Source organism: Candidatus Colwellia aromaticivorans (assembly GCF_003333305.1).
GTDB lineage: Bacteria > Pseudomonadota > Gammaproteobacteria > Enterobacterales > Alteromonadaceae > Colwellia > Colwellia aromaticivorans.
On sequence record NZ_QOLD01000065.1, the window covers coordinates 1 to 57,671 of the forward strand.

The following is a 57,671-nucleotide window of genomic DNA, read 5'->3' on the forward strand; positions in this document are numbered from 1 at the left end:
AGTTTTGTCCCAATAAAGTACCTTCAATTTATCTCGGCCCTTATTGCAAAAAACAAAGACACTGCCCGTGAGAGGTGAAACTTGCATCTGCTGTTCGACAATCACCACTAAACCATTTATCGATTTTCTAAAATCGACAAAATCACGATAAAGAAAAACCTCGGGAACATCACTAAACATCTTCATGCGTTAGCCCATTGAGCAGCTCAGCTATAAAGGCAGGAGAAATATTATGAGGAAATGATAATTCACCAACGGGTAGATTCAGTTTGATGGGATATTCAATGGGCTGAGTGATAATGGTTTGTTTGGTAATAATTTTGGCTTGTATAAAATCAGTACGGTTATTGCCTTTAGCGATAATAGCTTTACGCGCATAAAAATACTTAGTACTTAATTGATACTGGTCACAGAACTTTGGTACTGATAGACCGCTAGTGATTTGTTTCTCTACAAGACATTTCCACTCATCGGAAGTTTTACGGCTCATACATTGCTCCTTTTATTACGTTGAAGCAAGTCTAGGGTTAATGCTTAGCTTAGGATATGTGCATTTGGCGAGACGTTCACGTTTCATTAGACCATTACAGAAATAGAGTTGTAATTATTTTGTACAATAACTTAGCGCAGTAAAAAAACAATAATTTATTTGAAATTTTTTCCTTGTTGAAACACTCTTTTATCTTGAAGCTTACAATTAAATTCAACTTACTAAGGAATTATCATGAACACTAAAATAATAGCGACAACAGCAATTTCTAGCATCTTAGCTTTAGGTGTTTTAACGGCAACTAGTGCAAATGCAGTACCTAACCAACCAACAGCCTGGGAAAAATGTGCAGGCATTGTTATGGCCGGAAAAAATGATTGTGGTGCATTAAATGGTAGCCATAACTGTGCAGGGCAAGCAACAAGTGATAATGATGCTAATGAATGGGTTTATTTACCTAAAGGAACATGTGAAAAAATTATCGGCGGCGTAGTTAAAGCGGAGAAGCCAGCTAAAAAATAATTGACAACAGTTTCTTGGTGGGATGTAGCAAGATGAAGCTTGCTACATTTGCCTCATTAATAATAGGGTGTGATGAAAATGCAAAAAATTAAAGGTGTCGGTTTAGGATTACGGCATCGACATTTTCAAGAATTTATCGAAAACAAACCTGATGTTTCTTGGCTAGAAGTTCACACTGAAAACTTTTTCAGTCAACACAGTACCTCTTCAAAATATTTAGCCAAAATTCGTCAAGACTACCCCATTTCTGCTCATTGTGTCGGTTTGTCTTTAGGCTCTGCAGCAGTAGCATGTCCTATACGAGAAAAACATTTACAGCAAATAAAAAAAACGATTGATTGGTTGCGACCGGCAATGGTTTCAGATCACCTTTCATGGAGTGCTTCTGATGGTGTTCATTATTTACCTGATTTATTACCTATCCCTTATACCGAAGAAGCTTTTGAAGTGGTTACTAAAAATATCAATCACGTGCAAGATGTATTGCAAAGACAAATACTGATTGAAAACCCGTCTAGTTATTTAAGCTTTAATGATTCAACTATACTCGAATGGGACTTTCTTGCGGAGCTGAGTAAAGTAACGAAATGCGGCCTTTTACTTGATGTTAATAATATTTATGTCAGTGCTTTCAATCATGATTTTGATGCCTTAGCTTACCTTGAAAGTTTACCTATAGAAGCAGTTAAAGAAATACACTTAGCGGGTTACAGTATAGATATTATTGAAGGAAAAGAAGTCTATATTGATACACATGGTCAAAAAGTTTATGACGGTGTTTGGCAATTATATGAAAAAGCCGTAGAGCGCTTTGGTGAAGTACCGACATTAATAGAGTGGGATACTGATGTACCCGAGCTATCAGTATTGTTGGCTGAAAAAAAGAAAGCAGAAGCGATTATTGCCAAAGTACTTAATAAGCAGATTGCCTAATGACCAAACCTACCAAACCTACCCAGCCTTCCCAAGTAACAAGGTTAGCCGAGCTGCAACGTAACTTTATCAATGATTGCTTATCTGGCAAACTCAAACAAGGTAATATTTTATTGGCAAAAGAGATTGATAGTAGTCTCATTTCAGCAAAAGGCTTGATGGGTATATATCAAAACAGTGCTATTGCTAATATCACTCATTCACTGATACTCACTTATCCGGTGATTGAAAAACTGCTTGGAGAAGAGTTTTTTAGCGCGATGTGTCGAGAGTTTATTTATATTACTTGGCCTAAAAGCGGCAACATGGATGATTACGGTGCAGAGTTTCCCGATTTTTTAGCTGACTTTAAACATGCTAAACACCTTACTTATCTCAAAGATGTCGCTCGTTTAGAGTGGGCATTTCACCAAAGTTCATTAGCAAACGATGCACCCATTAGTGACTGGTCGACACTGGCACAAGCGAGTGATATTTTACAGTTGAAATTTTTAGTTACACCCTCGTTATCACTGATTAGCTCTACTTTTCCTATAGATAAAATTTGGCATTTAAACCAAGGAAACACCTCACCTGATACGGAAGTGGAATTTGTTGATGAGCAAGATAATGATACTTTTATAGTCTTGTTTCGCCAGCAGTTAAAAACTGTAGTATTACCAATAACTGTAGGTGAATTTGCATTGTTATACGCTTTTAACAACGGAGAAACGTTTGAAAAAACCATTGTTGTCGCATCCGCCAAGCAAGCTGGTTTTTCCATAGACGATAGCCTCAAAAAATTTATTGAACTGGGTGTTATTATTGGTTTTGTAGAAAACTTTGACACTCAATCATAAGTTACCCATTCATAGTAAAAAGTGTTGAGTACAGTTTTATCTAAAACATTATGAACAGTCATTGGCAATAACCTTAAAATCGTTTCCTACTATACTTATGATACTTCAAAATGTCTGTTTCAGGGCTACTGAGTAATATTGCCGCTAACGTGGCTGCTGTATTAGCACAGGGTATAACTGCAACAGCGACTCAAGCTGTAGAGTATCTGGAAGTTTCAGCGACACCGATTCTGAAGTCTCTTTTATGAGTGTTAAGGCTAAATACGATATTAACAAAAATATCTATGTAGCGGCTCGTTATTCTATGTCTACTAATGAATCAGCGGGGATTTCTAGTGATGATAGTTTAGATCGTATTCAAGTAGGAGCCGGTTATTGGATTGAGGATAAAGTATTGCTAAAAGTTGAATATGTTAAACAAACAGAAGAAGCATTTTCTGGTGGACAAGCGACTAATGGTCAAGGTGAAGCTGAATGGGACGGCATACTAGCTAAACTGTCTGTGGTTTTTTAGAGCACAACTTCAAAGTATTCCCCTTGTAATGTCTAACTACATTTAAGGGATTCACTTAACTTCAATTAGAAAGAGATTATTATGAAAGAAATAACAGCAACATCGTTAAGTATTGGTCTTGTTGGCGCAATAGCTACTAGGCTTGCCTTTGGCCTTTTATCTGGCTACATTTTAATTTGGGCTGTTTTCATTGCTTGGGCAGGTTTTGCCGCGCTTGGTGGGGATAACCAAGCCTTAAAAAGTACGATAATTTGTGGTGTTTTTGGTGTTGTCATTGGTTGGATTGCGGCATTTATGGTGTTAAGCATTCCATTAGCAGATACCTTAGGTATGCCACTTTGGAGCGCGGTTGTTGTCGGTATAACGGCTTTTACCGTTGTATTTGCCTCTAATTTTCCAATTTTGGGTGCTGTACCCGCTTCAGTTTTATCATACGCCGCAACTTTTGCTTACCTTCTACAAACTAGTGAAAGAATGACCTTGATCACGTTAACCAGTATTAACTTTGAAAATCCGATATTATTGATATCTTTGTCTGTTATTTTTGGAGGTATCTTTGGTAAAGTGTCGGTCATAGGTGCCACCTATATGACCAAAGAAGCCTAACCTAATAAAGGATATAAATAATATGTTACAACGATTCCCCATTTCAGCCATTACTATGGCTTGTTTTTCAATGGTAAGCTGCTCTACATTAGCAGCAACGGAAAAACCTGAAATATCTAAATCGAATAGTAGTGATGGTATATCAGAGGTTATCGTTGTGACCGGTACTCTTCAACAATCTGATCTTCTCACTTTAGCAGGCAATATTGACCGTATATCGAGTGATGATATTGCCTCAGTTAGCGCTGTACATCCCAGTGATATTTTAAACAGAGCAACAGGCGTTCATATACAAACCAACAATGGTATGGAATCATTACCTTCCTTACGTTCACCTGTTTTAACTGGCCCTGGAGCTGCGGGCGCTTTTTTATTCCTTGAAGAGGGTATTGCCACCCGATCGGCAGGTTTTGCTAATAATAATGCCTTATCAGAGTTAAACCTTGCTCAGGCAAAAGAAGTAGAAATAATTCGTGGTCCAGCGAGTGCGGTTTATGGCTCAAATGCGGTTCATGGTGTAGTTAATGCGCTGACTAAAGCGCCACGTAATGGCGGTGATGCAACGTTAATTGTGGGGCCAAACGATAGGTACCAACTACAAGGCACGTTAGGTAGTGAATCAGATAATCAAGGTGTTAGTGGTAATTTTCAAGCCATTGATGATGGTGGCTACCGTGATGATAGTGACTTTACCTCATTGAAACTGGGACTACGTCATGATTATGTTAACGGAGATGATCAGTTTAAGACGATAGTTTCTGGCTTTATTCTTGACCAGAATACGGCAGGGTTTATTTCCTCTGGTGACAATGGCTCTGATTGCTATAGCTCGACTTACTCAGAAGAAAACCTTTATAAAGATAGCAATGCTATGGAAAAAAATTGTGATACTGATGCCTATCGTGAATGGTCATCTGTTCGTATCGCCACCAGTTGGCAGCGCGAGTTGAGCGATGATCGTAGCTTTACCATGACACCTTATTTTCGTGTTAATCAAATGGAATTTCGTCAGCATTATCTGCCTTCAAAAGCCATTGAAGAAAATAGCCACTACAGTGTTGGTATGATTAATAGCTATAACTGGCAGGTAGAACAGAATTTTGCTTTAGTGATGGGCATTGACTTTGAATGGACTGAAGGGGAGTTGACGCAAACCCAAGAAAAACCAGACAGTTATAGCTGGGGTAAAGCACGTCAACAGGGCCTTCATTATGATTATAAAGTAGATGCATCAACGATTGCTCCCTATGTTCAGGCAGACTTGCAGTTAACTGAGCAACTTAAATTTACTGGTAGTGTACGCTTTGATGCGACTCAATACCGATATGATAACTTAATCGCCGATGGCACCACCAAAGCTGACGGTAGCTCATGTGTAAATAACAATGATGAGCCTATTGAGTGCCTATATAAACGTCCTAGCGACAGTAATGACAGCTTTGATAATACCAGTACTAAGCTAGGTTTTAATTATCGCTTGAATAATGATATAGCCTTTTTTGGTAGTTGGTCGCAAGGCTTTAGAGCACCACAAACCACCGATATGTATCGACTGCAAAAGCAACAGCTGGTAGGCGAGATTGAATCAGAGCAACTTGATAGCGCTGAGCTTGGTGTGCGTGGGGTGAGTAGTAAACTAACTTATGAAGTCGTCGTTTATAGCATGAATAAAGACAATTTCTTTTTTCGTGATGCACAAGGTTTAAATGTTACTGACGGTGAAACCTCTCATAAAGGACTTGAATTGAGCATAAATTATGATTTAACAGAGCAATTAAGTCTTGCGGTTAATTATAGTTATGGTCAACATGAGTATGAATTTGACCAAGCTAGCAGCGGCGTTATTAAAGGCAATAAAGTAGATACCGCGCCAGAGCAACTGGCTAATGTTCGTCTTGCTTGGCAGCCCACCGACAATAGTAAACTTGAGTTAGAATGGTTACATATGGGCGAGTATTATTTAGATCCTGCTAATGAACACGACTATGCTGGTCATGATTTATTACAACTTCGAGGCTCCGTAGCGCTAAACAATAAGATGAATTTATTTGCCCGCATAGAAAACCTTACTGATGAAAAGTATGCCAGTAGAGCTGATTATGCTTTTGGTTCTTACCGTTTCTTTGGTGGTCAACCTAGAGCATTACACCTTGGTGCCTCTATTTCTTTTTAACTATAAATAGTTAAAAAGGGACCCACTGAAACTGTTTGAGAAAACCGACTAAATTTTTTAGTCGGTTTTTTGTGTTCGGTGTCCCATCCTTCCAGTTTCTTTAAACCATTAAATATGATTTAAATGCTGGGTATTGTTAAAAAAGAGTAAAAAAAAGCGTTCACCTGAAATCAAGTAAACGCATTATAAAAACATGAAACACTAAGGGAAACAAAAGTCTCCCACATAGTAAGAGTGTATGTTGAAGTAAAAGTTCCATCTATTGGTAAATTAATTAATATTTATAAATATTAATTAATTTGGGTATATAGCTAGATACATATAACGGTAATTTTTTGCGCCTGATCAACTGCTTATATACTCCGTTGGTATACAATAACGTATACTTTGTATTTATTTGAATCTAGCGTCGGAAATAGCAAACACTATGAGATGGACTTATTTTATTGTACTTCAATTTATCTTTATTCTAGTGATAGCGGGGATTGTCTATAAACACAAGGACAAAGCTGTCATTATCAAGACACCACCAACAGATCTAGCCCAATGGTACAAGCCGGAAAACAAACGCCAAGTGTGGCTGCACAATATGTTTAAGCTGCGCCGAGAAATGCAAGCAGTCCAATTTTATGCTGAAACAAAAGACAAAGAACATCTTAGGAAGTGGGCTTTAGCATTAAATGAACATTACCTTAAAATAGGCGAAATGGTATCTAGCTGGAATAAAAAGCTAGATATATCGACACTTTCAAGCTTACAAGCTAATGTAGACAATCAAGACTATACTGGTGTTTTAGCTGCAGTAAAAACTTTGCAGAAAAGTTGCGATTCTTGCCATAGCGACTATCAGGCTATCACTGCATTGACTTATCGAGCACCAGATTTTTCAACACTAGAAATTGAGCCTTTGGTACCATTCAACTCACATATGGAAAAATTAAGTAAGCAAGTAAACCAGATTAAGATAGCCTCCGAAGATGGCATGTCTGATCTCGCCATATCCTCTTTAGTAGACCTTAAGAAGGATATGTCCAAATTAGGGCAGGTATGTAGTGATTGTCATAAAAAGGACAAAGTATCTTACCCGAGCGAACAAATGAATAATACTTTGTTAAGTCTAGAGAACAGCCTGAAAACAGGCACTCTTAAAGAACAAGGAATGGATCTCGGTACACTGGCAGTGCAGGCATGCGCCCGTTGTCATGGCACTCACAGACTGGCGTTTGGTACTAAGGTTTTATTGTCAAAAGACTCGAGTTTAACTGACTTGCTTAAGCACTAGTGCTCAATGCGACCTACTAATTATCATTCATGGCTATGCAGTTAACTCAGGATGTAACTGTATACGTCAGGACAATATGCTCCTGCATTGTCTAATAAACTACATCCATGTAGCGTATCTTCGAAGTATCTTATCGAAGATCTATTGCGCTTAATACACTAGATCCCCGATTAAGAAATCACGGGGATGACGATCCTGAACCATCTACATAGGCACGTTATCATTTGTCGTTATTCAGACAAAAGGCTTGTTAGCATCACTGATTACTTTATGACTTCTGCTTGCTAGCATTGAAATAAGGTTACTTTAATTTGAAGGAGGTTTTATCTAGCGTTAGAAAGTGACCTCTTTTCACTAATATTTATTTAATTATAATAAAGCAAACTTAGCTAAAACTAGAACGTTTATTGTTCTTGAATAACTTTTAACCAAAGTAATGATTTTATCCTTGGTTTTATTCTTAGTTTTTGTTATTGCTAAACTAACGAATTAACGTTCAGGAATTATTTATGGTATTAGCACAAACGGATAGGACAACATCAGTTGATAAACAACAAATTAAACAGGCGTCTGATGCCGCTCTTGCCTCAATTTTAAACCTAACTTTTTTGCCCGGTATTGCCTTTATTTGGTTAATGCTTACTATCAAAAAAATGCCACCAAGTAGCATAGGTTATTATCACGCAAAGTTAGGCATTAAACTTAACCTTGTTGCCTTTGTTGCACTAGGTGTTGTTTCAGTATTGATGATAATTTTAGGGGGATTTGATTCTGCTTGGACTTGGGTTTATGTTATTACTTACTTTACCTTTGTACACACCATATTTATTATTTTAGCCGTTTGGGCGCTTACGCGTGCTTGGTCTGGATTAAAATTAAAGTAATTAGAAGTACTCGTTATTTACGTAACCTTAGTTAAATTTAGACTTTTTGTACCATAGAAAACATTAGCTATTGGTTGCTCTTTAGGTTTTCTGATTAACCGATGATTGTATTAATGTTCAGTCACAGACTTAACCACTTTAATATTTAATCATTTAGCAATACGATTTAAGTTGGCCCTGTCGGTAGATAATATTCTTGCAGCCGCTGCCCAGTTGCCGGCTTCTTGTGTTTACGTTTGACCTAATAGCTTACGTTGGAAACGATCTGTTTCTTCTCTCAAGTTGGTAGTAGCAAATTCTATATCATCCAATACTGGTTTATTTGTTTGCATTGTTTTTTCGTTTGATATTATGGTGAGCAATCCGCAATCACTACTTTCGATAGCGATAATTGCTTGCTGCTTTGTCGTGCCTTCGCTTTTAATGCTGCTCTACTGATAACATGTTCTAGCTCTCGTACATTGCAGAGCCACTTGGAAAAATTAATAGTTATGGTATAAACCAAACTCTTGATTAATCTTAAGGTTTTGTTCGTTTGCCCATAAATAATACTCTTGATCTTCTAATTCACTTGCCGCTGCTTTATCTAGTAAAACTATCGCATTTTCATGTAGTTGTAATGCAGACGCAGGGCATACTGCAGATAAAGGACCTGTAATCATACTTTTAACGGCGCTCGCTTTATTTTCACCTGTTGCCATCAGTAAAACATATCTAGCGTCAAGAATAGTGGCTATGCCCATGGTCATCGCTAGTGTTGGTTGAAACTCATCTGCGGCAAATAAACGACTATTATCATTAAGGGTTTGTTGTGTTAGAGTTTTAATACGGGTGCGAGAAGCTAAGCTTGACGTCGGCTCATTAAAACCTATGTGGCCATTAGCGCCAATGCCTAATATTTGTAGGTCTATACCTCCTGCTTGCTTAATTTTTTCTTCATAAGCTAAACCTTGCTCTCTTGGGTTTTCTCCTTGGTTACAAGTGGGTACAAAAGTTTTGCTTTTATCAATGTCTACATGGTCGAATAAATTTTCGTTCATGAAGTGCCGATAGCTTTGTGCATTGTTTTCATCAATACCAAGATATTCATCTAAATTAAAGCTAGTTGTGTTGGCAAAGCTTAACTCATCGGCTTGATGTTTTGCTACTAACTGCTTATAGAGACTTATGGGAGTACTACCTGTAGCAAGGCCTAACACTGCACCTGATTTCTTGTTGATCAATTTTTCAACCCATTGTGCTGCATTTTCAGCAACCTGTTGCGGATTATCAAAAATAATAACTTGCATAATTTTTCCTTAGAAATATTTTAAAAATATGGTTGTAATTCAACCTTTAATTAGTCGCTTAGTGTCGTAAACTTTTAGGACACGATCTTTGTAGTAGCTTTCACATATATATTTTGCCCCGTTGAGCCTCTGACTACTAACTGAGGAACATATTGCTTGATAACACTTTTACTTTGTAGTTTGCGAACTTGTGCAATAAGTATGTTGGTTGCATTCTCTGCAATTTGTCTGTTAGGTTGGTTTGCCGTGGTTAACTTTGGCGAAGTTTGTCTTGAGAAGGGACTATTTTCAAAACCCGTAATAGATAACGTCTCAGGAATAGCAATGTTCATTAGTCTTGTTGCAAATAATGCACCAGCGGCAATTTCATCGTTACATGAAAATATTGCCGTTGGTCGTTCACTTATTGGTAAGTCTGTTGACATTAATTGTTGAGCACCCTGAACACCAGACTCAAAAGAATATTCTCCTTCGATCACCAAGTGTTTTTTAAATTCTATATCATTAGCTTTTAAAGTGCGTCGATAACCTTTGTAACGCTCAACGGTTGACAAATGCTCCGCATCACCCGCGATAAAAGCAATGTTTGTATGCCCTAAATCTATTAAATGTTGGGTAATATTTTGTGCTGCTTCTCTATCGTTGACCATAACACAAGGACTAAGTTCATCGGGTGCAACATCGCCTGACATAATACGTACAACTTTTACATCAAGTTCGGTGATACATTTGACAAATTCAGGTTGCTCCGAAAAAGGAGGGGTTAATACGACCCCAGCAACACGTGCATGCTTAATAGTGTTGATTATTTCTTCGATAATATTTTCTTTTTTAGAATCACAAGGGTTAATTAACAGCTCAAAGCCCTGTTGGCGGCAGGAAGATAGAATACCTTCCTGCATATCAATAATATAATAAGCATTTGGGTTGTCGTATATATAGGCAACGGTATATGATTTAGTTCCCGCTAAATTACGGGCAGCAAGGTTAGGTTGATAGTTGAGTTCTTTAACCGCTGCTTGTACTTTTTCGCGAGTCAATTGACGAACCGAAGGTTCATTGTTAATTACGCGCGATACGGTTTTTATTGAAACCCCTGAGAGTTTGGCAACATCATTAATTGTAGTTTTCATCTATCCATTTAACCTTGTTATTATTTTTTAAACTATTATCACTATTGATAACGCTCAGAGTAGAGCTTCTTTTAGCTTGCAGCAATAACTAATACTATTTTATCTAATTAAATAGACATCACACTAACAAATACAGATTGACAGCGCTGTCATTAATTACTAAGGTAACATAAATAATTTAATAATCATACTAGTGTCATAAGCGTACGTTTCCATTCAGCTTAAAAGATGCTTTATTTACTACTTAGGTTTTAACAGGAATTACTATGTCAGATCGTCAAACATTAGCTAGTTGGAAAAAATTACAGCAATTAGCACAAGATAAAAAGTCTCAGCATATGAACACCTTGTTTGCCAACGACGTTAAACGTTTTGAAAAATTCTCAATCGAGCTGCCGAATATGTTACTCGATTATTCTAAAAACTTAATTGATAGTGAAACACTTGATTGTTTATTGGCGCTAGCAAATGAAACTGAAGTTTGTGATTGGCGCACTAAAATGTTTGCGGGTGCTAAAATTAATAAAACGGAAGACCGAGCAGTGTTGCATACAGCATTACGTCGCCAAAGTGATGAACCATTAATTGTTGATGGTGAGAATGTTACTGAACATGTTCAGGATCAATTAGCTAAAATGGAAGTTTTTGTTGATAAAGTTCGACAAGGTCATTGGTTGGGGTATTCGGGCAAGCGCATTACAGATATTGTTAATATCGGTGTTGGTGGTTCAAATTTAGGGCCACAAATGGTTACCGAAGCGCTTAAACATTATAGCGATGGTGGTGTTAACGTTCATTATGTGTCTAATGTTGATGGTGCACAAATTGTGGAAGTGTTACGACCATTAGATCCGCAAAAAGTGTTGTTTATTGTTTCAAGTAAAACCTTTACTACCACAGAAACCATGACTAATGCTAAAACGGCAATGAAGTGGTTAACAAGTTCATCTTTTGATGAAAAATCAGTGGCGAAACATTTTGTTGCGGTAACAGCCAACAAAGAAAATGCCATGGGATTGGGTATTGAAGAGCACAATATTTTTGATATGTGGGATTGGGTTGGTGGCCGTTTTTCATTATGGTCAGCTATTGGTCTTGCCGTTGCGCTTGATTTGGGCTTTGATAGATTTAAAGAGTTACTTGACGGTGCGCATGAAATGGATCAGCACTTTATTAATGCGCCACTTAAAGATAATATTCCTGCCATTATGGCGCTAATTAGTGTGTGGAATACCACCTTTTTAGGAGCTCGTTCACAAGCTATTTTACCTTATGATCAAACGCTTCATATGCTTTCAGCTTATTTACAGCAAGCTGAAATGGAAAGTAATGGTAAGTCAGTTACTTGGGATGGAGATGAAGTAGACTATGCTACGGTACCATCAATTTGGGGAGAATTGGGCATAAACGGTCAACATGCCTTTTATCAATATCTTCATCAGAGTAATAATGTTGTTCCTGCTGATTTTATTGGCTCGGTAGAAAGTGTCACACCTGTTCAAGGTCACCATGAAACCTTAATGGCGAACTTCTTTGCGCAAACACAAGCATTAATGGCCGGTGTTGATGAAGAACAAGTAAGAGCTGATTTAAAAGCGAAAGGGCGCACGCCAGATTATATTGATAAAGTAGCACCGCATAAAGTTCATAAAGGTAATAGACCCACCAATACTATTTTGTTAAAGCGTATTGATCCTAAAACGCTAGGTAGCTTAATTGCTGCTTATGAGCACAAAATATTTGTTCAGGGCATTATTTTACAAATATGCTCATTCGATCAATGGGGGGTTGAATTAGGTAAAGGCCTGGCAGCTGAAATACAAGAAGAGCTAAACAATAATTCTATTTCAAATAAACATGACTGTTCAACCGCTAGTTTGATGAAATTTTATCAAAACGCTAAGTAATACCAAATGAAATAATGAATGAGTCAATTCAGAGCTGTGTCAGGGAAGTTAGAACAAGCAAAATTTGTGCGTATATAGTCGCTCTATATCAAACAAATTTGTGACGTTATCACTTTCCTGACAAGCTCCCAAGGGCGAGTTTAACAGGTATATATGCTGCGTTATTGATTTTGACAAGGGAATAACCATTCTCTTCAATCAATGCCTTGCCTCTACACCTTTTAATTCTCGCTGAATGTTCTATTCATTACTTCAATTGGTATAATGTTAGATAAAATGCCAAACGGGTTTTAACTGAAAATAGTTCTTATTTATAAAAAAGTGCTGTCAATTATAAGTTGCCAGCACTTTTTTGCATTAAAACAGCAATGAAAATTATTTAATGTCATTTAATTTTAAGTTATAATTTTCTTTATATACAGTTGGTTATACTACTTAACGTCATAAGAGTGCAATTAAATGTTAATTTACACTAGATAAATTAAAAAATACACGGTAAGGTTTACTTACCCAATGACAGCGCTGTCATAAAGAATGACAACGCTGTCATTGGGCCAGAATAAAATATTATCATTAAATAAAAAATATATTTTCAAAAAACAAACGTGTGTAAGGGAAAGTCTATGTCAACTAAAACATTTAAAAAAGGCGTATTAGCTAGTTCAATCGCTCTAATCATTGCTGGTGGTGTTTCATCACAAGCTATGGCTGCAGATGAAACAAAATCTGCAAATAAAGAGATTGAAGTAATTCAAGTAACTGGTATTCGTGGTTCATTAAAAGAAGCGTTAAATCAAAAGCGATTTTCTGACGCAGTGGTTGATTCCATTTCAGCTGAAGACATTGGTAAGTTTCCAGATAGAAATATTGCCGAGTCTTTACAACGTATCCCAGGTATAACTATCGCAAGAAACTTTGCTGGTGAAGGTGGTAATGTTTCTATCCGTGGTACTAACCCAGAATTAACCTTAGTTACCATGAATGGTAACTATTTAGCTTCTACTGGTTGGTTCTCGCAACAACCTGCAAGTCGTTCATTCGATATGGATTTACTTCCGCCTGAATTAGTTGCTGGTGTTGATGTTTATAAATCACCAATGGCTTCATTAGATGAAGGTGGCGTTGGTGGTACCGTTGCTGTACGCACAAGAAAGCCGTTAGATCTTGAAGCTAATACATTATATCTTTCAGCTGAAGTTCAAAATAACAGCATTGCCGATGGCAATGGTAAAGGGGCAACAGCTTTTTATAGCTGGAAAAATGATAACGAAACTTTTGGTTTATTAGGTAGTTTATCAACACTAGAGTCAATTGGCCTTGCGCATAAAGCTGAAAACTATATGGATGACGGTTGGGCTGGTGCAGGTATTTCTGAATTTAAGCAAGACAGAAAGCGCACCGCTTACGATTTAACCTTACAATATGCACCGTCAGATGATTTATCAATGAACTTACACTACTTTGGTGTAGATTTAGATGCAGCTAATACAAACCAAAACTACTTAATTATAGCCGGTACAGATCCTGCTGGATTTAATGCAAATGTTACCGGCGCTACAAAGTTTGGCCCTGTAAATGGCTTTGCTTTAAATGGTCAATATGCAGGTGCAGCATTTGATGATACTAACTCTCGTAATGCTGAAACTGATACACGAGTTATCACTTATGAAGTTGAATACTCGGGTGATACCTATAGCATTAATGCTAAAATCGGTAACACTAAAGCAACAGGTGGTGACGGTGGTAACTACAATGTTGGTTGGGTATCGGGTAATGCTAACCAAAGTATTGATTTTGATATGTCAGGTCATAACAGCATGTTATTGAGCCCTAACAATACCGATGCTAGTAATCATGCAGAATACAACATGAATAATGCATCAGTTGTTGCAGGTGACCGCGAAGATGAAGAAACTTTTGCGCAGTTTGATGTTAATTTTGATGTTGATTTAGGCCCTGTTTCAAGTATTAAAACAGGTGCTAAATTAAGAGATCATGAGTTTACAAGCTTCAATAAAAAGTGGCAGTTCCAAGATGGCTTTACTGACGGCTTAACCAAAGCTAATTTTGCAGATGGTCATTTTGACCATTCAGGTGTTGGTTTAAGTGGTGATAGCCCAACAGCTGTCGCTCGTGTTAATGGTGATCAAGTTCGCGCTTATATGGACAGTGTTAAAACAGGTGAAACATTACTCAAAGATAGCTTTGGTATTATTAAAGAAGATATTTTTGCTGCTTATGTTCAAGGTGATTTCAGTGGTGATGATTATAGAGGTAACATCGGTTTACGTTATGTTAAAACTGAAACTTCAGCAGACTTCTTCTTAGGCGATACCCCTGCAACAGAAGAAAGTGATTACGCTGACTGGTTACCTAGCTTTAACTTAGCAGTTAACTTAGATACTGATTTAATACTTCGTGTATCAGCAGCTAAAGTTATTAGTCGTCCAAACTATTCATTTTTAAACCCTGCGGCAAGTGTTAATGAAACAACTAAACGTATTACTAAAGGTAGTGTTCAACTTGACCCATACCGTGCAAACCAATATGACATCGGTTTAGAGTGGTACTTTAACGAAGAATCTTTAGTTTCAGCAACATTATTTAGTAAAGACATAAGTTCTTTCATCATTGCTGGTGCTAACGAAAGTCGTATCACGTACCAAGGTGAAGAATATATTTTATCTGAGCCAGGTCAAGGCCTTGGTGGTCAGCTTGAAGGTATTGAATTACAGTACCAACAACAAATGGGTGAGTTTGGTTGGTCTGCTAACTTAACTTATACTGATGGCTTTGGTTTACAAGATACGGGTGGAGAAGTCGAAAAAGTTCCTTTAGCCGGTATGTCTAAAGTAAGCTATAACTTAAGCGCGTTCTATGAGAATGATCTGGTTTCAACTCGTATCGCTTACACTTACCGTGATGAGTTTATTGCTCAATCAACTGGTATTGGTGGTAATACAGGTTGGGATGCACACGGTTTCTTAGATGCAAACGTTACTTGGCATGCTACTGATAGCATTGATGTAAGTCTTGAAGCGACTAACATTTTGGAAGAAACGACAACACAACGTTTCGTTAGCGAGTTTGATGCTATGCGTTTAGCAGCTGAGAACGGCCGAAATGTTTATCTTAAAGTGTCTTACCGTTTATAAGTACTTAGGATATAAAAAGAAAGGAAAGCGTTGCTTTCCTTTCTTTTCTCTCCTAGGTTAAATATAACGTATTATTTTCAAGTTTATTCATTCAAAGAAACAGCCATACAATGATCAAAAATAAAAAATAGATCAAAAATAAAAAATAGATCAAAAATAAAAAATAGCGAGAAATAGTTATGGGAACAGACAATAATCATATTCTTATTATTGGCGGAGGAACGGCTGGCTGGTTAAGCGCAGCCATTTTGGCAAAAACGTTAAACAGTAAACTTAAAAATGGTGTGAAAATCACATTAGTAGAATCTCCTGATATTCCTATTTTAGGCGTTGGCGAAGGCACATGGCCAAATTTAAGAGGTACATTGCATAAAATAGGCATTAGCGAAACAGACTTTATTCGTGAATGTGATGTAACCTTTAAGCAAGGGGCCGAATTTGTTAATTGGTCTAAAACACCTGAGCCTAATAAACCACATAGCTATTACCATCCACTCAGTACCGTAAGTCATTCTTCATACGACTTTAACCTTGCGCCTTATTGGTTACAACAAGACAAAGACACCCGTTTGCCTTATGACAGAACAGTTGCTTCACAAGCAAGGTTATGTGATCACGGGTTAGCACCTAAGCAAATTGTTATGTCAGAATACAGTGCTGCGCAAGAGTATGCTTATCATTTAAATGCCTGTAAATTCGCTGAGTTTCTAAAGCAACATTGTATTGATCATTTGGGTGTTAATTTTATCAGTGCCAATGTGACTGAAGTTGTCTTAGACAGCGATGAATTTATTACGCATGTAGAAACTGACCATATCAGCGAAAAACAACTTAACGCAGATTTTTTTATCGATTGCAGTGGCGCTAAGGGTTTGATTATAAAACAAACCTATAATATTGCTTGGCAAAGTATCAATGATGTTATTTTTAACGATACGGCACTTGCCGTTCAAGTACCTTACCCCGATAAAACCCAAGCGATTAAAACTCATACCATAGCTACAGCTCAAGAAGCTGGATGGATATGGGATATAGGCCTTCAGGATCGTAGAGGTGTTGGTCATGTTTATTCAAGCAAGTATATTTCTGACCAAGCGGCTAAGCAGCAACTTATTGACTACATTGGTGAGCAAGATACTAGTGAGCTTACTTTTAGAAAAATTAAATTGAATCATGGTTACCATAAAAAGTTTTGGCATAAAAACAGCGTAGCTATAGGGATGTCAGCGGGTTTTGTTGAACCATTAGAAGCATCAGCAATTTTCTTATTTGATGCTGCTGCAAATATGATAGCTACCCAATTTCCGCGTAAAAAATCAGAAATGGCTTATGTAGAAAAAAAATTCAATGAACACCTTACTATGCGTATGGAACGAACTGTTGAATTTATAAAACTTCATTATTGTATTTCAGACAGAAGAGACAGCCAGTACTGGATAGATAATTGTGATCCAAAAAGTATTCCTGAGAACTTACAACAAAGATTGAATTTTTGGCGTAGTCAACCGCCAACAAAATATGATTTTGAAAATGCTTGGGAGCCCTTTAATTTAGACAGTTATTTATACATTCTTTATGGAATGGGTTTTGAAACTGATTTAGAAACTGTAAGCGCTAAATATACACAGACTGAAAGAGCGAATAAGTTATTTGACGATATTAATAAGGCCAGTGAATTATTAATAGAAAAAATGCCTGTGCAAAGGGCGCTCGTTGAAAAAGTTATTCAATATGGTTTTAGCAAGTTATAGGTGTAATATCCATGACAGAACAAGTAATTAAACAAGTTATTATTGTTGGTGGCGGTACTGCAGGTTGGTTAACCGCAGCAAAATTAGCTAAGCGGTTTAACAGCACAGATCCTTCGGCGATTCAGGTTACCTTAATTGAATCGCCTGACATCCCTACCATCGGTGTTGGTGAAGGAACTTGGCCAACAATGCGGAAAACGTTAGCCGAGCTTGGTATCAGTGAGACGGTCTTTCTAAAAAGATGTAATGCGTCATTTAAACAAGCAACTAAATTTGTTAATTGGAAACAAGCACCACAAAACGGCATAAATAATCATTATTACCACTTGTTTACTTCTATGTTTGATTCTAATGAGTTCAATTTAGCCCCTTATTGGAATTTAGGGGATATTGGTCAAAACGAAAGTTATGCTGATAGTATTAGTGTACAAGCAACTATTTGTGAGCTTGGGTTAGCACCAAAACTTATTACCAATAAAGAATTCGAAGGTATTCAAAATTACGCTTATCATTTAGATGCGGGGTTATTTACAGACTTATTACGTGAACATGCAACGAGTACATTAGGCGTTAAGCATATTTCAGCCAATGTTACCGATGTTAATCTAGATGTTGATGGCTATATTGCCTCTATAAATACCGATAAAGCCGGTGTTATTACCGGTGGTTTCTTTGTCGATTGTACTGGTTTTAAAAGCTTGTTAATAGGTGAAGCCTTAGGTATTCCTTTTAAAAAGGTTAATGATACCTTGTTAACGGATCATGCACTTGCCATTCAAGTGCCTTATGAAACAGATAATCCCATCATAGCAAGCAGCACTATTTCAACAGCACAAGAAGCCGGTTGGACTTGGGACATTGCGTTAGCAAATCGTAGAGGTACTGGCTATGTATATTCATCAGCTCATACCAGCCATGATCGTGCAGAGCAAATTTTACGTGAGTATATTGGTCCACAAGCAGCGCAATTAGATGCTCGATTGATTAAAATGAATGTAGGTTATCGTGAAAAATTTTGGCATAAAAACTGTTTTGCCGTTGGGCTATCGGCCGCATTTGTTGAACCTTTAGAAGCGTCGGCCATTTTTCTTATTGAAGCTTCGGGTAACATGCTATCTGAACTATTTCCTCGTGACCGAGCTTCAATGGAACTTGTTGAAAAGCAGGTTAATAAATCGTTTAAGTTTAGATGGAATAAAACTATCGATTTTATAAAAATGCATTATTATCTTTCCAAAAGAGACGAACCCTTTTGGCAAGATAATAAAAACCTTAATACGGTACCCGATAGCTTGTTAGAATTATTAGCTCGATGGAAACATCAATTAATATCTAATTATGATTTTGACAATGTTTATGAGCCTTTCCCGTTAGACAGCTATCAATATGTACTTTATGGTATGGGGTTTGAACAAGATTTAAGTTTTAATAAAAGTGCTTTTAACAAACAAGATATAGCAAAACAGCATTATGCAAAGGTAAAAGCCGTGACCGAACAAATAAAAAATCAATTGCCGTCAAACCAAGAATTACTAAAAAAAGTCAGTCAATATGGTTTTCATAAACTATAAAAAATATTAATGTATTAGCAACGAATGGGAGAATTAATAGTGGATATTAAAGCAATAAATAATGGTGCTCATGGCAAGCTTAAAATTAAAAATAATGAAAACTTACAACAAAGTAAAGACAAGCACTTTGCTCCAGTGGTTGTACAAGAGTTTATAGCAGCAAGCCAAGAGTTTCCGATTGTTTTTATTAAAGATGCGGGCACTGGGCAATTTAAAGCTATTGCGTTATTAGGCCTAAAGCCAGAAGAAAACTTATTCTTTAGTGATGATACTTGGCAAGCAGGTTACAAACCTGAAGGTTTAACACTTTATCCTTTTTTACTTCACCAAGATAAAAATAGTGAACATGCTGTCTTGTGCTTTGATGAAAACTCATTTTTAGTTAATGAAACTGAAGGTCAGGCCTTATTTGATGAGAATGGAGTTCAAAATCAATGGTTAACAGATAAAGGTGAACGTATTGTTAGTTATATTGAAAAAACTAATTCAACAGAAAACTTTATTAAATTACTTTTAGATAAAGACTTGTTATCCCCACAAACCTTGAATCTTAACTTAGAAGGTGAAGACGAATATACTATCAATGGCTTGTATGTGATTGACGAGAAAAAACTTAACGCCTTACCTGATGAAGTGTTTAATGAACTAAGAAAAGTAGGGGCTCTACCTGCTATTTTTGCTTCTTTAATGTCAATGCAACGCATTCATTATTTAGCCCTAAGAAAGTTAACAGATTAAATTTCCGGATATAATGCAAAACGGGTATATACCCGTGACCATTCAAAATACATGTTTCAGTGGGAGAAAAAAACGATTTAGACAAGGCATTGATTGCAGAGAATGGTTGTTCCATTCACAAAATCAATAACGACGTATAAATCGTTTTTAGCCCCATCGTAGAAGTGCATGAGCAATCCCATTTTATTGTTGCGTCAAAGAAATAGGGCGCTACATGGACGTAGCTTATTAGAGAATGCAGGAGCATATTCTCCTGAATAACCATGATTTAATTGACGCGCCTCAAACTGGAATTGCTCAAGCACTCTGAATCGAGCATTTTGAATGATTACGGGTATACATTAACAAGATAGGGTTGTAAAGATGAATTATAAGCTATCAGCCTTGCTGATACCTGCATTAATGCTAACAAGTAGCTTGGTATTGCTTGGTTGTGAACAGGTAACTAATAAACCAAATTTGACAGAGCTTAATAAATCTAAAGGCATTGATACAGTAACGCTACATACAGCGTCACAAGAACATATCGATGCCATTGCCCAAGATTTAGCTATTAATTATCGCCTTGTTAGTAATGTAGCAACAGCTAAATGTGCTCAAAGCATTGCCAACGGTGCTTGTTTTGAAGTTGAGCTCAGCTTTACTGCCAATAAAGCAATTAAAGCAAAGGATTGGACTATTCATTTTAGCCAAATTTCACCTATACAATCATTTGAAAGTGAAGAGCTTGACGTTAAGCATTTAAATGGTGACTTGCATGTTATTTCCTTAAATGATGCCTATTCAGGTTTTAAGCAAGGGGAAACTAAGACGTTACTATTTCGCGCAAACTTTTGGATGTTATCGCAAACGGATGCTTTGCCCAATTATTTAGTTGGTGCCCCGAATTTGCAAACCCAAGTAATTGAAAGCACTAAAACTCACATTGATGCCGATTCAGGCTTGGAGCAGCTGCCTTTTGTTGTGCCATTTACTGATGAGGTAACTCAATTTAAACGCAGTGCTGATGATAAAACCCAGTGGCTAAATAGTAAAAGTTTATTCCAACGTAATCTTAAATTATCTGAATTAGCACAAATTTCAGATCATGCGGTTGCTAGTGCCATTATACCGACACCTAAAGCGGTTATCGTTGATGAGAACTATGCTGTTGTTGATGTTAGTAACGGTTTTCATATTGATTTTGGTAATGTTGATCAAGATACAGTTGCCGCTGCTTTAGCTCGCTTGAATTTATTAGGTCTTAAAAATTCGGTCAAAAACAAGCAAGGTTTAGCGCTTAAGTTGCAGATTAAGGCTGATAGTAACAAAGTGATTGGCAGCTATTCTTTAGCCATTGACGCCCAAAGTATAGATGTTGTTGGTGTTGATGCGAATGGCGTTTTTAATGGTTTACAGTCATTGGCAAGTTTAACAACGCTAAATACTAATACTCTTCCGGTTCTAGTCGTTGAAGATGAGCCACATTATGCTTTTCGTGGCATGTTAGTGGACGTTGCCCGCAATTTTCATTCAAAAGAATTTATATTAAAATTACTTGATCAAATGGCCGCTTATAAATTAAATAAGTTACATTTACATTTAGGCGATGATGAAGGTTGGCGACTAGAAATTCCAAGCCTGCCAGAGTTAACCGAACTTAGCAGTAAACGCTGTTTTGATATCCAAGAGCAAACGTGTTTAATTTCACAATTGGGTGCAGGCATAGATACTACTTCATCAGTAAATGGCTATTACTCAGTTAGTGATTATCAAGAAATTTTACGTGCAGCGAGTGCTCGTTATATTCAAGTTATCCCCTCTTTAGATATGCCAGGTCATTCAAGATCTTCAATTAAGGCGATGCAAGCTCGTTATAATAAATACAAAGCGCTTGAAGATGATGCCAAAGCAACAGAGTTTCTTCTGAATGATTTTGACGATAAAACTATCTATTCATCGGTGCAATTTTATCATGACAATACGATTAATGTTTGTATGGAATCGTCGTACGCTTTTGTAAAAGAAGTCATGACTCAAGTAAAAAAAATTCATCATGATGCTGGTCAGCCATTAACTCGCTATCATATTGGTGCAGATGAAACAGCGGGCGCTTGGGTTGAATCACCTATTTGTAGAGAGTTTGTCGCTAATAATAGTTATGGCGTTACAGATATAAGTCAAGTAGGGGTATATTTTATTGAACGAGTGGCCAATATTTTGTCAGATTTAGATATTGAAACCGCTGGGTGGAGTGATGGTATGGAGCACACACGTAAAGACAATATGCCTGCTATTGTTCAAGCTAACGCATGGGATGTTCTTTTTTGGGATGGACATGACAAGGTACATGGCTTAGCAAATCGCGATTGGCAAGTGGTTGTTTCATCGCCAGATGTACTCTATTTTGATTTTCCTTATGAAGCTGACCCAAAGGAACACGGCTATTATTGGGCATCTCGTCATACAAATACAGAGAAAATATTTCAGTTTATGCCTGATAATTTACCTGTACATGCTGAGTTTTGGTTAGATAGGCAAGATAACCCATATATCGCTGATGATACGAAAACGCCGCTAGCTAAAGGACAAACTTTTTTAGGTATTCAAGGACAGCTTTGGAGTGAAAATACTCGCAGCGATGAAATGGCTGAATATAAAGTGTTTCCACGATTATTAGCGTTAGCAGAGCGCGCATGGCACATACCTAAGTGGGCTGTTCCTTATAATTACCAAGGTGCAAAATACAGTCAAAAAAGCCAAGTTTTTACTGCAGATATGCAAAATAAACGTGATGACAATTGGCATTCATTTGCTAATACTTTGGGACAAAAAGAATTTGTTAAATTAGAGTTGTCAGGTGTTGATTATCGCTTACCTACAGTAGGGGCGGTTATTGATAAAGGGGTATTAAAAGCTAATATTGCTTTTCCAGGACTTGGTATTGAATATCAATTATCAGGTACTAACAGTGAAGTACAAGCATGGCAGGTATACAGCGAACCAGTTAAGGTACATACGGCAGTGAAAGTACGTAGTCGTTCAGTAAATGGAACAAGAACAGGGCGTGTTACTTCGGTGTTTTTACATTAATATTAGGCTGGTTTAATATGTAAAATCAGCAGGTTACTCTTATCTAACAATAGAAATAAACATTAATATTGAAAAAAAAACAAAAATAAAATGACAACGCTGTCATTTATGGTTAAGATGAAAACAATGAAAATTTGATTGAATGCTTTTTTACATTGCCAAGTAAACAAAAATAGTTTACAAAGTGCAAAAATAAGATATTAAACAATTAATAAGAATTTTGAGGCTAGTATGTTCACAAGTAGTGACAATAACAAAAAGTTATTTTTAGGTATAGATGGTGGTGGAAGTAAATGTAAAGCTATCGTGATGAATGAAAATAATGAAATTTTGGGTACGGGAGTCTCTGGCCCAGGAAATCCATTACATGGCTTTGAACAAGCAACTAACTCAATAACTGAATCAGCGCTGTTAGCATTAAAAGATGCGGGTTTAGCGCATATAGAATTAAGCGAACTTATTGCTGGCGTTGGTTTAGCAGGTGTTAATTTACCTGTGCTATTTGAACAAATGCAAGCATGGCAGCATCCGTTTAAACAAATGTTTTTAGCGACAGATTTACTTATTGCTTGTTTGGGTGCTCACCAAGGCAGTGATGGTGCTGTAATGATATCTGGTACAGGTTCATGTGGGTTTGCTAGCATTGATGAGCAATATTATATGTTAGGGGCTCATGGGTTTCCTCATGGAGATAAAGGTAGTGGCGCGTGGTTTGGTTTGCAAGCCGCTAAGCAAGTTTTATTGGCCATTGATGGCATTGTTGCACCGACAATAATGACAGAAGTATTATTGAAAAAATTAGGCTGTCATAATGACACTGAATTAGTTGAAACTATTGCTGGCAAAGCGGCTACTTATTATGCACAACTTGCTAATTTAGTTTTTGATGCGGCTGAGCAGGGTGACAAAGTTGCACTTGAGATAGTTGCTGAAGGCGCTGAATATATCAATAGTATTGCTCTAGCACTAATAGCCAAAAAGCCACCGCGAATTTCAATGATTGGTGGCTTAACAATACGTCTTAAACCTTGGCTTAGCAAAGATATTCAACAACAATTATCAGAGCCATTAAGCCCTCCTGAAGTGGGTTCCGTATTATTTGCAAGAAAAGAAGCGGCTAAAATACAGCCAGTAAGTTAGGAAAAATAATGACGCAACTACGCCTACACGCCAAAAGATTATTTGATGGTCAGAATTTTTTCGATAATCATGTACTCACCATTAATGATGGAAAAATCAGCGCGATTGATCTAGACACAAGTAATGTTGATGTCGTTATTGCAGGACTCATTGTTCCAGGCTTTATTGATTTACAGGTTAATGGTGGCGGTGGTGCTTTATTTAATGACACCCCTTCATTAGATAAACTCAAAACCATCATTGCTGCTCATGCCAAATTTGGCACTACAGCTATGATGCCAACTTTGATTACTGACAAAATAGAAGTAATGGCGCAAGCCGCTGATGCTATGGCTGAGGCGATTAAAGAAAAAGTGCCCGGCATCTTAGGTATTCACTTTGAAGGACCACATTTATCATTAGCTAAAAAAGGCACTCATTGCGCTGAGCTGATTCGTCCCATATCAGAAGCTGAATGGCAAGTGCTTTCACGTAAAGATATTGGTCAAGTGATGATAACTTTAGCGCCAGAGACTGTTTCAGCCAAAGATATCAAACGTATGGTCGAATTAGATATTAAGGTATGTTTGGGCCACACTAATGCCGATTTTAAAACCGCGCAAAAAGCGGTTGATGCAGGTGCTAGTGGTTTTACTCATTTATTTAATGCTATGTCACCATTGCAAGGTCGAGAGCCGGGTGTAGTGGGTTGCGCGTTACTTAATGATAATACTCAAGCTGGATTAATCGTTGATGGTCATCATGTTGATTATGCTAGCTGTCAGTTAGCTATCAAAGCAAAACCTGCGGGTGGAATATTTTTAGTGACAGATGCAATGCCACCTGTAGGCACTGATATAAAGGAGTTTCCTTTGTATGATAAAACCGTTTATGTAGAAAATGGCAAGTTAACTTCGACTACGGGTGAATTAGCCGGCTCTTCATTAGATATGGCAACTGCGGTTAAAAATACTCACCTTGAGTTGAACGTTCCATTAGATGAAGCGTTGCGAATGGCAAGCTTATATCCCGCACGATACCTTTATCAACAACAAAATGTGCTTCGAGGTCAGTTAAAGGTTGGTCAATATGCTGACTTAGTGGTTTTAAATGATGATTTTTCAGTAAATGAAACCTGGATATCAGGTCGAAAAGTTTAAGAGTAAAGTCAAAAATAAATAATCGTAACTAAATAATTATAATAATAAATAAATTAACGCAACTTAAAGAGGAATTTATGGAAATGTCGATAGCCAAAGAAAAACAGCAAAGTAATGCAGTACCTATGATCATTGTTGCAGGTCTATTTTTTATTTTAGGTTTTGCAACGTGGCTTAATGGCTCGTTAATGCCTTATTTAAAACAAATTTTACAACTGACTCCATTTGAAGCTTCTTTAATCATATTTTCATTCTATATAGCGGTCACTTTTACTGCTTTGCCCTCTGCTATTGTTATTCGTAAAGTGGGTTATAAAAATAGTATGGCTTTGGGCATGGGTACTATGATGGTTGCGGGATTACTATTTATTCCGGCAGCAAAAACTCAAATATTTCCATTGTTTTTATTAGCACAGTTGGTGATGGGTACAGGGCAAACACTCTTACAAACAGCGGTTAATCCTTATGTAGTTCGTATTGGACCAGAAGAATCTGCTGCGGCTCGTATTTCTGTTATGGGTATATTGAATAAAGGTGCAGGTGTTGTTGCACCCGTTGTATTTACAGCGTTAATTCTGAGTAACTTTACTGACACTGTTGGTACAGAGCTAACGCCAATTCAAATTGATGCTATGGCAAATTCATTGATATTACCTTACTTAGGTATGGCTATTTTTATCGGCTTGCTCGCTTTTGCTGTGAAAAAATCACCTTTGCCAGAATTAGCAAGTGAAGCCGATGGTGAAGGGGATAATACTGGCCACCTAAAAGAAACATTAGCGCACCCAAATTTAATTTTGGGTGTTGTTGCTCTTTTTTTCTATGTGGCAGCCGAAGTTATTGCCGGGGATACTATAGGTACCTTTGCATTATCACTAGGCGTTGAAAATTATACTATGATGACGTCATACACTATGGTGTGTATGGTTGCCGGCTATATTTTAGGTATTGCTCTTATCCCACGTATTATTTCTCAACAAAAAGCGTTGATGGTTTCTGCCGTAATAGGATTATTGTTAACGGCTGGCATTGTGTTTGGTGATAATAATTCATTTGCAATTGCAGATACTCTTTTAGGTGGTTTGAAATTACCCGATACTCTAGTGTTGATAGCTTTCTTAGGTTTTGCTAATGCGATTGTATGGCCTGCTGTTTTTCCATTGGCTTTATCTGGCATGGGTAAATTAACTAGTATTGGCTCAGCATTATTAGTTATGGGTATTTCTGGTGGTGCTTTTGGACCATTATTCTGGAGTATTACTTCTACATCTACCCAAATGGGTGAGCAGGGTGGATACTTAGTCTTATTTCCATGTTATTTATTTATTCTTTTCTATGCTGTTAAAGGCTGTAAAATGAGAGCATGGCGTTTGTAAGTAGCTAACGGCATATAATATTTTTTGTGTTTAGCAGAGCGGAGAAAATTTACGGAGCTTGCCCCTGTATCGGATGAGGCACAGTGCTAAATGTAAAGTATCAAATTAACATTTAGTGCTTCATCAATAATTATTTGCAGTTAAAGTATTTCCATCTACAGGGGATGCTTATTCAAGCGTCTTAGTTGGTTAAATGCTTGTTTTTCAGACTTCTGTAAGTGTTCAAAGCTTAAGGGGATTGCATTAAAAACAGCTTGACACAGATCCCCATATTTAATCTATTACTTCGCTTTAAGCAAAGTAAAATGACCAAACAGAAGCCAACACTTATCGAACATTTCAACTGTTGTTGTACTAACTGTTTATAGTGACTTGGGTCAAGTGGTTTTTTAGCCGCTATTGATAGAATTATTGCTTACGTACATAACGCCCGTTTAATAAACAAAAAAAGTTTGTTAAACAGTCCGCTATATCAGACGATTATAGACCATGAAACAGATATAGATCAGAGTAAACATCAAAATTTTCATTTGATTTCCCTACAGCCCATTAAAAATAAGGGGTTTAGTTTTCCATAATTCTAAAATCACTAAATTGTTAAAATTAAAAACACTGAACTTTTCAGATGTTAATATAGTAGAGCCTTGTTTCTATTGACCTACAGCTAAATCAAATTAGATAAACATCTTCTGCTCAATGTCTGATTTACTTTAGGGCTTATCTTGTGAGGGAGTTATAGTTGTTAGTATAACCATTATAAACAATAACGACTGTTTTTAGCTAAAAACGTAATATAGTAAACAGACCATAGTACCCACTTATGATCGAGATTTTTTATATCCATTTTTAAATTAAGCCAAATCGTAGCAATACATTGCATAAGCATGCAGCGCACTTTATATTCGACACCATAAATATATTCTTCATCGAGTGAACTTATGGTTATTGTCAGTATAGTAATTTTCGTTATTTGTATTCATTTTTGGCGGAAACATCTTTTATTAAAAGAAACCAGCGTTCAAAATCACGAAGATTTTAATGGTGACTTGTATCAAGTAGGTCATAGTATTGTGGCCCATGTGAAAAATACTGGCCCAAGTGATAAAACCATTATTTGTATGCATGGCTGGTTATTTGACTATCGCTACTTTACTCAGCTTTATACCGCTAATGATGGTGAATTAATTTTAATTAATAGTTGTGACTATCATGCGGCTAATAAAAATATCTCGCCCATAAAAGCGACTTGGCAAATAGAAAATTCCTATGATCGCGATACTATTGAACATGATGCTGCTGTGCTCATTCAAGCAGTTAAAAATTTGGCAAGTACTGATGAGTTATTATTACATGGGCATTCTCGTGGTGGGGCAGTTGTACTTGAAGCCATTAAACAAAATCAAGCATTATTTAAAAATGCAACGGTGATATTAGAAGCCCCCGTTTTACCTGAGGCTCCTCTTATTAAAGCCAATAAACGCTTTAAAGCATTTAATGAGGTAATTTCTTATATCATTATGTATCCGTTTCCATTTATTGTGGCTTGGCTATCGAGGTTTGGCATACCTGATTTTGCATTTAAAAATGTTAGGCCCATGAATGCACGTAAAAAACATTTGATGCTAGGTATGTTTAATAATCATAAAAATATTAAGGTCTTGTTAAATAACTTCGAGAATATAAATACTTGGACACTGGTAAATAGGGTTGATTTATTTGATGGAATTAATAAAGGTTATATTTTAATTGGCAGTCAAGATGCGGTATTAAGCCGTGACTTAATGTTAAAGGTTGCCAATAGAAGTGAAAATAATATTACTGTTATTGAAAGTAACAATTCTAGCCACTTTTTAACGTTAGATATTCCAGAACAAGTTAAGTCCCTCAAATTTGAATAAGAATAATATAGATTTTTTTCTGCGCTCCAACGCAGAAAAATAGTCTGCTTTTAGCAAGAATAAGTCATCAGCTAATCATTGATTAATGTCAGGTTTGAGCCATTGCTGCCGTTCACATAATTGCATGGGCATGACTTCAAAGTTAAGGTTTTTAGATATTAGCCAGAGCACAAAACCTATCAACAGTTCATCATCTGAAGGCTGATGTCTAAAAGGCTAAAGTGCCAACAAGTCACTCAAAAGGACAAATAACAGTTGGTTTTTGCTCCTTCGTCGCTTATTTTAACCAACTATTATTTGCTTCTTAGTGAGGCGTTAATATCACTCAACCATCAAGGTAAATTTATTATGTCCTTATTAAAAAGTAGTAAGCAGTTGGTCGAAGAGGCAAATGCGAAAATCAAGACACTGTCTGTTGAAGGCGCAAAAGGAAGGCTAGCCGACTCGAATGTCGTTTTTGTCGATATCAGAGATATTCGAGAGCAAGAGCGTGAAGGTGCTATTCCTAATGCTATTCATGCGCCAAGGGGTATGCTGGAGTTTTGGGTTGACCCTGAGAGCCCTTATTTCAGACCAGTATTTGGTGAAGATAAACAGTTTATCCTCTATTGTCAGTCTGGTTGGAGGTCAGCACTGGCTACCGCAACCTTACAAAATATGGGACTTACAGCGGTCTGCCACATTGATGGTGGTTTTAACGCTTGGAAAGACTCTGACGGCGAGGTCGTTGAGAAAAATAAGAAAGAACATTAAGGGCTTTTATGTCGAAAATATTTAACAAGGTAGTTAAATTTGCATGCGAAAATCGCAGCCGTTTACTACGGCGTAATCGATACAAAATCTAATCAAAATATACTATTACATATAAATGGTTAAGGGCTGCTTAGTGCGCGTTGACGTTAGAGCTGGCTTCACCAACGGCAGCTCCCAGAGAAAGCGGTCGTTATCTTCACTGACTACCGTATGACTTTTGATCGCTATGTAGCTGACATTAATATAAATAAATTTATCTAGAGTTTTGGAGTCAAAAAACAATGGATATATTGGTGGCAAGTCACGCCACTTTACAGGCCAAACTTTTACTATAGCATTGGTCAAGATAACGACAACTATTACAGAATGTCAGCCATTTTTTTAAGATTACGGGAAGAATTTGGGTTTAAATGCTAAATTTATCTATAGCTCTTTAATAATGGATATTTCATAGTTGAACAACATTATTATCGAACAGGGCCAAAAAGTATAGTTTTAAATAATCACGATACGCAGCTATTTTAATACAAGGCAAGTTTAAGCTTGAAATAAAATTAAAGGGGTAAATTTACTATGTATTCAAAATATGTATATCTGGTAATGATTTTTACTATTGGTGTTCTAACAGGTCGAATGTCAGTAGATGTTTTTACAACCACAAATGATGTTGCCAATGCAGAAAATACCGTGGAGGATATTGTACAAAACACACTACTTTCAAAGGACTTAGGCGATATTGTAAAGAAGAATGATTACCAACATTCAGATAATAGTGCCGGCTTAGTTCAACCTTCAAACGAACGTTTTAGATTTATATTTATTGAGGGTTCATCACAGCAAGATAATGATTGGCAACGGGTACTTTATGAATCAGATGATTTGGATTTAAAGCTAGCAGCTATTAGTAATCTTGTTAGTGATGATGCAACTGAAGCGTTAGCGATTGGCTTGGGGGATACTTCAGCACTTGTTCGTCAAAAAACATTCATTGGATTAGGTATTATCAATACCGAAAACTCCATACGTATGGTTGCACAAACGCTATTTTCAGATCCTTCTATAAAAAACCGCCTAGAAGCTATTAAAATATTGGAAAATAATTTTGATATGCCTTTTGTTGAATATTTTTTAACTTTTACAATGAACCATGATCTAGATGCTACTGTTCGCCAACGTGCTGCAACCTCGTTAGGTTTATAATAAATGACTCGCTATAGAGGGTTAGATGGTCTGCGAGGGTTAGCTGCACTTGCCGTGTTTGCTGTGCATTATAACCAGATAGTTGATATTGACATACAAGTCGGTATTTTTGATTTTTTCCTTTTATTTGCCAATGGCGAATACGGCGTGGCCCTGTTTTTTATACTAAGTGGTCTACTGTTATCGCAACCATTTTGGCAATCATTGTTACATCAGCAAGCGTGGCCTAATACAAAAACTTATTTCACCCATCGTATCGTAAGAATTTTACCCACATTTTATCTGGCACTAACGCTTATTATCGTGACAACTGATTATTGGAAATTTCCGCAAGCCTGGCCCGATATATTATTACATTACAGCTTGCTGTTTAATTATGCAGAGTTCTCCATTTTTAGCCTCAACCCTCCTTTTTGGACTTTGGCTATCGAAATGCAATTTTACTGCTTACTGCCCTTTCTATTTCGCATCATTCGTAGTGCAAAAATAACGAGAGTATTCATCTTATTAGCTATGCTTTCGATAACTGCATATATTTTACATTACTTAATATCTTCATCTATTAGCACAAATATAACTTGGCCTGGAGATCAGCAACTTGTTTGGATCCGGCCTTACGGCGCGGTCGTTAGTCACTCATTATTAGCACATTTACCCCTTTTTATTATTGGTATTATCTCTGGAGGCGTCTTAGTTATAATTACAGAAAAAATGCATGGGTACGAGGGGAGTGGAAATTGGCGCTATGATATTATCTTTGGGGTTTGTCTCAGCCTCTGTTTGCTACTACTATCAACCCCATTCAGTGAAAGCATACAAGTACCCTATGGCAGATATGGCTTGCCATTGACCCCGTTGTTAATTGCCGGATTATTGATAAGTACACCGCTGACAAAGTACAGTGTAAAGGTATTAGACAGTAAAGCGCTTAAGCAGCTAGGCGCAATTTCTTATGGTGTATATCTCTATCATTTTCCAGTATTGACGTTAGTTTATCGTCAAATGGCAAAATTAGGGTTGGATGCCCAACAACATTGGTGCTATTTGGCCCTATTTTCACTCACAATTACCCTTCTTGCCGCGACTATCTCTTATTACCTCATTGAGCGACCGATGATAAAGTTTGTGCATAAAAAAAGAGCAACTACTTAGCCTTAGTTATTGTTGTTAAAGGATATTTATTAAGATGTATTTGAAGTTTGTTATCTAAGGTTTCTGTCCAAGTAGCGGGCATAACATTGATAACTTCACTCAGCATTTGTTTTGACTTTTCAATTTCTTCAATATTTTCTGTTCGTTGAATACTGGCTGAAAGCCATAAAAATGCCTTGGCAAGCTCTTTTTCATCCCACAAATTATTCTCAGGGTTTTTAGGTGAATGGTAGTACAAGAGTGCAGTTTGATAATAAGCGGGCACATAACCTTGTGCAGCAGATTGTTCAAACCACTCAAGGGCTACTCGGTTATTGGCATCTATGCCTATGCCATCACGTAGCATTACACCTAGCTGATATTGCGCTTTATCTGAATGATAACTAGCCGCCTTAGCGTACCAATCTAGAGCCCTTTTATTTGTTAAATCTGTGTTTTGTAATAAGTTGAATTGTCCAAGTTGTAACATAGCCGGAACTGAGCCTTGTTCTGCAGATTTTTTACATAAATTTGCACCTTTTTTAGCATCCTGCACTACTCCGAATCCTTTAACATAAAGCGCACCAAGATGACAAAATGACAAATGATATCCTAGATCAGCAGCCTTCTGATACCATATAGCTGCCTGAGCATAATCTATTTTTTGATGTACACCATTTTCAAAACAACTTCCTAAGGCGTCAGCAGCCACAGGAACTTCATGCTTAGCGGCCTGTTCATACCATAAACAGGCATTTTTTCTATCTTGTACTCGCCCCCAACCATAATCATAAAACATCGCCATGGTTAACTTTGCCAAAGAGTTGTTCTTTTCCTTAGCTAAACGCTGATATTTTTCAAAGGCGTTATCATAATCTCCCGCGGCCAGTAATTTTTCAGCATGACGGATATCTCGGCTTTCAGTTGCTCTAGCTATATTGGAAAACGTAAAAACGATAATAAAAAGAGTAAAGAAAATTAAGAGAGTAAAAGAAGTTGCACGAGTAAAAGACATAAAATAAAACCTAAAAGTAAACCTAAAATTAGCGGATATATAAAAAATCGCTAGTTTAATACTAGCGATTTTTATTGAGCTTATATATCCATACTAGTTACGTGATGGATATATGCCTACTAAGGCGATTACATATCTCAAGGTTAAATAAGGCATCATGTTATTATGAGACTGATTATTGCCTTTATCATTTTGAACAATAGAGCCCGCACTCATGTCTACATCGGGTGCAGCCGAACTATAGATCTTAGTACGACTTTTACTGGCTAAACTGTTTCCATCTGGTGTAGCAGAATCACCCCTAGCATCCTTTCCTCTTAATTTTACATCATGATTATGGCTCGGCATCTGACCCACTGATAACGTTTCGGTTTCAGTTCCCCCTCGACTCCCCTGATTACGTTGAGATAATCCAGGACCATTACCTGTGTGTATCGCAACTCGGCCGCGTAAATCGGGTAAGCCAAACGTAGTGCGACCATCGCCACCATATGTTGTACCTAATAAAGAAAATAGTGCAGTATTTGTAGATATCGCGAGTAATTGCCCGTCACAATTTGCAAATCCTCTTGGCGTAAAGGTAAAGCCTACTAGCATAATTTGACCAACGAATGGCTCTGACGCTATTGCTGATTGACTAACACTTAAGCCCGCCACAAGTGCCAGTGAACTTGCAATAGTACCTATAGGTCTTAATGATTTTTTGAACATGATAAATTTCCTTCTTCTTGTAAAAATTAATCAGTAATACAGCTTAATTCAACTGATGACATTAAATTATTTTATCTTAAAGAACCTGTTCTTTCTGAGTAGCCCAAACATCCCGATCGCGAACAATAGTAAACTTGCTGGCTCAGGTACGTCTTGGGGAGGGGGTGACTGAAGGATTGTATCTTCTATTGATAAAAACTGAGAAAAGTCTGCAATGCTGCTTCCTGTTTCAAAATTACCACCTTCTAGCGTCCAAGTTAACTCAAAGTCAAGAGTTTCACCTGGGTTTATCATAAAATCAAAAGACAGAGTATTACTTTCACTTAATTCTTCCCCAGAATTTCCTGTAAGAACTCCACCAATTTCATCACCAAATAATGTATCCGACAAAAGGTCTGTGAAAAATATTTCAATGCCACCGGCAAATAAAATAAATTCGGAATCAGCGAAGGAATCAGCTCCAGTGGCGTTAACGAGATTACTGTAAGTTAATTTGAAAATCACCTTATAAACATCTATTAATGAAGAGTTTTCAACACTGAGAAAAGAATCGAAACCGATTGAAAAATCGTCATCTTGAGTATTGACAGCACCAGAAAAACCAACGCCGTCTCCGCTAACATTAGGTACAGCATATGTGCCGTCTAACGGATTAACACCTGAAGTGACAAGATTTCCAGCGTATTCGCTTGTGGTAGCAGAACCTCCTTCAATTACGCTGAAATCTCCTGTGGTTGGCCCATAACTAAATGAATCATCCAATACTGCGTCCGCATCAAACGCTATTGAAGCATCAACAATATTTATATCAGAAGCGATGGCACCCGCATAAGCTGAAGATATAGAACAAATTGAATATGTGGCTGCAAACAAAAGACTTTTAATTATTTTCCAGACTGGCTGTTGGAACCTCATTTTTATCTCCTAAGTTGATATTATTGTTTATCCTAGAGACTAAAGCATAAATCACACCATGATTTTTACTACTTATAATTCAATGGCATATATAAAATGGTCGTTTGTTTTTTTTAAATATGTAAATAAAACTGACACTTATTAATGATGAAGGTGTAGTTGGTTTGCTGGAGTTTATCTTATTGGTATATCCAGATTATTTTTATATTTAACATGCAAACTAAGTTCAAATCAGTTGATAAAACATTACAAATTAAATCGTAAAACATCTTTGTAAGTACGTTCAAAATAACGGTGTTTTTCATTATCAACAGTGCCAATTTAAATTTGTTATGCTGGGTTAATAGACGGATATTTTAAGCTATATACTTCAAATAACGATAGTGAGTCATTTCCGTTGTATGATTATAAAGTTGACTTAGCCCCCTTGTAAATTATTTTGTCTTCAATGAGATTGAACAGTTAATGATTTCAGCTAAAAAACCAAAATAACTAGTGACTAAAATTGGAGAACAGCGCCTCTTCTCTGGCAGCCAAATCTATCCGTATCACTGTGACCCAAAACTGCCATCAAAATTTACCTAAGCTAAAGACAGCTGTGAGCCTTACAGTTGTCGTTATGGTACTAAATCTAAGGGGCATAATGTGGCCAGCCAGTGTAAAAACTCATTATGGTTTGTATAAATTTAAAAATATGTTCTACCGCTGAGTTTGTTTATTTTTGATGAGAGTAGAATTTAAAATAAAAAGACAAGGCTAGAGCCTTATATTGTGGCCTTTATCGCATTTATTAAGCCTTGATTACCCATTATGCTTAACATTCGTTTGAAGTTATAAGCCAGAACATGGAGATTCATTTCGGTTCTGACATTTTTAAATCGACGAGTGAGTAAATGTGTCATCCCCATCCAACACTTAATAGTGCCGAATGGGTGTTCAACGGTCTGCTTTCTTATTAGCATGAGGTCAGGCCGTTGTTTCATTAACTTATCCATTTTATCAATACAGTCTTGATGCTCCCACCGAGTTAATTTTCTAGGGTTCGCACCTTTCGTACACTTAGATCTCAATGAGCAGGCTCGACAGGTTTTAAGTCTTGCTCGGTAATTAATTTGATACATATCGCCATTTTTTGTCATTGTTTTTCCGGGCGTTAACACTTTGTTATTGGGGCAAATAAATACATCCATTTCTTTATCATATTTAAACTTCAAACGGTTAATTATTCCTTTCTTATCGCTACCGGAGGTATCACCTTTTGGTACCAATGGTGTCATACCTGCATCTTGAGTGTCTTTGATATATTTGCCGCTGAAGTAGCCTTTATCAGCGATAACCGTTAGGTTTTTTCTTTTTAGCGCGTGTTGAGCCAAAATAGCTGTAGGGCAGAGTTGCCCTCGGTCAGTCGTATTAGTCACTTCATGTGCAACGATTAGGTGATGCTTGGTATCAACAGCACTCTGTATGTTATAACTGACAACTCTCGTCATACCTTGAGTTTTCATCAGTCTTGAATCTGGATCAGTGGTGGATATTTGTTTTTCTGGGTGGTCTTTAACTTCTTTTTCTAATGTTTTTAACTCAGCTAATTTCTGTTTTAAATTGTTAATTGTATCTTGTGTTGCCTTGACCGTTTGGGGGCTATGTTGCTCTTCATCAGCACGGTCTAGTTTTTCTAAATAGTTGCTAATATGTTTTTCAACACGCTCGATATGAAATGCCATTTTCTTTGGGGTGTAATTATTATCTTTGTTGTTACTGGCTTTAAATTTACTGCCATCAATGGCAATCTCACCTTCATCAAACATATTAAGTTGTCGGCATAGTTCAACGAATGTCCGGCAAACATGTTTAATACCCTTAGCGTTATTTTTTCTAAAATCAGCAATGGTTTTAAAATCTGGCGCAAGTCGCTCAAGTAACCACATTAATTCAATATTTCGATTCGCTTCAATTTCTAATCTTCTAGAGGATTGGACTCGATTAAGATATCCATAGAGATAGAGCTTTAACATGACCGCAGGATGATACTTAGGGCGGCCAGTAGATTTGGTTATCACACCGGTGAAACCTAAATCAGCTAAATCCAATGCTTCAATAAACACATCAATGACTCTGACGGTATTTTCAGCATTAACAAAGTCATTGAGAGATTCAGGAAAGAGTGTAGATTGGAAACGGTTAACACCTTTAATAAAGCCTGACATTACACTTACCAATAAAGATTAACTTACTGATAAGTATAGTAAATGCATACTTTATTTGTAGTGTTCTTTAAGACTGATTGATCATAACTATCAGCTAGTTATACGAAAAGGTGATCAAAAGGTTTTCACACAGTCTGTGGCATTAGTGACGGTTAACCCAATATCACAAGTTGGTACTTAATGCCCTGGGCTTTCATGTCAATGAGCGATTAACGGCCGTTAAGGAGTGGTTAAATTAAATGAGGCATAACACATATAGAAAACATCCACTAAGGTTAACTTTGTAGATAAAAGCTTACCGAAATAGATGCTTCTACTTAACCTCCCTTTATCTGAGTAATAGTTACTTAAGAACTAACGCCCAACAAAAACTAAAATAATTTCTTCAGCTGATTTATTCTCAGTTGTACGAGTCACATTATCCTTAATCGTTATGTTGGTTGCTTTATCTAAGTTATGTTTATAGGTATATTTCTTTAAGTAATCAAAAGTCATATTAGCATTATAATTTTTAGCAAAATTTGCTATGTGCATACCATTACACAGAGTGCTATTAGCAAGACCCCTAACGTTATCCTTTTGGCGTCTCAAGGTTGTTTTTAATGCTTTTTGTTCATTGTTACCAGCAAGCACACACATTCTCGTGTATATCGACTTATCCATGGCAACAAATTTATATTGTACGGCATATGCGCTATTCATCACGAAAATCGCCACTATAATCAGTAATAATTTAATTGGTTTCATAATTTCGTACTCCTATCATTACTCATGACCACAAAATGAAGTTGTCATTATTGAGTATCGTTAGTTAAAACAATTTAATGATTCGCAACAACGTATTCTGTACGCATTGTCGCGAAAGCTAGACTACACTTTTACTATAATCAATGCGTACTTACTTAACCTAAGGACCATCTATTGATTAGCCATTCATTAGTTATGGATCAGCTAACCACTTCGTACCTTGTTGTTATTGTTAAAAATAATATTATGATGCGATATTGAAAAAGCCGATTAAGGGAACACAAAGCCAATGATATTCAGGTTCAATTGCTGTGAGCTAAATACCGAAAATTTCACTTTGCAGGTCAATGGCGCGTTGCAATTGGTTGAACCCCATGTTTTTGATTTGATTTTATACCTGATTAACCATAGAAACAGGTTGGTATCGCGTGATGAGTTATTTGAAAACCTTTGGGCGGGACGTGAAGTTTGCGATGCCGCTTTAAGCAATAATATAAAATGCGCACGCGCTGTATTAGGAGATGACGGTGAACGACAAGCCATTATAAAAACTACTCGAGGGCGTGGATATCAATTTATTGCCGAAATAAACGCAATTCCTTGTGAGGCTAACAGCTCAAACATGCCTGAAGCGAGTATTAACGCTACCAACCCGATTATTTTCCCTGCATTTAACAACAAAGGTTATTTATGGCCATTACTGGCAGTCACCTTGCTGCTCTTTTTGATTATTAGCTACAACATTTTGACACCGGTTAGCGAAAAAAACGTGAACAATGCGGCTAATAGTCACAACCTTAAATCCATTGCCGTGTTGCCATTTAATAATCACAGTGAATTAGAAAAGGATGTGTTCTTTACCCGAGGGGTACATGATGACCTGCTAGTACAAATTTCAAAAATCAGCGCGGTTAAATCAATATCTAGGCCTTCTGTGATGACTTACCTTAACAGTGGTAAGGATGTGCAAACTATCGGCAAAGAACTGGGCGTGGCGACCATACTGCAAGGCAGTGTGCAACGGGCAACCGAGAATATCCGGATCAATGTTCATTTAATTAATGCCTTAACCAATGAAAATATTTGGGCAGAAAGCTATACCAGAAAACTCACCGCTAAAAATGTTTTTGCTATTCAAGAAGAAATCGCAAAAACCATTGCCACAACACTTGAAACGGTGCTTTCACCCAAAGAAATAGCTGATCTTGAAAGGCTGCCAACCCAAAATATGGCTGCTTTAGAGGCATATTTTAGGGCAAAAGAAAGTGGTCGGAAAAACACTCATGATGGAAATAAGCAAGCCATTGCCCATTTAGAGAATGCGATAACACTCGACCCAAGTTTTTCCACGGCTTATGCATTGTTAGCTATTTTACATGTAGGGCAAATTTATTGGACCGGACTACCGGCAAAAGAGCAGTTAGTGAAAGCTGAATCTTTAATCGCAACCTCCATGAAACTTGATAATAATAGCAGTGAATTATATCGAGCCATTGGCAGGCTGAGAAGTTATGAACAAAACTATCAGGCTGCTGACACAGCTTTTAAAAGAGCAATCAATATCAACCCTAATAATACAGCTGTTTATATGTCATATGCTCAATTAAATTTGAGGTACTTAAATAATATTCCTCAGGCAGTTAGCTTGTTATCAACAGCCTACACGCTCAATCCCAACGATGATAATTTGGCCGCAACTCTGGCTCAAGCATATATTAAGGCCGGTCGTTTCAATGACGCAAGGGAAAAAGTGGAAGATGTTTTTATCCGCAAACCCACTTTTGCCAAAGCCTATAGAGTATTAACTAGTATTGAATTTTTCGGTGAACATAACATTGCCGAAGCTCTGCGCTCACTTTCTATAGCCATTCAACTAGACCCAAATGTGCCTTTTAATTCAATGTTAATGGGCTTGATATACATTCACTTAGGCGATAATCAACAAGCGATAGCATGGCTTAGTCATGCTATCGCGCTTGCACCAGAATTTAGTGGGGCAAATCATGCTCAAGGATTTATTCATCAACTTCGCGGCGACTATAATGCCGCTATCGATTCCTACCTTAAGGTATCAAAAAGCTTCATGCTAGTTAACGAGTCTATGTACAACCTGATGAAAGCCGGTTTGCAAACACAGCGTTCAACGGAAGTGATTGCGCATTATCAAAAAATTTATCCTGAACTTTTTGAGGCCGATGTCAAGGTAGATGCCACCAATTTTGTCGTCGCGCTAGGGCTTGGCCGATTGTTAAAGCAACAAGGCAAAATAGCGCAGGCGACTAAACTGTTAACTGGTAGCCTTAAAGCGGCTCAGGTTGAAATTCATGGCGGCTGGGCGGATGAACATAACAACTGGCAGGCTCAAATTTATTTAGCGTTGGGGGACAAAAAGGCCGCATTGAAAGCTTTTTCTGAGGTTGTTGAACAAGGCTGGCACTCAGAGAAACTGATCAATGATCCTGACTATCTCGAGCTTCATAGTGAGCCAATATTTCAACAACTAGTACAGAATATGCAATTTCGCCTTAAGTTAGAGCGAGAGAAAATAAAAAAGATGAAATCTAGTGGAGAACTATCTCCTATCCCGGCAATTCCATAAGTTGAAACAACCATAAGAATCACTTAGCCAGAGAGAATTTTAATATGAAGGTAAAATACCGAAGTTAATATTGAGTGTTAGCTTTTCCTAAGTAGAGTTCTTTACTTTGTAATTGCAATAAACCCCCTTAAGTCTGATAGACTACTTTTGGCACAAAGCGACTGAAAACAGCACCAATAATTAGGCATTACTAAGGTCTATAAAGTGGCCAAAAATAGACGTAATTTGCACATCTAAGCCTACTTATGTGTGATTACTCTTCTTATTAAATTAACTCTATAACCTAGAGTTATCTTTATCATTATTTAATAAATAGCCCTTTTGTAGAGTTTAATCTTGCTGGACAAAATTTAGAAATAAACTGGAACCCACACAAATGCTTAGCTTATACTTGAACTGATAGGTAGGTCACATACAACCTGAGTATACTGACAGTGTTTAAAGAACCATTTACGCGATTTCAATAGCTAAAAAAATCCAGAAGGGTATCGAAATTCCAGAAACCAAGGTAAATTCCCACACGTATAAATCTACCGTATAGATATCGGCTGTAATTTTTGTAAGACATGTCTTACATGGGTGTGAGATATATTGTTTTTAATACTAGTTTTATTCACTGGTTTTATTTAAGTACTTGAATTTTATTGATATTAATAAAGTTAATTCATTACAAAAAATTTACTAATGAAATGTTTTATTTTCATCCTTCTAAACTTAAGTTTTAAGTGTATTATTAATCATGTCAGGAAGACACAGAGCAGGAAGCTCTTTAATATACTTTATTCGCTGTAATGGTTATTAAGGTAAAGAGTACTAAAGTATGAAGTACTAAGGTATTTGAATAAGGCTTAAGGATAAAGTCTAGTAATTAAGAAGTTACTAAAGGATGAAAATAACAAGGATGTGAATCAATAAGGATTTTGATGTCAGGAAGACGATGTCTAGGAGGAAATTTTTGTTGTAAATGGAATTTATATAAAGGATTTTTTAAGGATGATAGCAAGGAAATACAAGGCTGTATTGCTAAAGGACAATAAGTAGGTATTACTTAAAGGATATACTAAGGAAAGTATTCACGGATGAAATGAGAACACTAAATAAAAGTGCAGGATGCACATAAGCTAGTTATAAAGTGCAGCTCTTAGAGTTGCACTTTTTTATGCCCTTTATTAAGTTTATGTGTGCTATCACAGATAAATACCTATAAAAAGTGGCTTTAGATTTTTCAGTTTTAGTTCATCATTACAATGATATAACCGAATTTTGTTGAAGCACAACAAAAAGAAAAGGCGACTATGTTGAACATAATCGCCTTGAGTTAAATCTAAGTTAGTCAAAAGCTAGCTTGTAAGCTTTTCCCCTTCTGCAACTAATTTTTCTAATAATGGGGCTACTTGCCAATAAGTATTTCCAGCTTGTTGTTGGAATTTTTTGATTGTAGTGACAACTGTTTCTAAACCAATTTCATCGGCATAACACATGGGGCCACCTAAGTAGCGTGGAAATCCATAACCGTTAAGCCAAATGGCATCAATATCACTGGCGCGACTAGCTATGCCTTGCTCTAGTATATAGGCACCTTCATTGATCAAAGCAAAAATCAGTCGTTGTTGAACTTCTTCATCACTGATATCACTGCGTTGTTTAATACCTAACTTTGCAGCATGAGTTCTAATAAGGTTAACAGCAGTATCGTCTGGACTACGCTTGTTAGTTTTTTCATCATATTGATAAAAACCCGCGTGAGTTTTTTGTCCTAATCGGCCGGCTTCCACTAACATATCTGCGGGAGCGAAATAACAAGGATCATCAGAGCGATCAGTATTTGCTTGTCGAGCTTTATAACCGATATCTATGCCTGACATATCGTTAACGGCTAATGGCCCCATGGCCATTCCCCACTGTACCATGGCATTGTCTACTTGCTGTGGCGTAGCACCTTCAAGTAATAACATATTGGCTTCGCGACCATAACAAGCATACATGCGATTTCCGACAAAACCGTAGCAAACTTTTACTGCGACGCTTATCTTGCCCATTTTTTTGCCTAAGGTCATTGCCGTAGTAAGTGTTTGGGCGTCAGTATATTTAGTGGCAACTACTTCCAATAATTTCATTATATTGGCAGGGCTAAAAAAGTGCATGCCAACGACTTTTTCTGGTCGTGTGGTTGCTTTGGCTATTTCATCAATATCTAAGTAAGAGGTATTACTCGCCAGAATTGCATCAGGCTTACAGACATTATCTAGTTGAGAAAATATTTGTTGTTTGACCTCCATGGTTTCAAAGGCGGCTTCTACGACTAGGTCAACTTGCGCTAAATCTTGATACTCACAAGTGCCAGTGATTAATGCCATACATTGATTAACTTTTTCTTTGCTAATAATGCCACGAGTTTGTGCTTGCTGATAACGTTTGGCAATGGCATTAATGCCTTTGGCTAAGTTACTTTCACTCATTTCTAGCAGTGTTACATTAATGCCTGCATTAGCAAAACACATGGCAATACCGCCTCCCATAGTGCCAGCACCAATAACGGCAACTGATTTTATATCGGTAGGTGTTGGCTTTGTCTCAGAGGAAATCATGAGTTTAGAAGCTGTTTTTTCGGCAAAAAATGCGTGGCGCATTGCGCGTGATTGAGCAGAGCCCCGACATTCTAAAAAGTATTCACGTTCTTTCGCCATGGCTTCATTTAAAGGTAAAGTAAATGAATTTTCTATTGAGTTAACGGCGCTTTGTGGTGCTTGTTGACCACGTGATTTTTTCGCCAGCTTATCTCTAAATTGCTGACATAACGCTAGCGCAGCCTGTTTTTTCTCACTATTAAGTGTCATTGGTTGTTGAGTTATTATTTTACTTGTTTGGTTTTGTTCAAGTAATTCTTTGGTAAAGGTAATTGTTTCGTGAAGTAAATGATCTTTATTACTACTATCCGCGCTGATTAGTAAGTCGATAATGCCATATTCATCAAGTTGGTCTACCTTTTGAGGTTTTCCTGATGTGATCATCGTTAATGCCAATTCAACGCCGGCAATTCTAGGTAATAGTTGTGTGCCGCCAGCACCAGGAATTAGCCCTAGATTAACTTCAGGTAAGCCAATTTTTGTGCCTTTAACGGCAACGCGATAATGACAGGCAAGCGCTAATTCAAATCCGCCGCCTAGTACTGAACCGAATAGAGCAGCAATGATAGGTTTTTTACATTGGTTTATACGTTGTAAAACATCAGGTAAATGAGGCTCTTTTGGCGTTTTACCAAATTCTTTAATATCAGCTCCTGCAATAAAAGTTTTACCTTGGCAATATATAACAATAGCCTCGATACTTTCATTTTGTTCTGCTTGAGTAATAGCATCTACTACCCCTTGGCGAACTGCATGTGATAGCGCATTCACTGGTGGGTTATCAATATTGATGATAGTAATGTTATCGGCATGTGGTGTTGTTGGTATTAGTAATACAGGGTTAGTCATATTCTTGTTTTATCCTAAAGCGGTGAAGCCTTTGCTGTTATTAATTTGATTATTTAGGTTTTTATAGTTGTAACTATTCACCTAGCGCCATTTCGCTTGCCCTGAGCCGCTTGCCCTGAGCTTGTCGAAGGGTCGAAGGATTAAGACACAAATCGCTGATAAAATTTATTACTGGCTTCAGGTAGTTTTCCCTGAGCATTTTTCATATTTTCTTCAATATATGTCGCAGAAGATTCTCCTAGCACTTTATACATCTTCTTTACTAAATCATGTGCCTCATATCCTACCCAACCTTGTTTTAACATGGCTTGTGGGAAATCAGGATCTCGTAATAAAACCCGGCGATAATCATGAATTAATATTACTCTAAGTAAAAAGTATTCTGTCGTACTCAGTTGCTCTGGCTTAGAATGTTTGTTTAAAAGTTGTTGGCAAAGAGGTCGATAAAAATTAAGAAAATCACGATAACTTGTTTCTAATTCTGATAATTCCCAACGATCTTTTATCAGTGCTTTCATTACGCTTTGTGAATTTAAATCAGCAACACTACCGTTGAGTACTATGACATTGCCCGCTAGGCCTAGTTCATGTATAGCTTCATCCAATGATGAGGCATCGCAAGAAGGATGTGCGTAAAGTCCAGAGACTAAGGTGTTAAACCCTTGCCAAAGTAAACTTTTCCTAAACTCTTCTTTTTTATCGTCTGGTATTGAAATAGGTAAAACTAAAATCCAGTTTCCACTCCAGTCAGCTTGATCAGCGGCATAAATTCTTCTTGCTGCTTTTTCGTAATGCGCCATGGCAAAATCGGTAAAGCAGTAATAACTACATCGACCAACTTTATTTCCTTGCAACCAGTTATTTTGTACTAGACGATAGACAGAGGTTCGTACTTGACGTTCATTAAAGCCCAATGGCTCAAGCACTTTTATTAAACTTGAAAGCCAAAGCCAACTACCATGTTGAGAAACGATATCACCAAAAATAGTGACTATCATCGAGGTACAAGTAATACTACTTTGTTTTATATGTTTTTTAACAGTAAGATTAATTTTGCTGGTTTTTGTCATGCTTTTTCCTACCTTCATTAACACTGATTTTGTATTGCCGCTTAGTAAATTGTAATCAATTTACTAAGCGGGTAGCAAGTAGGGAATATATTTATAGTCAATATTTAACGTGCCTATGTAGATGGCTCAGCATCGTCATCCCCGTAGTTTCTTAATCGGGGATCTAGTGTATTAAGCGCAATAGATCTTCGATCAAATACTTCGAAGATGACGTTTAGAGTTACATCCAGCCATGATATTTAATAAAGCAATGATAGGTTTAGCAAAAATTTATCTATCATCAAAACTGACAACAACTTCATCTGTAATAGGATGTGATTGACAGGTAAGAATGTAACCAGCATCGATTTCATGTTGTTCAAGGCCATGGCTAATATCCATGTCAACTTGCCCTTTGACCAACTTAGCTTTACATGTTGAACATACCCCCGCTTTGCATGAATAAGGTAGCTCTACGCCATTGGCCATGCCAGCATCTAAAATATTAGCGCCTACTGTGGCTAAATCAAAATTATTACTACGACCATCAGCGATTACTGTTACTTTACTGGTACGCTTTTCGCCATATTCATGAACACGATTTTTAGCTTTCTTTAATACCAGTTGCGCATCTTCAGACGAGCTAGCAAATAATTCATAATGAATTTGATCTTCGGCTAATCCTTCAATTCTAAAACCGCGAGATACTTCAGAAATCATTGATTCAGGCCCACAAATGAAGGCTTCATCGGTGGTATTTATATCAATAACTTTTTGTTTTTGTAATTGGTAACCTTTCTTGTTATCAATTCTACCGTTGAGTAAGTCAGCGCCTTGATCTTCTTGGCTCATGATGTTGACCCAATTAAAGCGCGTTAAATAACGGTTTTTAATAAAGCTCAACTCTTCTTTGAACATCATAGTAAGAGTTTTTTGGTTACCATAAACCAAGGTGATTTGTGAGTTTGGCTCACGAGCTAAAATCGATTTGGTTAATGATAAAATTGGTGTAATACCACTACCGGCAGCTAATAGCATGTAGTTTTTATTGTTTTGGCTATCTAAGGTCTTTAAAGTAAAGTCACCTTGAGGAGCCATCACTTCAATATTATCACCTACCTTGAAGTTATCATTAGCAAAGTTAGAGAAAACACCTTCTTCTACTCGTTTTATCGCTACTGATAGTTGCGCTTCGTCTATACCAGAACAAATAGAGTAACAACGACGAACGTCTTCTCCATCAATAGAGACTTGTAGTGTTAAAAATTGTCCGGGAGTAAAAGTAAAAGTTTCCTTTAACTCCTCTGGGATGTTAAAACTCAAGCAAATTGCAGAGTCGGTTTCTGGCCTAATATTGGCGATGTTAAGAGAATAAAATTTTGTCATGTCGCACCTTCTTGTTATTTATACCAATTGAAGTAATGAATTGAATCATTCATTACTTCATTACTCTGTTGGTATTGTTGCGATTAAATATGTTTAAAAAGATCGAATGATTCAAGGCAGCTGTTGCACTGAAACAAGGCTTTACACGCAGTTGAACCATATTCGCTGAGTAACTTAGTGTCAGCACTGCCGCATTGCGGACAAAGTACTCGGCTGTCACTATTAAGGGGTTGCTCGTGATCACCTACCAAATCATTAGGCGGAGCAATACCATAGTCTCTTAGCTGATTTCGACCTTTATCTGTCATCCAGTCAGTTGTCCAAGCAGGTGATAATTCGGTAATTATCACCGTTTTTTCAATGCCATGTTCTTTAAAAGCTATTGTGATATCTTCAGCAATAGCATCCATAGCGGGACAGCCTGAATAAGTAGGAGTAATGGTTACTGATGCTTGATCACCCAGACGTTTGATATCTTTTAAAATACCAATATCCCATAAAGATAACGCAGGAATTTCTGGATCTTTAACTTGATCTAAACAATCCCATAACTCAGGAAACTCTGAATTACGACGAAATTGTTCTCGCTCAAATTGTATCGGGTTTTTTGTCGGGATTACGTGCATCATAGTCTCCATATAACTACCACTTGGCACCAGGGAATGAACGGTGAACAAATTGCATTTCAGTTAATAAATGCCCTAAATGTTCAGTGTGATAACCTTGTCGGCCACCGCGAACGGCCCACTCTTGATCTGGTACCGTTAATGTTGCTTCTTCAATAATAGCGGTTACTTCTTTTAGCCAATCAGCTTTTAAAAGTGTGCAATCAACGGCAATACCTGCATCAACAAGACGCTGCTCTAAATCATCAAGTTCAAATAATTCATGGCTATAACCCCATATATCATTTAAAGCAAGTTGCATTCTTTTGTGGCTTTCACTGCTACCATCGCCTAAGCGTAAGGTCCAATCTTTTGAACGACGACAATGATATTTTGTTTCTTTAGAGGCTTTTACTGCAATCGCGGCAAGCGTTTCATCATTCGACTTTTCTAATTGCTCAAGAAAGTACTTGTTATAAACATCAATTAATAATTGGCGTGCAGTTGTATAGGCGAAATCACCTTTGTGTAATTCATGCAATAAATGGTTTTGAAATTGTCTTTCATCACGCAAGTAAGCAAAATCATCTTCTGTAATATCGTCAGTGCCATTTTGTTCATTGCTAAGTTGTGCTGCATGGGTGTAATACATGCGTGCATGACCAAAAAAGTCGAGTGCAACATTGCCTAAAGCGACATCTTCTTCAATAAAAGGCGCTCTTGATACCCATTCTGAAAGACGGTGACCGATAACAATAGCATCGTCACCAAGACGCGCAGAGTAATCAATAATATCTTGTTTGCTCACAGTTTCTGTAGAACTAGTCATTTTTCACTCCTGATTACATTGTGCCAACTTCTTTGGGAATATCATAATAAGTTGCATGACGATAAGGTTTATCATCAGAAGGATCAAAAAAGCTATCACTGTCATCTTCTTGTGATGCACAAATATCATTTGATCTTACAACCCAAATGCTAACACCCTCACTACGGCGAGTATAAACATCGCGAGCATATTCTAAGGCTTGTTCTTTATCTTCGGCATGTAGGCTACCGGCATGTTTATGATCTAATCCACGTTTTGAACGAAGGAATACTTCAAATAACTCTAATTTTTCTAAACTCATCTTATTTCTCCTCAAGACTAACTGTACTAACAACTTTACTACCAGGTTTACTGGTTATAGCTGTTAGGCTGCTGTTTCAGCGTTAATTTTTCGTTGTAATTTTTTTTGTTTGTACTCTGACATAGCATCACGAACCCAAGCACCTTCTTCATGTGCTTTTACATGGTGTTGAATGCGCTGACGATTACTATGGCCGTTGCCATTAATTACCGCGTAGAATTCTTCCCAATCAATTTCACCACTGTCATGTTGACCTTTTTCTTCATTCCACACTAAGTCTTTATCAGGGTGTTCTAACCCTAAATAAGCAATTTGTGGCGCTGTTTGGTCAATAAACTTTTGACGTAAATCATCATTAGTTTCGCGTTTGATTTTCCATTTCATTGACTTGGCGCTATGTGCTGACTCGGAGTCATGTGGACCAAACATCATTAATGAAGGCCAGTAAAAACGATTTAGCGAGTCTTGCGCCATTTGTTTTTGTGCTGGCGTACCTTTAGCAAGTTCCATCATGATCACGTAACCTTGACGCTGATGAAAACTCTCTTCCTTACAAATACGGATCATGCCACGTGCATAAGGACCATAAGAGGTACGTTGTAGTGATACTTGATTAACGATAGCAGCGCCATCAACTAACCAACCAATAGCGCCCATATCACCCCATGTTTGTGCAGGGTAGTTGAAAATAGAGGCATACTTGGCTTGACCACTTTGTAAGGCAGAAATTAATTCACTGCGCTCAATACCTAAGGTTTCAGTCGCACTATATAAATATAAACCGTGACCACCTTCATCTTGAACTTTAGACAACAATACTGTTTTACGGCGTAAAGAAGGTGCGCGTGTTATAAAGTTGCCTTCAGGTTGCATACCAATTATTTCTGAATGGGCATGTTGTGACATTTGGCGGATTAAATTTTTACGATAGGCTTCTGGCATCCAATCTTTCGGTTCGATTTTTTGCTCGCTATCTATTTTTTGTTGGAAAATAGCTTCTAGCTCTGCTTCGCTTTTATTATATTTAGTCATTTCTTCCCCTGTCGTTAATATGTTAACTACTTTAATGATACGATTTTTTGAGTATAAGTCAACACTGTGTATCATATTAAGTTACGTTATTTTTAATCACTATAAATTTTAGAGAGTTACGTGATAGTTAAACCCTTTCAATGATGATGGCAATGCCTTGACCAACGCCAATACACATGGTGCATAACGCATAACGACCTTGTGTGCGCTCAAGTTGATGCATGGCAGTAATGACTAATCTCGCGCCACTGGCACCTAAAGGATGACCTAAAGCAATAGCACCACCATTTGGGTTTACGTGGGCTGCATCGTCAGGTAAGCCTAGTCCTCGTAATACAGCTAATCCTTGTGCTGCAAAGGCTTCGTTTAATTCTATAACGTCCATTTGATCTAAAGTTAAACCTGCTTTAGCTAATACTTTATTAGTAGCGGCAAGTGGTCCATAGCCCATAATACGCGGTGCTAAACCAGCAGTTGCCATGGCAACTATGCGCGCTCTTGGTGTTAAGTTATTGGCTTTAATTGCTTCTTCTGAAGCAAGTAACAAAGCACAAGCACCATCATTAACGCCAGAAGCATTACCGGCAGTAACTGAGCCATTTTCTTTAAAAGGGGTGGCTAATTTTGCTAACGTTGCGATAGGGCTTAGGCGTAAATGTTCGTCATCAGCGACAACAATATCGTCACCTTTACGTTGTTTAATATGAACAGGCACAATTTCAGGGCTAAAAAGTCCGGCTTTTTGTGCTGCTAAGGCTTTTGTTTGACTATTAAAGGCAAAAAGATCTTGATCTTCACGGCTGATGTTAAATTGTTCTGCAACATTTTCTGCCGTTTCAGGCATAGAATCTACACCGTATTCTTTTGCCATAAGTTTATTAACAAAGCGCCAGCCGATGGTGGTATCAAAAACTTCAGCTTGACGGCTAAAAGCACTAGTGGCTTTAGGCATAACAAATGGGGCTCTTGACATAGATTCAACGCCACCAGCAATAATCAAATCGGTTTCACCACTGGCTATCGCACGTGCGCCAGTACCAATGGCATCAATACCTGAGCCACATAAACGGTTCAGTGTTACGCCAGGTACATCTATAGGTAGGCCGGCAAGTAAGCCACTCATGCGAGCAACATTACGGTTATCTTCACCAGCTTGGTTAGCACAACCGTAGAAAATATCATCAACACTGGCCCAATCTACTTGTGGGTTACGTTTGATTAATTCTCTGATCGGAATAGCACCTAAATCATCAGCTCTTACGCTAGATAGTGCGCCACCATAGCGGCCAAATGGGGTTCTGATTGCGTCACAAATGTATGTACTGTTCATAATAATTTCCTTGGCTACTTTTCTTTAGGTAATATACTTTCTTCAGGTAATACACTTTGCTTTATACGCGCAGAGTTACCTTTAAAAAGTGCAATAAGTTGTTGGTTCTGGTTAGTAATTTTTATTTGATAAACACCGCTACGACCGCCTTGATGTAGTTCTTCAGCTGTTGCAGTAAGTGTATCGCCCTCAAAGGCTGGACTGACAAAATCAATGGTGCAGCTTAGCGCAACTGCGGCTTGATTCTGTGAATTACAGGCAAAGGCAAAAGCGGAATCAGCTAAGGTAAATATTTGCCCGCCATGACAAGTTTTATGGCCATTTAGCATAAAATCTTTTACAACCATTTCAGCAATAGCACTACCGCAGTGAACTTGTAATAATTTAATACCTAGCGCTTGAGAGGCTGCATCATTCTCATACATGTGTTTGGCACATTCTTGAGCTAGCAGATCGGCTTCACTAAGGTTTGAGTTATCATTTGTCACAATTATTCTCCGGTGAACGTTGGTTGACGTTTTTCCATAAAGGCACTTACGCCTTCTCGGTAATCACTGGTGCGTCCTAGTTCACGCATTGCATATTTTTCTAATTCTAATTGTTGGTGCATAGGCGTAGAGAAAGAATTATTCATAAGCTCTTTTATCTTTGCTAAGCCTTTGGTTGGCTGCGTTGCTAAATGAAGGGCTAATGTCATGGTCTCATCCATTAGGCTCTCATCTTCAACGCATTGCCAAATCATGCCCCAATTTTGCGCTTGTTCAGCAGAGAGTTTATCGCCTAATAATGCTAACGCTTTGGCTCTTGGTAAGCCTAATGCGCGTACTAAATTAAAGGTGCCGCCTGAATCAGGTACTAAACCTATTTTACAAAATGCTTGAATAAATTTAGCGCTTTTAGCCGCTAGAACAATATCGCAAGCTAGTGCAATACTGGCACCTGCACCCGCAGCAACGCCATTAACAGCACAAAGTACAGGCTTTTCCATTGTCATGATATTGCGGATAAGTGGGTTGTAATTCTTTTCAACTGATTCACCTAAATCTGGTGCTTCATCAGAAACTTTTACCGAACGATCGCTTAAGTCTTGTCCTGCACAAAAGCCACGACCTGCGGCAGTGATAACTAAGCAACGAACTTCACTGTTGTCGCGAGCATCTTTCATTGCTTCGCGCACTTCATCATGCATTAGGGCATTAAAACTATTGAGTGAAGCAGGGCGGTTCAAGGTTAAAACAGCTACACCTTGATCTAGTTGATATGTGATGGTAGAAAAACTCATTTTACTCTCCGCTTTTTATGTCGTTGTTATATTATTTTGGTATTCATTTATGGCTGCTTAATCTTATTTCAGTAGACACTGTGTTGTAGATCAGTAACACTACTTAATCTATTAAGTACTATTTATTCTGTAACTATTTAAGGACTCTTTTATGCCAAGTTATGCTATTGAAAACCTTGTTCCTGTTGTTGATCCGCTTGCTTATGTTCATCCAACGGCTGTACTAATTGGTGACGTTATTATTGATAAACACTGTTATATTGGCCCTAATGCGGTATTACGCGGCGATTTTGGCCGTATTGTTGTTAAACAAGGGGCAAACGTACAAGACACCTGCGTTGTTCATAGCTTTCCTGGGAAAGACTGCATTATTGAAGAAAATGGCCATATAGGTCATGGCGCTATTCTTCATGGTTGTCATATTGGCGAAAATGCTTTGGTCGGCATGAACGCGGTTATCATGGACGATGCTGTTATTGGTGCTGAATCTTTAGTTGCTGCAACAGCCTTTGTTAAATCTGCTTTTGAATGCCCACCAAGAAGTTTATTAGCGGGCAGTCCTGCGACAGTTAAACGCTCGTTGAGCGATAAAGAAGTTGCTTGGAAAACCAGTGGCACCAAGCAATATCATCACCTAACTGAACGTTGCCTAAACAGTTTGCATCAAGTTGAACCCTTAACAGAAGTTCAAAGTAATCGACCACGTTTTACTGACAGTGCCTATAAACCTAAGCATGAAGGCTAATAAACTAACGTGCCTATGTATATGGTATATGGTTCAGGATCGTCATCACCGTATTTTTTTAGTCGGGGATCTTATGTATTAAGCGCAATAGATCTTCGATCAGATACTTCGAAGATGACGTTTACCATTACATCCTGAGTTAACTATATAGCCATGTAAACTAATTAGATAAACATCCTCAATACATGAGGATGTTTATCAAAAGCTAATTAAGCTTCTTGTCTTTCAACTAGCGTCATAATGTCGTATAACGCAACAATTACTTGATCTTGATTAGTTACTTCAACATCCCATACCACAACACCTGTGGCTCTTTCTTCTTCTGGGCGTTTGTCTTTTTTGATTTTCTTTTTAACAGTAATTTTTACTTGAATGGTATCGCCAATTGGAACCGGTTCAACAAAACGTAAGTTTTCTAATCCGTAGTTTGCTAATACTGGTCCAGGAGCTGGGTCAACAAACATACCCGCAGCAGCCGAAATAACAAAATATCCGTGAGCAACACGTTGGCCGAACATAGAGTCTTTAGCAGCTATTTCATCAAAGTGAGCATAAAAATGATCACCTGATAATGCGCCAAAGTTAACAATATCAGCTTCAGTAACAGTACGTCTGTGGGTTGTTAAACTTTCACCCACTTGTAACTCTTCAAAATACTTTCTAAACGGGTGTTTATCGTTACCCGTAGTCGCAGCACCAGCCATATATTCTTTAGTGATCGCCATTAACGTTGTTGGCGAGCCTTGAATGGCAGTACGTTGCATGTAATGTTTTACTGCGCGTCCACCACCCAATTCTTCACCGCCACCAGCACGACCTGGTCCACCGTGAACAAGTGTTGGCAATGGAGAGCCGTGACCCGTTGATTCTTTAGCACAATCTCTATTGAGTACTAACATACGACCATGATAAGCAGCAGCAGAAAGCACTATTTTAGTAGCTTCTTCATTATCGTAAGTTACGACTGAGGCAACTAAGCTACCTTTGCCTAAACGCGCAATTTCAATCGCTTCATCGATAGAGTTATAAGGCATAAGTGTACTGACTGGGCCAAAAGCTTCGATGCTATGAGGCGCATCAGTTTCTAGCGGCTTGTCACAATAAAGTAACGTTGGAGGATAAAAAGCATCAGGTTTAAGGTTCTCGCCAGTGAGTTCAAGCTTGCTTAAATCACCGCCGTAAACGATTTCACAGAAATCACTCAGTTGTGCAACTTTGTTTTCAACATCATTACGTTGGCTTTTACCCACTAAAGGTCCCATGCGAACACCTTTAATACTTGGATCACCTAAGGTCACTTTACTCAAGCGAGCAATTAAGGCTTCTTGTACTGCAGATACTTTACTTTGCGGCACAATAATACGACGAATGGCAGTACATTTTTGTCCTGCTTTTACCGTCATTTCGTTGGTAACTTCTTTAATGAATAACTGAAATTCTTCATCTTCAACGCTAACGCTTTCACCTAAAATACAGCTGTTTAATGAGTCTGCTTCCATGGTGAATGGAATGCTATTGGCAACGATATTTTCGTGACAACGTAATTTTTGACCTGTGCTTGCAGAGCCAGTAAATGTAACCACATCTTGTTCATTTAAGCGGGCAAGTAAATCACCAACGCCACCACAAATTAATTGAATAGAGCCTTCAGGTAATATGCCGCAAGCAATAATTTCTTCTACCATGGCTTGGGTTAAATAAGCGGAAGCAGTGCCAGGTTTTACAATAACGGGCATACCAGCAATTAAACTAGGGGCTATTTTTTCTAGCATTCCCCAACATGGAAAGTTAAAGGCATTTATATGTACGGCAACACCGGGCTTCGACGTTAATATATGACGAGCAACAAAGGTGCCTTTTGCTGAAAGAACTTCGGGAGCACCTTCAACAATAAATTTTTCATTAGCAAATTCTCTACGCGCTATACCAGAGTAGCTAAACATTGTGGCTAAACCACCTTCAATATCAACCCAGCTATCAACTTTAGTAGCACCAGTTCTAGCTGATACTGCATACAACTGCTCTTTCTTTGACATTAAATGCTTAGCAACATTTTTAATGGCATTAGCTCTGTCGTGAATAGTCATTTCGCGTAGTGCTTTACCGCCAACGTTACGGCCATGCTCTAGCATTTTGTTAAAATCTACACCATTACTACTGACTTCGCAGACTTCACTACCATTAAGTGCATCGTAAACCTTAACCCCTTGCCCTTGGCCTTCAAACCAAGTTCCATAACAATAACTTTTTGATATCATTGACTAATCCTCGTTAACCGTTTGTCGGTTTTTGTTTTTTTAACTTCTTCTATTAAATAATCATTAAATCTAAATTTAAAAAGTGATACATTTTTATTGATTTGTATCAAAGAAGTGTTTTATATTATCAGCAATTACTTAATATCGAAAGTACTTTTTTTAGGAGAATAAAATGTCATCAAAACAGCTTGGTTATGAAGCAATTGAAACAGCAAGTGTGGATGAATTACGGGATTTACAGTTTAATCGTCTCAAAACGACACTGATTAATGCTTACAATAATTCACCGGTATATACAAAGAAATTTGATGATCATGGTGTTCATCCAGATGACTTAACTTGTCTTGAAGATTTAAGTAAATTTCCTTTTACTACCAAGGCTGATATGCGTGATAACTATCCTTTTGGCATGTTTGCTTTGCCGATGGAAAAAATAGTGCGTGTACATGCGTCAAGTGGTACTACGGGTAAACCAACGGTAGTTGGTTATAGTCAAAATGATATTGATACTTGGGCTAACGTTGTTGCACGTTCAATCTATGCTGCGGGTGGTAGACCAAAAGATAAAGTACATGTTGCTTATGGTTACGGTTTATTTACCGGTGGTTTTGGTGCTCATTATGGTGCTGAACGATTAGGTTGTACGGTTATCCCTATGGGCGGTGGTCAAACCGAAAAGCAAGTACAGCTTCTACAAGATTTTGATCCCGATATAATTATGGTTACACCTTCTTATATGCTTAATATTGCTGATGAAATAATTCGCCAAGGTATCGATCCTGAAAAAATGGCACTTCGCACAGGTATTTTTGGTGCAGAGCCTTGGACAGAGGGTATGCGTACAGATTTACAAGCACGTATGTCAATGGATGCGGTAGATATCTATGGTTTATCAGAGATGATGGGCCCAGGTGTGGCACAAGAATGTATTGAAACGATGGACGGACCAACGATTTGGGAAGATCATTTCTATCCTGAAATCATTAACCCTGTAACAGGTGAAGTGGTGGCAGATGGTGAAGAAGGTGAATTAGTTTTCACTAGTTTAACCAAAGAAGCAATGCCAATGATACGCTATCGCACCCGTGATTTAACACGTTTGTTACCGGGATCTGCTAGAACGATGCGTCGTATGGATAAAATAACCGGTCGTAGTGATGACATGTTAATTATTCGTGGTGTAAACGTTTTTCCAACGCAAATTGAAACACAAATTTTAGCGATTCAAGGATTAACGCCTCATTACCAAATTGAAGTAGGTAAAAAAGGTAATATGGACACCATTAAAGTGCAGGTTGAACTTGCACCTGAAGCAGTTAATGAAAATTATGATGAGCTAGTAAGAAAACTGAATCATAAAATTAAAACGTTCATTGGTATATCATGCGCTATTGAATTGAAACAGCCTCATGAACTACCTCGTTCAGAAGGTAAAGCCCAGCGAGTTATTGATAATCGCAAATAATCTATACTCTAAATAGATTAATGAACATGCCTATGCACATAGCTCAGGGACGTCATTCCCGTATTGTCTTAAACGGGAATCTTAGTCTACAGTACTCAGATCTTCGATTCAGCTTTGGTGTCCAGACCAAAGCTAGACCCTACATCCTGTAGGAAAAAATACCTCGAAGATGACGTTTACAGTAAGCTCCTGAGTTAACTACATAGGGATGTTAAATAAATAACGAAGAGGTTGATTGTTTTAACCAGTAGAAATGATCACATATTTAGTGAGGTTGGTGTTACACCCCCCGTAGGCGAATTTGTCTCGGGGTGTGTGAATATTGCGCTTTAAAGCACCGGTTAAAATGCGATAAATCTCCAAAGCCCCACTCTAAGGCAATATTGCTAATAGAAATATTGTCAAACTCATTATTGGTTAAATTTTTATAACACCCCTCTAACCGTAATTGTTGAATATACTTAGAAACAGAAACATTTTGGCTTTTAAACAACATATGTAAATAGCGTTTACTAATGTTTTCTGTTTGTGCGATAAAGTCCACGCCAAGTCTAAAGTCTTTTATATGCATATTAATCATACGTTTAATTCTTTGTAAATGTTGTTCAGGTGAGCTTTCTATCGCTTTTTTATCACTACCTTTTTGGTTTTTAAGCGAGGTGATAAGTAGATCAAGTAGGTTCGCTTCCATGCTTTGCAGCGCTTCAGGGTTTAGCTGATTCATACGTTGTGACAGTGAGTAAACAAACTGCGCTAACATGCCGTTGGTTGGCTCTTCATTACCCATTCTTAAACCTAAATAATCATCAGGTGTTTGAAACATTTCTTGCAACGCTATTTGTGGCATGGCAAATATCGCTTGTTGATGACTGGCTTGAAATTCTAATTGATAGGGTTCACTAGTGCTGCAAATTATAAAGTCACCCGGGGCTAATCTTGCTTCTCTCCCATAGTGTTTGGTACTGCAATTGCCTGTTAATTGAAACTTTATTAAGTAATAGGCATCAGTAACCCTAGCAATATCAACCTTTGATCTTTGCGCAATAATTGGGCTGCTAGAGACTTGAGCAAGACTAAAACGGTTCAATCGCTTACTACTTATTGATGCATTAAAGTCAGTATTATTAGGTGAAGGTAATGCACTACAACTCATCGGACAAAAACTATTTGATATTTCATTGTTGAATGAATCCAAACTAGTGATTAACGTTGTCATTGTTCAACTCCTAAAATATCGTATTATAAAACAGCTGGTTACAGTTATCGTAAACAAGTATCAATTGTGTTTTTACTTTCATTCGTTGCACTTTTAGCCTATTTTCTTGTTCTCTTTAGACCAAGATATTAAGCATTTATATTGCTTTAATAATATTGTTAATGTGTTAACAATATTATAGATTAATGATAATTCAAAGGTGTTTCGATCATTTATAGTAAATCTGTTGTTAACTTATTAAGTAAATAATTAAATATAAACATAAAAAATAAACATAACTTACAACTAAAAGATCACTTTGAAATACGGGGAAAGAAATGAGAATGAATAAAGCTAAATTAGCAATGGCTATCAGTGCGGCGTTAACAATTTGTAGTTCTGCTGTTGTACAAGCCGAAAATGTTATCGAAAAAATCATGATCACTGCTTCAAAAAAGCAAGAATCAATTCAAGCCAGTAACGTTGCGGTAACGGCATTTTCTGGTGATATGTTACGGGAACTAAATTTGACTGATAGCACTGATATTGCTAGTCAAACCCCAGGTTTGAATATAGGTACGCCTGTTGGAGAAGGGAATAACCCTTCAATTAGTTTACGGGGTGTTGGTCTTAATGATTTTAATGATAATAATGAAGGGCCTATTGCCGTTTATCGTGATGAGGTTTACCAATCGGCCATGCCGGGGTTAACTTTTCAGTTATTTGATTTAGAACGTGTTGAAGTACTTAGAGGGCCACAAGGGACACTTTACGGGCGAAATGCGACGGGCGGCTTAGTCCATTTATTTCTAAAAAACCAACTGACGAGCTAGAAGGCTTTGCTAGTGTTACTTTTGCTGAGCATAACCAAATCAAAACAGAAGCGGCGATATCCGGCGGGTTAACCGACAACATTCAAGCGCGTTTATCACTAGCGACCAATAACCATGATGGTTATGTGACTAACCGTATCGGCAAGGATGCAAATGAAGCGGATAACCAAGCTTATCGTTTGCAAGTCAATTTTG

48 protein-coding genes (1 of these 48 running past the window's edge) are annotated in these 57,671 nt (G+C 37.5%); 27 read left to right on the forward strand and 21 right to left on the reverse strand.

Annotation, left to right across the window (positions count from 1 at the left end):
• Positions 1–180 (reverse strand): IS66 family insertion sequence element accessory protein TnpB (gene tnpB / locus DWA31_RS09720; RefSeq protein WP_210725508.1); only part of this gene is annotated, 180 nt, incomplete at its 3' end.
• Positions 173–490 (reverse strand): IS66 family insertion sequence element accessory protein TnpA, encoded by a 318-nt coding sequence (gene tnpA, locus DWA31_RS09725; RefSeq protein WP_114324640.1) that lies wholly within the window; start codon positions 488–490, stop codon positions 173–175. The genes tnpA and tnpB, both read right to left, overlap by 8 nt.
• 234 nt (positions 491–724) lie before the next feature.
• On the opposite strand from tnpA, the gene DWA31_RS09730 reads away from it, so the two are divergent.
• The 9 genes from DWA31_RS09730 to DWA31_RS09765 all read left to right on the forward strand — a co-directional run bounded on the left by DWA31_RS09730 (position 725) and on the right by DWA31_RS09765 (position 8,243).
• Positions 725–1,012 (forward strand): BufA1 family periplasmic bufferin-type metallophore, encoded by a 288-nt coding sequence (locus DWA31_RS09730; RefSeq protein WP_114326395.1) that lies wholly within the window; start codon positions 725–727, stop codon positions 1,010–1,012.
• A 78-nt stretch (positions 1,013–1,090) separates the two neighbouring features.
• Positions 1,091–1,945: an MNIO family bufferin maturase gene (bufB, locus tag DWA31_RS09735; protein ID WP_114326396.1), complete on the forward strand. Its 855-nt coding sequence runs from the start codon at positions 1,091–1,093 to the stop codon at positions 1,943–1,945.
• Positions 1,945–2,784 carry an HvfC/BufC N-terminal domain-containing protein gene (locus DWA31_RS09740; RefSeq protein ID WP_114326397.1) on the forward strand — a complete coding sequence of 280 codons (840 nt, stop codon included), beginning with the start codon at positions 1,945–1,947 and terminating at the stop codon, positions 2,782–2,784. Before bufB ends, DWA31_RS09740 begins: the two co-directional genes overlap by 1 nt.
• A 110-nt stretch (positions 2,785–2,894) precedes the next feature.
• Positions 2,895–3,032, forward strand: coding sequence for a hypothetical protein (locus tag DWA31_RS17200; RefSeq protein WP_168427323.1), 138 nt, complete (start codon positions 2,895–2,897; stop codon positions 3,030–3,032).
• Positions 3,029–3,298, forward strand: coding sequence for a hypothetical protein (locus tag DWA31_RS09745; protein ID WP_114326398.1), 270 nt, complete (start codon positions 3,029–3,031; stop codon positions 3,296–3,298). Before DWA31_RS17200 ends, DWA31_RS09745 begins: the two co-directional genes overlap by 4 nt.
• A gap of 81 nt (positions 3,299–3,379) precedes the next feature.
• The gene (locus DWA31_RS09750; protein WP_114326399.1) at positions 3,380–3,904 is read left to right on the forward strand and encodes a DUF1097 domain-containing protein; all 525 of its coding nucleotides are present in this window, start codon (positions 3,380–3,382) and stop codon (positions 3,902–3,904) included.
• 22 nt (positions 3,905–3,926) lie between these two features.
• Positions 3,927–6,077, forward strand: a complete 2,151-nt coding sequence (locus tag DWA31_RS09755) for a TonB-dependent receptor (protein ID WP_245942575.1) — start codon at positions 3,927–3,929, stop codon at positions 6,075–6,077.
• A 589-nt stretch (positions 6,078–6,666) separates the two neighbouring features.
• Positions 6,667–7,359, forward strand: coding sequence for a multiheme c-type cytochrome (locus DWA31_RS09760; RefSeq protein ID WP_168427324.1), 693 nt, complete (start codon positions 6,667–6,669; stop codon positions 7,357–7,359).
• 509 nt (positions 7,360–7,868) lie between these two features.
• Positions 7,869–8,243 carry a hypothetical protein gene (locus tag DWA31_RS09765; RefSeq protein ID WP_114326401.1) on the forward strand — a complete coding sequence of 125 codons (375 nt, stop codon included), beginning with the start codon at positions 7,869–7,871 and terminating at the stop codon, positions 8,241–8,243.
• A 482-nt stretch (positions 8,244–8,725) separates the two neighbouring features.
• Here the strand turns inward: DWA31_RS09765 and nagB are convergent, their stop codons facing one another.
• Entirely contained in the window at positions 8,726–9,532 is an 807-nt protein-coding gene (gene nagB / locus DWA31_RS09770) for a glucosamine-6-phosphate deaminase (RefSeq protein WP_114326402.1), read from the reverse strand.
• Positions 9,533–9,606: 74 nt separating this feature from the next.
• Entirely contained in the window at positions 9,607–10,665 is a 1,059-nt protein-coding gene (locus DWA31_RS09775; protein WP_114326403.1) for a LacI family DNA-binding transcriptional regulator, read from the reverse strand.
• A 266-nt stretch (positions 10,666–10,931) separates the two neighbouring features.
• Between DWA31_RS09775 and pgi the strand changes: the two genes are divergently transcribed.
• From pgi to DWA31_RS09840, 13 genes are all read left to right on the forward strand, one after another.
• The gene (pgi, locus tag DWA31_RS09780) at positions 10,932–12,572 is read left to right on the forward strand and encodes a glucose-6-phosphate isomerase (protein WP_114326404.1); all 1,641 of its coding nucleotides are present in this window, start codon (positions 10,932–10,934) and stop codon (positions 12,570–12,572) included.
• A 623-nt stretch (positions 12,573–13,195) separates the two neighbouring features.
• On the forward strand, positions 13,196–15,727 hold the full coding sequence (locus DWA31_RS09785) for a TonB-dependent receptor (protein ID WP_114326405.1): 2,532 nt from the start codon (positions 13,196–13,198) through the stop codon (positions 15,725–15,727).
• Positions 15,728–15,906: 179 nt separating this feature from the next.
• Positions 15,907–17,478, forward strand: a complete 1,572-nt coding sequence (locus tag DWA31_RS09790) for a tryptophan halogenase family protein (protein WP_114326406.1) — start codon at positions 15,907–15,909, stop codon at positions 17,476–17,478.
• Positions 17,479–17,489: 11 nt separating this feature from the next.
• Positions 17,490–19,049, forward strand: a complete 1,560-nt coding sequence (locus tag DWA31_RS09795; RefSeq protein WP_114326407.1) for a tryptophan halogenase family protein — start codon at positions 17,490–17,492, stop codon at positions 19,047–19,049.
• A gap of 39 nt (positions 19,050–19,088) precedes the next feature.
• Positions 19,089–19,787, forward strand: a complete 699-nt coding sequence (locus DWA31_RS09800) for a SapC family protein (RefSeq protein WP_168427325.1) — start codon at positions 19,089–19,091, stop codon at positions 19,785–19,787.
• Positions 19,788–20,150: 363 nt separating this feature from the next.
• Positions 20,151–22,859 carry a family 20 glycosylhydrolase gene (locus DWA31_RS09805; protein ID WP_245942576.1) on the forward strand — a complete coding sequence of 903 codons (2,709 nt, stop codon included), beginning with the start codon at positions 20,151–20,153 and terminating at the stop codon, positions 22,857–22,859.
• Between the two features lie 231 nt (positions 22,860–23,090).
• On the forward strand, positions 23,091–23,999 hold the full coding sequence (gene nagK / locus DWA31_RS09810) for an N-acetylglucosamine kinase (RefSeq protein ID WP_114326409.1): 909 nt from the start codon (positions 23,091–23,093) through the stop codon (positions 23,997–23,999).
• Between the two features lie 8 nt (positions 24,000–24,007).
• Positions 24,008–25,138 carry an N-acetylglucosamine-6-phosphate deacetylase gene (gene nagA, locus DWA31_RS09815; RefSeq protein ID WP_114326410.1) on the forward strand — a complete coding sequence of 377 codons (1,131 nt, stop codon included), beginning with the start codon at positions 24,008–24,010 and terminating at the stop codon, positions 25,136–25,138.
• 77 nt (positions 25,139–25,215) lie between these two features.
• Positions 25,216–26,514: an N-acetylglucosamine MFS transporter NagP gene (gene nagP / locus DWA31_RS09820; RefSeq protein WP_425451882.1), complete on the forward strand. Its 1,299-nt coding sequence runs from the start codon at positions 25,216–25,218 to the stop codon at positions 26,512–26,514.
• A 938-nt stretch (positions 26,515–27,452) separates the two neighbouring features.
• The gene (locus DWA31_RS09825; RefSeq protein ID WP_114326411.1) at positions 27,453–28,412 is read left to right on the forward strand and encodes an alpha/beta hydrolase; all 960 of its coding nucleotides are present in this window, start codon (positions 27,453–27,455) and stop codon (positions 28,410–28,412) included.
• 348 nt (positions 28,413–28,760) lie between these two features.
• The gene (locus DWA31_RS09830) at positions 28,761–29,165 is read left to right on the forward strand and encodes a rhodanese-like domain-containing protein (protein WP_114326412.1); all 405 of its coding nucleotides are present in this window, start codon (positions 28,761–28,763) and stop codon (positions 29,163–29,165) included.
• 573 nt (positions 29,166–29,738) lie between these two features.
• The gene (locus DWA31_RS09835; RefSeq protein ID WP_114326413.1) at positions 29,739–30,365 is read left to right on the forward strand and encodes a HEAT repeat domain-containing protein; all 627 of its coding nucleotides are present in this window, start codon (positions 29,739–29,741) and stop codon (positions 30,363–30,365) included.
• A 3-nt stretch (positions 30,366–30,368) separates the two neighbouring features.
• Complete coding sequence (locus tag DWA31_RS09840) at positions 30,369–31,517, forward strand: acyltransferase family protein (RefSeq protein WP_114326414.1); 1,149 nt, start codon at positions 30,369–30,371, stop codon at positions 31,515–31,517.
• Here DWA31_RS09840 and DWA31_RS09845 read toward each other — a convergent pair.
• The 5 genes from DWA31_RS09845 to DWA31_RS09865 form a co-directional block, all read right to left on the reverse strand.
• Positions 31,510–32,511: a tetratricopeptide repeat protein gene (locus tag DWA31_RS09845; RefSeq protein WP_114326415.1), complete on the reverse strand. Its 1,002-nt coding sequence runs from the start codon at positions 32,509–32,511 to the stop codon at positions 31,510–31,512. The two genes, DWA31_RS09840 and DWA31_RS09845, sit on opposite strands and share 8 nt — an antisense overlap.
• Positions 32,512–32,604: 93 nt before the next feature.
• On the reverse strand, positions 32,605–33,222 hold the full coding sequence (locus DWA31_RS09850; protein WP_114326416.1) for a phage tail protein: 618 nt from the start codon (positions 33,220–33,222) through the stop codon (positions 32,605–32,607).
• Positions 33,223–33,288: 66 nt separating this feature from the next.
• Positions 33,289–34,137, reverse strand: a complete 849-nt coding sequence (locus DWA31_RS09855; protein ID WP_114326417.1) for a PEP-CTERM sorting domain-containing protein — start codon at positions 34,135–34,137, stop codon at positions 33,289–33,291.
• 764 nt (positions 34,138–34,901) lie between these two features.
• Positions 34,902–36,344, reverse strand: a complete 1,443-nt coding sequence (locus tag DWA31_RS09860) for an IS1182 family transposase (RefSeq protein WP_114326418.1) — start codon at positions 36,342–36,344, stop codon at positions 34,902–34,904.
• Between the two features lie 354 nt (positions 36,345–36,698).
• The gene (locus DWA31_RS09865; RefSeq protein WP_114326419.1) at positions 36,699–37,091 is read right to left on the reverse strand and encodes a DUF3718 domain-containing protein; all 393 of its coding nucleotides are present in this window, start codon (positions 37,089–37,091) and stop codon (positions 36,699–36,701) included.
• A 289-nt stretch (positions 37,092–37,380) separates the two neighbouring features.
• Between DWA31_RS09865 and DWA31_RS09870 the strand changes: the two genes are divergently transcribed.
• Positions 37,381–39,690 carry a tetratricopeptide repeat protein gene (locus tag DWA31_RS09870; RefSeq protein WP_114326420.1) on the forward strand — a complete coding sequence of 770 codons (2,310 nt, stop codon included), beginning with the start codon at positions 37,381–37,383 and terminating at the stop codon, positions 39,688–39,690.
• Between the two features lie 1,340 nt (positions 39,691–41,030).
• Here the strand turns inward: DWA31_RS09870 and DWA31_RS09875 are convergent.
• The 10 genes from DWA31_RS09875 to paaG form a co-directional block, all read right to left on the reverse strand.
• Entirely contained in the window at positions 41,031–43,166 is a 2,136-nt protein-coding gene (locus tag DWA31_RS09875) for a 3-hydroxyacyl-CoA dehydrogenase NAD-binding domain-containing protein (protein ID WP_114326421.1), read from the reverse strand.
• A gap of 140 nt (positions 43,167–43,306) precedes the next feature.
• Positions 43,307–44,236 (reverse strand): PaaX family transcriptional regulator, encoded by a 930-nt coding sequence (locus DWA31_RS09880; RefSeq protein ID WP_168427326.1) that lies wholly within the window; start codon positions 44,234–44,236, stop codon positions 43,307–43,309.
• Positions 44,237–44,506: 270 nt separating this feature from the next.
• Positions 44,507–45,601, reverse strand: coding sequence for a 1,2-phenylacetyl-CoA epoxidase subunit PaaE (gene paaE, locus DWA31_RS09885; protein ID WP_114326423.1), 1,095 nt, complete (start codon positions 45,599–45,601; stop codon positions 44,507–44,509).
• Positions 45,602–45,684: 83 nt separating this feature from the next.
• A complete protein-coding gene (paaD, locus tag DWA31_RS09890) occupies positions 45,685–46,227 on the reverse strand; it encodes a 1,2-phenylacetyl-CoA epoxidase subunit PaaD (protein WP_114326424.1) in 543 nt (180 codons plus the stop codon).
• 16 nt (positions 46,228–46,243) lie between these two features.
• The gene (gene paaC, locus DWA31_RS09895) at positions 46,244–47,035 is read right to left on the reverse strand and encodes a 1,2-phenylacetyl-CoA epoxidase subunit PaaC (RefSeq protein ID WP_114326425.1); all 792 of its coding nucleotides are present in this window, start codon (positions 47,033–47,035) and stop codon (positions 46,244–46,246) included.
• Between the two features lie 13 nt (positions 47,036–47,048).
• Positions 47,049–47,336 (reverse strand): 1,2-phenylacetyl-CoA epoxidase subunit PaaB, encoded by a 288-nt coding sequence (paaB, locus tag DWA31_RS09900; protein ID WP_114326426.1) that lies wholly within the window; start codon positions 47,334–47,336, stop codon positions 47,049–47,051.
• Between the two features lie 63 nt (positions 47,337–47,399).
• On the reverse strand, positions 47,400–48,368 hold the full coding sequence (gene paaA, locus DWA31_RS09905) for a 1,2-phenylacetyl-CoA epoxidase subunit PaaA (protein ID WP_114326427.1): 969 nt from the start codon (positions 48,366–48,368) through the stop codon (positions 47,400–47,402).
• Between the two features lie 127 nt (positions 48,369–48,495).
• Positions 48,496–49,698: a 3-oxoadipyl-CoA thiolase gene (gene pcaF, locus DWA31_RS09910; RefSeq protein WP_114326428.1), complete on the reverse strand. Its 1,203-nt coding sequence runs from the start codon at positions 49,696–49,698 to the stop codon at positions 48,496–48,498.
• 14 nt (positions 49,699–49,712) lie between these two features.
• Positions 49,713–50,186 (reverse strand): hydroxyphenylacetyl-CoA thioesterase PaaI, encoded by a 474-nt coding sequence (gene paaI, locus DWA31_RS09915; protein WP_245942577.1) that lies wholly within the window; start codon positions 50,184–50,186, stop codon positions 49,713–49,715.
• 2 nt (positions 50,187–50,188) lie between these two features.
• Positions 50,189–50,980, reverse strand: coding sequence for a 2-(1,2-epoxy-1,2-dihydrophenyl)acetyl-CoA isomerase PaaG (paaG, locus tag DWA31_RS09920; RefSeq protein WP_114326429.1), 792 nt, complete (start codon positions 50,978–50,980; stop codon positions 50,189–50,191).
• A gap of 151 nt (positions 50,981–51,131) precedes the next feature.
• Here paaG and DWA31_RS09925 point away from each other — a divergent pair, with 151 nt between their 5' ends.
• Entirely contained in the window at positions 51,132–51,725 is a 594-nt protein-coding gene (locus DWA31_RS09925) for a transferase hexapeptide repeat family protein (protein ID WP_114326430.1), read from the forward strand.
• A 209-nt stretch (positions 51,726–51,934) separates the two neighbouring features.
• Here DWA31_RS09925 and paaZ read toward each other — a convergent pair whose 3' ends face one another.
• Positions 51,935–53,983: a phenylacetic acid degradation bifunctional protein PaaZ gene (gene paaZ, locus DWA31_RS09930; RefSeq protein WP_114326431.1), complete on the reverse strand. Its 2,049-nt coding sequence runs from the start codon at positions 53,981–53,983 to the stop codon at positions 51,935–51,937.
• Positions 53,984–54,155: 172 nt separating this feature from the next.
• Between paaZ and paaK the strand changes: the two genes are divergently transcribed.
• Positions 54,156–55,448, forward strand: a complete 1,293-nt coding sequence (gene paaK, locus DWA31_RS09935) for a phenylacetate--CoA ligase PaaK (protein WP_114326432.1) — start codon at positions 54,156–54,158, stop codon at positions 55,446–55,448.
• Positions 55,449–55,728: 280 nt separating this feature from the next.
• Here the strand turns inward: paaK and DWA31_RS09940 are convergent, their stop codons facing one another.
• Positions 55,729–56,664 carry an AraC-like ligand-binding domain-containing protein gene (locus DWA31_RS09940; RefSeq protein WP_114326433.1) on the reverse strand — a complete coding sequence of 312 codons (936 nt, stop codon included), beginning with the start codon at positions 56,662–56,664 and terminating at the stop codon, positions 55,729–55,731.
• A gap of 323 nt (positions 56,665–56,987) precedes the next feature.
• On the opposite strand from DWA31_RS09940, the gene DWA31_RS17305 reads away from it, so the two are divergent.
• Together DWA31_RS17305 and DWA31_RS09945 are read left to right on the forward strand one after the other, a co-directional pair.
• Positions 56,988–57,476: a TonB-dependent receptor plug domain-containing protein gene (locus DWA31_RS17305; RefSeq protein WP_210725577.1), complete on the forward strand. Its 489-nt coding sequence runs from the start codon at positions 56,988–56,990 to the stop codon at positions 57,474–57,476.
• Positions 57,477–57,601: 125 nt separating this feature from the next.
• A protein-coding gene (locus DWA31_RS09945) for a TonB-dependent receptor (RefSeq protein ID WP_210725578.1) crosses the window boundary here: on the forward strand, positions 57,602–57,671 show its 5' end (the start). 1,601 nt of this gene lie beyond the right edge of the window; 70 of the gene's 1,671 nt are visible here — the first part of the coding sequence; the start codon lies at positions 57,602–57,604; its stop codon lies beyond the right edge, outside the window.

Bases quoted from the DNA above. Each gene is read 5' to 3' on its own strand.
- tnpA (WP_114324640.1), bottom strand. From the start codon at position 490: ATGAGCCGTAAAACTTCCGATGAGTGGAAATGTCTTGTAGAGAAACAA.
- DWA31_RS09730 (WP_114326395.1), top strand. From the start codon at position 725: ATGAACACTAAAATAATAGCGACAACAGCAATTTCTAGCATCTTAGCT.
- bufB (WP_114326396.1), top strand. From the start codon at position 1,091: ATGCAAAAAATTAAAGGTGTCGGTTTAGGATTACGGCATCGACATTTT.
- DWA31_RS09740 (WP_114326397.1), top strand. From the start codon at position 1,945: ATGACCAAACCTACCAAACCTACCCAGCCTTCCCAAGTAACAAGGTTA.
- DWA31_RS17200 (WP_168427323.1), top strand. From the start codon at position 2,895: ATGTCTGTTTCAGGGCTACTGAGTAATATTGCCGCTAACGTGGCTGCT.
- DWA31_RS09745 (WP_114326398.1), top strand. From the start codon at position 3,029: ATGAGTGTTAAGGCTAAATACGATATTAACAAAAATATCTATGTAGCG.
- DWA31_RS09750 (WP_114326399.1), top strand. From the start codon at position 3,380: ATGAAAGAAATAACAGCAACATCGTTAAGTATTGGTCTTGTTGGCGCA.
- DWA31_RS09755 (WP_245942575.1), top strand. From the start codon at position 3,927: ATGTTACAACGATTCCCCATTTCAGCCATTACTATGGCTTGTTTTTCA.
- DWA31_RS09760 (WP_168427324.1), top strand. From the start codon at position 6,667: ATGTTTAAGCTGCGCCGAGAAATGCAAGCAGTCCAATTTTATGCTGAA.
- DWA31_RS09765 (WP_114326401.1), top strand. From the start codon at position 7,869: ATGGTATTAGCACAAACGGATAGGACAACATCAGTTGATAAACAACAA.
- nagB (WP_114326402.1), bottom strand. From the start codon at position 9,532: ATGCAAGTTATTATTTTTGATAATCCGCAACAGGTTGCTGAAAATGCA.
- DWA31_RS09775 (WP_114326403.1), bottom strand. From the start codon at position 10,665: ATGAAAACTACAATTAATGATGTTGCCAAACTCTCAGGGGTTTCAATA.
- pgi (WP_114326404.1), top strand. From the start codon at position 10,932: ATGTCAGATCGTCAAACATTAGCTAGTTGGAAAAAATTACAGCAATTA.
- DWA31_RS09785 (WP_114326405.1), top strand. From the start codon at position 13,196: ATGTCAACTAAAACATTTAAAAAAGGCGTATTAGCTAGTTCAATCGCT.
- DWA31_RS09790 (WP_114326406.1), top strand. From the start codon at position 15,907: ATGGGAACAGACAATAATCATATTCTTATTATTGGCGGAGGAACGGCT.
- DWA31_RS09795 (WP_114326407.1), top strand. From the start codon at position 17,490: ATGACAGAACAAGTAATTAAACAAGTTATTATTGTTGGTGGCGGTACT.
- DWA31_RS09805 (WP_245942576.1), top strand. From the start codon at position 20,151: ATGAATTATAAGCTATCAGCCTTGCTGATACCTGCATTAATGCTAACA.
- nagK (WP_114326409.1), top strand. From the start codon at position 23,091: ATGTTCACAAGTAGTGACAATAACAAAAAGTTATTTTTAGGTATAGAT.
- nagA (WP_114326410.1), top strand. From the start codon at position 24,008: ATGACGCAACTACGCCTACACGCCAAAAGATTATTTGATGGTCAGAAT.
- nagP (WP_425451882.1), top strand. From the start codon at position 25,216: ATGGAAATGTCGATAGCCAAAGAAAAACAGCAAAGTAATGCAGTACCT.
- DWA31_RS09825 (WP_114326411.1), top strand. From the start codon at position 27,453: ATGGTTATTGTCAGTATAGTAATTTTCGTTATTTGTATTCATTTTTGG.
- DWA31_RS09830 (WP_114326412.1), top strand. From the start codon at position 28,761: ATGTCCTTATTAAAAAGTAGTAAGCAGTTGGTCGAAGAGGCAAATGCG.
- DWA31_RS09835 (WP_114326413.1), top strand. From the start codon at position 29,739: ATGTATTCAAAATATGTATATCTGGTAATGATTTTTACTATTGGTGTT.
- DWA31_RS09840 (WP_114326414.1), top strand. From the start codon at position 30,369: ATGACTCGCTATAGAGGGTTAGATGGTCTGCGAGGGTTAGCTGCACTT.
- DWA31_RS09845 (WP_114326415.1), bottom strand. From the start codon at position 32,511: ATGTCTTTTACTCGTGCAACTTCTTTTACTCTCTTAATTTTCTTTACT.
- DWA31_RS09850 (WP_114326416.1), bottom strand. From the start codon at position 33,222: ATGTTCAAAAAATCATTAAGACCTATAGGTACTATTGCAAGTTCACTG.
- DWA31_RS09855 (WP_114326417.1), bottom strand. From the start codon at position 34,137: ATGAGGTTCCAACAGCCAGTCTGGAAAATAATTAAAAGTCTTTTGTTT.
- DWA31_RS09860 (WP_114326418.1), bottom strand. From the start codon at position 36,344: ATGTCAGGCTTTATTAAAGGTGTTAACCGTTTCCAATCTACACTCTTT.
- DWA31_RS09865 (WP_114326419.1), bottom strand. From the start codon at position 37,091: ATGAAACCAATTAAATTATTACTGATTATAGTGGCGATTTTCGTGATG.
- DWA31_RS09870 (WP_114326420.1), top strand. From the start codon at position 37,381: ATGATATTCAGGTTCAATTGCTGTGAGCTAAATACCGAAAATTTCACT.
- DWA31_RS09875 (WP_114326421.1), bottom strand. From the start codon at position 43,166: ATGACTAACCCTGTATTACTAATACCAACAACACCACATGCCGATAAC.
- DWA31_RS09880 (WP_168427326.1), bottom strand. From the start codon at position 44,236: ATGACAAAAACCAGCAAAATTAATCTTACTGTTAAAAAACATATAAAA.
- paaE (WP_114326423.1), bottom strand. From the start codon at position 45,601: ATGACAAAATTTTATTCTCTTAACATCGCCAATATTAGGCCAGAAACC.
- paaD (WP_114326424.1), bottom strand. From the start codon at position 46,227: ATGCACGTAATCCCGACAAAAAACCCGATACAATTTGAGCGAGAACAA.
- paaC (WP_114326425.1), bottom strand. From the start codon at position 47,035: ATGACTAGTTCTACAGAAACTGTGAGCAAACAAGATATTATTGATTAC.
- paaB (WP_114326426.1), bottom strand. From the start codon at position 47,336: ATGAGTTTAGAAAAATTAGAGTTATTTGAAGTATTCCTTCGTTCAAAA.
- paaA (WP_114326427.1), bottom strand. From the start codon at position 48,368: ATGACTAAATATAATAAAAGCGAAGCAGAGCTAGAAGCTATTTTCCAA.
- pcaF (WP_114326428.1), bottom strand. From the start codon at position 49,698: ATGAACAGTACATACATTTGTGACGCAATCAGAACCCCATTTGGCCGC.
- paaG (WP_114326429.1), bottom strand. From the start codon at position 50,980: ATGAGTTTTTCTACCATCACATATCAACTAGATCAAGGTGTAGCTGTT.
- DWA31_RS09925 (WP_114326430.1), top strand. From the start codon at position 51,132: ATGCCAAGTTATGCTATTGAAAACCTTGTTCCTGTTGTTGATCCGCTT.
- paaZ (WP_114326431.1), bottom strand. From the start codon at position 53,983: ATGATATCAAAAAGTTATTGTTATGGAACTTGGTTTGAAGGCCAAGGG.
- paaK (WP_114326432.1), top strand. From the start codon at position 54,156: ATGTCATCAAAACAGCTTGGTTATGAAGCAATTGAAACAGCAAGTGTG.
- DWA31_RS09940 (WP_114326433.1), bottom strand. From the start codon at position 56,664: ATGACAACGTTAATCACTAGTTTGGATTCATTCAACAATGAAATATCA.
- DWA31_RS17305 (WP_210725577.1), top strand. From the start codon at position 56,988: ATGAATAAAGCTAAATTAGCAATGGCTATCAGTGCGGCGTTAACAATT.